Genomic DNA, 57671 nt, shown 5'->3' with positions numbered 1-57671 from the left:
TACCTTTCATTTTACTTCTTTTTTAATTCATTAATACTCCAATACGCCAAAAGCTTTTCTATGCTATTCATGTAATCTTCATATTTTAAAGGTTTTAAAACATAGCCTGCAATACCCAGTTTAAAACATTCAAGCAAATCTTTGTCATTGCTTGATGTGGTTAAAATTATAGCGGGTAAATATTTTAAATGTTCATCTTCCTTTAAAATGGTTAAAAACTCAATACCATTTATTTTGGGCATATTCAAATCTAACAAAATTATGTCAGGTAAATCTGATTTGTCTTCTAAAATTTTTAAAGCCTCTTCCCCATTGTTAGCTTCAATAATTTTATGATCAAGCTGAAGCGCCGAGAGCACGCGGTTAAATTTCATAACCTCTATCATATCATCTTCAACTAGTAAAATATTTAAATTTTTCATGCCATATATTATTTATCAGCGTAAAAATATATTACTAGTTTTAATATTGATGTGCAGTTTCTTTAAAGCGAATTATTGGTTTGTTAGAATGCAGATAAGTGTCGACGAACGGTAATTGGTATATTTACAAAAACCTTTAAAATTAAAAGGCAAACCCTTAAAAACTTGTATTAATAAAGATATTTTGGTTAATGCTCTGTTAATTACAAAGCTCATTTAAGTCATGTAAATTAACGCCAAATTAGTACGTTTTCTTCAAATACAAAAGCGAGTAAAAACGTTATTAGTTTTTATAATTAGTATAATAAACGTTATAAATTTATTAATGCTGTTTGACCAACTCTTTCTTTTCAAAATTAGATTTTGGAGCTTCACAAAGTGAACAACAATATGTTTGGGGTAAACTTTCAAAAGGTGTTAAAGGTGCAATGTTTTGTGTAATATCTCCATATTTTTGGTTATAAACCGTTAAACATGATGTGCATTGGTACACCTCTTCTGTAATTTGCTTAGGCGTTTTTTTGGTTTCTTGTGCTTCTTTTTCCGATCCTAAATCTTCAAAGTATAATTGGCTTAATTCCATTAAAAGCCCTGGTAATTCAACTTTATCTACATCTTGCACATGCATAATATATGTGCGTGTATTAGGATCAAAATTTTTAGCGTATAACAGGTTGTATGTATCTCTTATTTTGAAATCTCCAATGGGTGCTGGTTGTTTATTTTTTTCAATAACTATTGATGTAAAATAGTGAGATGTTTTAGCATAATTTGTTATCCCGAAGGTTAAACCATAGGTACTTATATCATTTTGATCAAAGTTTGATACTAAATATTTTTTTAGATTTAAAGCCTCTTTATTTGCCGCAGGAATATGCCAATTAAGCTCTAACATAGAATGGCGTACATTAATACCTCGTTTACCCAAAAATTTTTCCCAAATTAGTTTTGATGTTCTTGGTATACCCTTAATTATAAAAGATTTCCATGGGGTTATTGATATTTTACCTATTTTATTTTCTAAACATAACTCGCACATTTCTTTTAAAAAAGAAATATCATACTTATTATTTCTCCAATACAACCCTAACCAGTATTTATCCATACCAATTTTATTCATACCTTCATAATAAGGAAATGGGTGAAAAGGAACTTCAAGTGGTTTATCTACCGTTCTATTGTTAGAATCTACAGCATCACTAACAAGTTCAAAAATTGTTTCAATAGTTTCAGGTTCTTCTTGTAAAATACTTTCAATTGCGGCAACTATTTTACCCATATCCCAACTGTAAATTAATGCCGGATACATTTTAGTCTTTTCCCATTCTGGCAACCTTATATACAAATACCAATAATCTTCATGCTGTGAGGCTATAAAGTTTATATGCCCTGTAAATAATGGCACTAACCGCTGTTTGGGGTCTGTAATATTTACCTTTAAGTGTAATTTTGCCCTAAAAAGTTCTAAGATATATAAATACTTATCACTTGTTAACCAAGGTGTGTTAGGAAAAATATCGGCCGATACATATGAAGACATAATGTTAGAAATACCTGTTTCTTCTTCAGATACAATTTTCAACCTATCAAAACCACTAAGTTTTTCTTGTGTTGCTTTTTTTGGTAACAAAATATCTTGACGCGAACCAAATGATATTGTTTTTAACCCAATGGCTTCAACACATTCACAAATGTATTTTAATTCTCCGGGAGATAATACACCACCTTTAACTATAAGTCTGTTTAATTGTATACTCATTTTAACACCTTAGATTTATGAAGTATATCTCTAACTTCTGTTTTACAACTACCACAACCTAAACCAGCACCGGTTTGTTTACAAAGCTCTGTAAAATCAGTACACCCTTTAGCTATAGCTTCTTCTACATTACCTGCACCAACCTGACTGCAAGAGCATATTAATTTACCTATTACGGGTTTGTTGTTTGAAGCGCCTCTAAGCAATGTATTACGCTTTTCAGACATTTCAATTTTACTTTCAATAAGTGTTTTAAACTCTGCAAATTCATTTTTATCACCCATTAAAACTGCGCCTACCAACAAATCATCTTTAACTATACATTTTTTGTAGTAACGTTTTGATATATCTGTAAATACCACTTCTTCATAGGTTGGATCATTTTCAGGCACACTAATTTCACCTATACTACACAAGTTTAAATCATTAAACTTTAAAATATTCATTAAAACAGAACCGTTGTAGGTGCTACTAACATCGCCACCAATAAAATTAGCTAAAATAGTTGCTTGTTCTTCGGCTGCAGATGTTATTCCGAATAACTGATTGTTAAATTCAGCAATTTCACCTATGGCAAAAATATTAGGATTTGAAGATTGCATGTGCTGATTTACAATAACGCCTCTACCACATTTAATACCATTTTCTTTAGCTATTTCAATATTTGGCCTTGTACCTATGGCATATACAATGGCATTGGCTGTAAATATTTTTCCACTTTTTAAGCTTATACTTAATTCACCTGTATCGTCATCATCAAACACCGTACTAACTTCATTATCAAAATAAATTTGAATACCACGTTCTTGTACATCTAAGGCTAGTAATTTACTAGAAACCTTATCTAATTGACGCTCCATTAAACGTGATGCTCTTTGTATAATGGTTATTTTTACATTTTTATGTTTTAAGGCCGCTGCCAACTCTAAACCTAATAAACCACCACCAACTATAGCCACATGCTGTTCTTCAGGCGGCAAACCTGTAGCATCTAAATACGCTTTAAATTTATCTGCATCAATTTTATTGCGCATGGTAAAACGCCCAGGCAAATCTATTTGTACATCTTTAGGTATAAAAGCTCTACTTCCGGTTGCTAAAATTAGTTTATTGTATGTATGTGTTATACCGTTACTATCAATTACTTTTTTTTGTAATTTATCAATTTGAGTAATTAATGTTTCTGGGTGAAGTACTACGTTAAGTTTATCTAACTCTTGTTTTTTTATTTTTAAAAGCTGCTCCCAAGTTAACTCTTCAGTAACATACTCAGGCAACAAAACCCTGTTATAAAACAAGTTAGATTCTTTTGAAAAGACATGAATTTCATCTTTCCCATTTCGTTCTCTGTAATTTTGAATAAAACGAAAAGCCGCTGCTCCTGCTCCTGCAATAATAATTTTTTCTCTAGGCTTTTCATATTTTGAAACACTAACACGTGTAAATTTAAAATCAGGTTCTTTTGAAACCGGATCTACGTGTGTATTTGTTAGGTTATTAGCGCGATTTAAATCGTTTTGTAATTGCTTACCCCAATGCATAGGTAAAAATACCACACCTTTTTTTATAGCATCGGTTACTTTAGCCCTAACCCGAACTTTACCATTACTGCTAGTAATTTCAGTAATATCACCATCTTTTATTTTATTCAAATAAGCATCAACAGGATTAATTTCTAAAACAGGTTTTGAGTAATGCGTTTTTAAACGTGCTACTTTTCCTGTTTTTGTCATGGTATGCCATTGGTCTCTTACACGGCCTGTGGTTAGTATTAAAGGATATTCTGGGTTTGGTAATTCAGAAGTATTCTCTAAAGTTGTTGGTACGTTAAAAATTGCTTTTTTTGATGGTGTAAAAAACACTTTATCTTGAAATAATCTTGGAGTACCACCGTGCCTGTATTGATTTACCGGCCATTGAAACGTGCCTTCGTTTTTTAATCTATCATAATTTAAATAAGATACATCAATATTAGTGCCTTTGGTCATGGCACAATATTCATCATAAATTTCTTCGGCAGAACCATAGTTAAAACCTCTAAAGCCCATGCGTTGTGCAAAGTCGCAAAAAATTTCAACATCGGGTCTAGCTTCCCCTGGCGGATCAATTTCTTTGGGTAAGTAAGAAATTCTACGCTCAGAGTTCGTCATAGTGCCTTCTTTCTCTAACCAACCTGCTGCAGGTAACACTAAATCTGCAAACTTAACAGTGTCAGATTTATGTGAAATATCTTGAACTACAACAAACTTTGCATTTTTTATAACCTTTTCTACTTTATTAATGTTTGGTAAACTTACTAGAGGATTTGTACAAGCTATCCAAATAGCTTTAAGTTTACCAGATTCTAAAGCATCAAACATTTCAGTAGCTGTTAAACCGGGTTTAGGGTTAATTTTTTCAACACCCCAAAACTGGGCTACTTCTCTGCGGTGTTCTTCATTCATTAAATCTTTATGAACAGCTAAAAGGTTTGCCATACCGCCAACCTCTCTACCTCCCATGGCATTGGGCTGCCCCGTTAATGAAAAAGGACCTGAACCTGGTTTGCCTACTTGCCCTGTAATTAAAGACAGGTTTAATAGGGCTATGTTCTTATTTACACCAACCACACTTTGGTTAAGCCCCATAGCCCACATACTTATAAACCCTTTTGATAGCCCTATAATATCGGCTGCTTTTTTTATTTCTTTTTCTTCAATACCACAAATTTTAGCAGCTTTACTAATTCTTGTGGCTAATATTTGTGCTTTATATGCTGCAAAACCTTCGGTGTTATTTTTTATAAAATCTTCATCTATTAAACCTTGGTCATATAACCTACGGCCTATAGCGTTGTATAAAACTACATCTGTACCTGGTAATATTTGCAAATGCAAATCGGCAAAACTTGCGGTATCAGTTTTTCTTGGGTCAACTACAATTATTTTTACGTTTGGGTTTTCTTCTTTGTGCTTTTCTAAACGACGAAATAAAATAGGATGACACCATGCTGGGTTTGCTCCTGTTATTAAAAAACAATCGGCCAATTCAATATCAGCATAACTAATTGGCACACTATCTTCACCAAATGCCTTTTTGTAACCAACTACAGCAGAACTCATACAGAGCCTTGAGTTGGTATCAATGTTATTGGTGCCTAAAAATCCTTTTGTAAGTTTATTGGCTATATAATATTCTTCAGTTAAACTTTGCCCAGACACATAAAAACCTACACTATCAGGCCCATGTTTTTTTATTATAGATTTAAATACACTTGCGGCTCTATTTAGGGCTGTATCCCAACTTACACGCTCTAAAGGGTGCGATTTACTCCAACGCATTTCTGGGTATAAAATTCTATCAGAAGTATCATTAACAACATAATGTAAATTTCTGCCTTTAGAGCACAACATTCCTTTGTTTACTGGGTGGTTTTTATCACCTTCAACAATTACTTTATTATTGTTATCTTTTTTTACAATAATACCACAGCCTACACCACAGTAAGAGCACGTTGTTTTCACCTCATTATTAACCATAAACAGCAGTGTTTTATCTAAAATTAAACTAATATTTTCAACTTATAAAGCGCTTAATAAATTATTGTGAATAGTTTTAAAAACGCCCTTTAAACTTATATTGTAACTAAAAAATTTGCTTCAGAAATACGTATTTAATACTTACGTATTTTCTTTTTGTTATTCCCGCTTTACAAGCTATATTGTATTTTGCGGGAATAACACTCTCAAAGAAACCTGAACTAATACTAAAAACTCAGGATATTTTTAACTTTTTATTTGTACTGGTTGTAAACTTTCAGCTAAATTTTTGTTTGTATTTTGTGAAGCATCATTAATAGTATCTTCTTCTTTTGAAAATTTAATTGCTAAAGCCACAAAGCCCGTAATTAAAACTATAAAACCAATTACAAAATAACCTTGTGAAACTGCACCTGATGATGCCGCTGATTGAGCTGCTTTTACAACCTCATCACTTAATCCGTTGTTTAATGAAATTGCTGTTTTTTCGGCTATGGCAGATTTAGATTTTAAAAACAAAGCCGCTAAAAAAGCGCCCACGTTTCCTCCTGCTCCAACAATACCTGATACAGCACCAATAGCTTTTTTATTAATAAATGGTACTACAGAAAATGTAGCGCCTTCTGCCATTTGCACACTCAAACTAAAAAGAATTAGAAATACAAAACCAAAAATAATACTTGTAGTTGTTGAAAACGTAATAAGCATAACACCCTGAACACAAAGGATAAACGATAAGAACAACACTCTACCTCTTAATCCTTTTAGCTTGCCAAATTTATCACCAAAAAAGCCTCCAAGTGTTCTTGCAAAAATATTCATTAAAGCAAATGACAATACAATATTACCGGCAGTTACCCTTTTAAGTTGAAATGTGTTTTGTAAATAATCATCCATGGTACCATAAACCGTAAGTTCTATACCAAAACTAGCGGCGTAAACTAAAAACAATATCCAAATTCTATAATCTTTCAGAACTTTTATAAACGGCACCTCATCTTTTTTCTTATGGATTTCAACACCTTGCGCCCTTAATTCCTTTAAATTACCTTGTGGCGTATCTTGCGTAAAAAAGTAATACACTAAGCCCATTACAAAACAAATAGTTCCGGCTATTACCATAGAATACCTCCAAGCTTCAGCTTCAGCAACACCAAAACCAACTACAGCGGCAGCAATTATTGGCATACCTAAACGGTTAGCACCACCACCAAGATTACCCCAACCTGCCGATGTGGCATTAGCAGTACCAACAATGTTTGGTGCAAACATTAATGATGTGTGTACTTGTGTAATTACAAATGATGCCCCAATGAAACCAATAAATAAACGGCATACTAAAAACTGAGTTGGTGTTTGCACCAACCCGCATAAAATAACTGGTATGGCACCTAACATTAATAAAAATGTATAACACATTCTTGGGCCGTATTTATCGCATAATTTACCTATTAGTAAACGGGCAAATACAGTACCTGAAACAGCTAATATTATTGAATTCCATTTTTGATCTGGCGTTAAACCAAGATCCTTTACAACATCTGGCATAAATGGCACAATACCAAACCATGAGAAAAAACACATGAAGAATGATATGGCGGTAATCCAGAATGTACGTATTGAAACGTTTTTTAGATTGAAAAGCGATAGTTTTGTTGCCTTTTGAGCTTGAATATTAATCATGACTACGTAATTTTACAATACAAAACTAAGTATTTTTACTTAATTTTAACACTTAAAACATACGTAATTAATAATATTTATGAGATTAGTAATTTACAAAACTAAATTTTACTAATTCATTAAGATAGTAGTAGCAAAAACCTTATGATTTTAATAATTAAGCATTTTATACCAACTGATATGCTTTAGCTTTTTCGGTAAGTTCTTTCAAATTTGAAACTTCTAATTTCTTCATTAAGTTAAACCTGTGTACCTCGGCAGTTCGTTTACTTATATTAAGTTCTTCAGCTATATCTTTATTATTTTTTAGCTCTAAAACCAAACCTAGAATCTGCTTTTCGCGTTTTGTTAATTTAAATGGTAATTGCTTAACCTCTGCATTTTGTTTTAATGAAGCAGCAGATGCGCCATTAACAAAATTATTCATTATTATTGCTGAAACATCACCTGTAAAATATTTTCCGCCAGAAGCTATTTTATTTAATGCTTTTAAAAACTCCTCCTTACTGGCTCCTTTTAACAAATAACCATCGGCACCAGACTGAATAGATTGTACTACGTACTCTTCAGAATCGTGCATTGAAAGCACTAATGTTTTTATATCATTATAGTTAGCTGTTATATTTTTTACAACTTCAATACCATTCATTTCAGGCATTCTAATATCAACAATAAGTACATCGGGTTTATTGGTTTTAATAACTTGTAAAGCCTCTTTTCCATCAGAAGCTTCAGCTATTACATCAATACCTGCTTGATCTTCTAAAAGTGCTTTAATACCGTCTCTTACCAACGCATGATCATCTGCTAATACAACCTTAATTCCATTCATAATCTAATACTCTGTATGGCAAAAATACAAATTTTAAGTACTTATACGTATGTACTTAATTTTATATTTCACATTTATAATTTTGATATGCTTTATTTAACTGAAATTTCAATCTTTATGATATTAAATTTTATGATACTACTTACTTTTTAAAGCTGTTACCTCAATTTCAATTTTCATGTCTTTGTTGGCTAAACCTGCAGATATCATTGTAGCCGCTGGTTTTATGGTTCCTAAGTATTTTTTAAGTATTGGCCAACATAGTTTAAATTCATTGGCATTAGGTACAATATAATTTACCCGTACAATATCAGCTAAAGTAGCATCAGCTTTTTCTAAAGCGTGTTTAATATTTAGTAAGCATTGCTCGGTTTGCTCCATAATATTATCACTAATAGTCATAGTTTCATAATTATAACCTGTTGTGCCTGATACAAACACCCAATTATCTTGTACAACGGCTCTAGAATACCCTATTTCATCTTCAAATGAAGCGCCCGAACTTATTAATTTTCTTTTCATTTTAAACAGTTTGTAAAGGAATATTTAAAGTAACGCGAGTACCACTTCCTGGTTCAGAATTAATAAATAAGCGTCCGTTTATATATTTTATGCGCTCTTTCATGAAGGTTAACCCCATGCCACCATCGCCTTTTTTTATGTTTTTAACTTTTGAAGGTTCAAAGCCTTTGCCGTTATCATCAACCACAATACTTAACATGTTTTTACTACTAGCTAATGATACAATTATATGCGATGAATTGGCATACTTAATAGCGTTATTAATAGCCTCTTGGGTAATACGGTAAATATTAATTTCGGTTAATGAATCTAGTCTTTCATTAAAATCGGTTTTATTAAAAAGTAAAATTTCTTTACCGGTTAATCTTGCTAATTCTTGGGTAAGTTTTGCCAAGGCTGGCACAATGCCATGATCTGCCAATTCAGGTGGTGTTAAGTTAAACGTAGCTGTACGCACACCTTTAATTATATTGGCAGTAAGCTCTTTTAAATGCTCAACTTTAACCGATGTTTTTTCAACATCAGTACTATCAATACTTTCTAAATTATATTTTAAACCTGTAAGCATTTGTCCAATGCCGTCATGCACATCTTTAGCAATTCTGTTTTGCTCTTTTTCTTGATTTTCAATAATTTTACTTGATACAATTTTTTGCTGGTTCATTTTTTCTTCAAAACTAGCCTTTGTAAGGCGCTCAATTTCAAGTTGACCTTCTTTTCGTTTTGTAATATCTGAAGCTATAATGAGTAATTCTGAACGCTCATTGGTTGGATTAAACGGTATCATAGATAACTCTAACCAAACATTTATTGCATCTTTTGTTGTTGCTTTTACTTCGCCTTGCCAACCAATTTTTTTGTGTTTATCTATTAAGTTTTCAATGGTTTCTTGTTCTGTTTCAATACCCGAAAGCACTTTAGCAAAACTATCGGCTGAATTAAATTTATTCAACTTAAATAATTTTGAAAACTTTTTACCCATGTGCAATACACGGCCACTTGGTGTAATTCTGGCAAAAAGTAAAGTTTCATCCATTGCATGACTTAAGGCGCGTAGTTCTTTTATTGATTTTTCTTTGGCTTCACTTAAAACATCAGCGTTATAAGCCATTTCTTTAGCTTTTTCTTCGGCCAAAATAAGCTCAGAAATACTTTTTTTAACTGTTTTTGCTGTGGGCCAAAAAATAAATAAAAACTCAGCTAATAAAAGCACTAACGTAAACCCCATTAAAAAGGTTTCTAATTTGCGTAACCATGCAACTTTGGCTTTGGCTTCTTTATCGTATTGGTTTACAATACTATCCATTTGCACTAAAAAAGCCCCTTCACTTTGTGTAACTTTTTGTATTTGGGTTGTGAAAAATGCCGATGTACTTAAGGTAGAAGCTTGTACTTGATGAATAATATTTTCTGAAGCCTCTTTTATAGTTTTAAAAGTAGGGTTTAAGTTATTAAACATTCCCATAATAACCTTACTATTATTACCAGGTAAACCCAAACTATCATTGCCATTTTGCAATGCATTGTGTGAGGTTTCCCACAGCTGAAGTGTTTGCCTTAAACTATCTGTAATTGCTTGTTGTTTTAAACTGTTTTTTTCTGTGGAAAGCGCTAAAATTTCTTTGGTAAGTTTTTGACTGAGCATACGTTGCCTACCGGCTACGTTTATAATTCTGGAGTCGCTTTCCTGATCTTTTAGGTGCTTTTTAATTAAAATTTGACTAACAATTACAGACAATGCAATGGTACTGAGCGCAATGATATACAAACGCCTTAAACGCTCAAAAGTTCTTTGATCTAAAGAATTTTGGTTATTAGCCATACGCTAAAATATTAACCTTGAATTGCTTTTTTAACAAGTTGTAAGTTTTTATTAGAAAAGCTAAGTTTTAAAGCTGCCTCATGCCCTTTTTCAGACATTTTTTTCCATGTTTTTTGAAGAATATCAATAACCTTTTCATCGTCATGCTTTGCTGCAAATTCATCAAAATAATAATCTAAAAACACCAAACATACTGTATCTTCAAGTGTTTGAGATTCTTCATTTTTTTTAATTAACTTCTTGGTTATTAATTGTGAAACTCTTTCAATATACTGCGCATCATACCCAACTTTAGTAAGTATTTCTGATGTAATTTCAGCATGCATTTTCTTTAAAGTTTCACGCCATTTTAAATAACCAACCCTATCCATGGGGTATTCATCACGGGCAATTTGCCACCTGCAAATATGTTGTGCACGCGCTGCAATTTGCAATGCTTTTGATGCATTGGGTTCAAACTGTAATAATTTGCGTGTCATGCGCTGAGAATACAGTAATTCTTTAGGGTAATTCATACCACCAACTTGGTAAGTGTTTACATCTTCAGAATTTTTTTTATCAATTAATGCTATGGCAGTTTCAAATCTGGTTGGCTTCATATTATTAAGAAATATTTAAAGTAAATAGCCAAGATACACATTTAACATTTCAATTTTAAAAGCTTCCATGTAATTTTAAATTCTTTTGAAAATTTATGACTACAACCATTAAAGTTTATAAATTTTATACAATTAATTTATGAATCTTTTGATATTACTGAATAATTAACTAAAATATATTCTCTTTTAATAAACATGCCCTTATTAATTGTTACTTTTTATTGGTAATGAAACCTATTAATTACTCTGAAAAACCAATGTAAACATCATTACCCTCAACTTTTACAGGATAGGTTGCAATAGCTCCTAAATCACCATTTAAATTTTCACCACTTTCTAGTGAGAATGTTTTTTTATGTAATGGACAAGCTACTTTTGGTATGCCTTTATCATCACCAATCATACCGCGCGATAATACCATTTCCATTTTATGCGGACACACGTTTTGGCATGCATACCATTTGCCTAATCTGGTAAAATTAAATACTGCTATTTGCTTATTTTTATATTTAACACACGCACCACCATCTGCCGGAAAATCGTTTACCGATGCTGCTTTAAACCAAACGTTTACCGCTTCTATTTTTGTTGCTTTGTATGTATCTAGAATTGTTTCCATGTTTTCATTTTTTAGAAGGTTAATTATTTCCAAGGTTCTGGCATTTTTTGTTCGCGCATTGGCACAAACACTAAATTATCATCATCATCTTTACTATTAACAAAATGGTTGAAACGCTTCATCATTTCGGGGTTATTAACCGCTTGCGTCCATTCGCATTCAAACTTATTAACAAGGGTTTGCATTTCTTTTTCTAAATCTTCAGCAATACCAAGTTTATCTTCAATGACAACTTCTTTTACATAATTTAAACCGCCTTCTAATCGTTCTTGCCATGCAGCAGTACGTTGTAATGGTTTTGCTGTACGCATGTAAAACATTAAGTATCTATCTAAGTACTTAATTACCGTTTCGTTATCAATTTGCTCTGCTAATAATTCGGCATGACGTGGTGTTGCGCCACCATTTCCGCCAACGTATAAATTCCAGCCACCTTCAACAGCAATTAAACCAAAATCTTTTCCGCGAGCTTCAGCACACTCTCTTATACAACCTGAAACACCACCTTTAATTTTATGTGGAGCTCTTATTCCGCGATAACGATTTTCAAGCTCTATACCAAAGCTTACACTTTCATCCATACCATAACGGCACCATGTTGAACCAACGCATGTTTTTACGGTTCTAAGTGATTTACCGTAGGCATGACCGCTTTCAAAGCCATGAGAGATTAACTCTTTCCAAATTAATGGTAACTGGTTGAGTGTAGCACCGAATAAATCTATGCGAACACCGCCTGTTATTTTGGTATATAAATCGTATTTTTTGGCAATTTCACCGAGTGCAATAAGTTTATCTGGTGTAATTTCTCCACCAGGAACACGCGGCACTACAGAGTATGTTCCGTTACGTTGAATGTTTGCTAAAAATCTATCATTAGAATCTTGAATAGCATATTCTTTATTGGCAGTATCAGCGTTTATAGTTGCCATTAATGAGGCTACTAGTGGTTTACATAGTTCACAACCATGACCCCCATTTCCGTGATTATCTAAAACCTCATTAAACGTTGTGTAACCTTTAACTTTAATAATTTGGTATAAGTCTTGCCTGCTTAAATCAAAATGTTCACAAACACCTTCTTTAACTGTAATTCCTAAAGATTTAAGTGTTGCATTTGTTAAATCTGTTACCATAGGTTTACAACCACCGCAACCCGTACCTGCTTTTGTACAGCTAACAACGCCTGCAACATCGGTTGCTTCTCCATTTTCTATTGCAGCACATATCTGACCTTTTGTTACACTTTCACACGAACATACTTGGGCTTCATCAGGTAAATCTGTTACATCACCAAAAGCCGAAGCACCATCACTTGCTGGTAAAATAAGTTGTGCTGCATTTTCAGGAATTTTCATATCATTTAGGTACATTTGGTGCAGCATGTTATAATCTGAAGCATCACCAACCAAAATACCACCTAACAACGATTTTCCATCTAAACTAACATTAATTCTTTTATATAAATACTCTGTTTTATTTTCAAAAATTATTGAGTGCCCCTTTGAAGCCGGCATAAATGGTTCTCCAAAACTAGCAACATCAACTCCTATTAATTTTAATTTGGTAGACATGTCTATTTCTTCTGCCATTTTTACTTCAGAATTACCAAGAACTTGTTGTACAGCAACCTCTGCCATATCATAACCAGGAGCAACTAAACCATATATCATTTGATTATAAAGTGCAATTTCTCCAATGGCATAAATGTTATCATCTGAAGTTTTCATAGTATCATCTACAACAATACCACCGCGTACACCCACATCTAAGCCGCAGGCTTTTGCTAACTCGTCTCTTGGGCGAATACCTGCTGAAATTATAAGCATATCAACATTTAAAATATCATCTTCACCAAACTCCATTCCTGTAATAAACTTATCACCTAAAATTTGATTTGTAGCTTTACTTAAATGAATATTTAAACCAATAGATTCTAATTTCAACTTTAAAACTTGTGAGCTTCGGGTGTCTAATTGTCTTGGCATAAGTTTAGGTGCAAACTCAACAATGTGCGGCTCTAAACCCATATCTAACACAGCTTTACCAGCCTCTAAACCTAGTAAACCACCACCTAAAACAGCTGCTTTAGCATTTGGTTTTTCTGCTTTAAGTTTAGCCGCATAAGCTAACATACCTTCTAAATCTTCTATTGTTCTGTATACAAAAACACCTTCTTTTTCAACACCTTTAATTGGAGGTACAAAAGGAGAAGACCCCGTTGCCATCACTAGATAATCATAAGCAAACTCGCGGTCTTTTGCAGTAGTTATTGTTTTTTCGGTTCTATTAATATCGGCAACACGTTCACCGGTTATTAATTCAATACCATTATCTGCATACCATGTTGCTGGTGCCATTTCTAAGGCCTTAGCGTTTTGATTTTCAAAAAATTCGCTTAAGTGAACTCTATCATAAGCAGGTCTTGGTTCTTCACCAAAAATGATGATTTTAAAATTTTCAGCATTTTCTTGAGCTACAAATTTTTCACAAAATTTATAACCAACCATACCGTTACCAACTACAATGATTTTTTTCATATCTAAGTATTTTAAAACAAAACTAAGTAATTATACTTAATTTTAGTTCAAAATTGAGTATGAAAATTGCGAAAGCCTTCAATTATTACCAATTTGATAAATTGAAGGCTTTCAAATTATTTATAAAGCAAAAATGCTATAATATTTTTTACTGAAATTACATTTTAGTTGGCATGTACAGTAATTACTATGCTTTTAGAGGCCGGAGTTTTTGCTGTATGTGCAAAATTATCTAGAGGCACAAGCACATTGGCCTCAGGAAAATAGGTAGCACAACAATACTTAGGAATATCATACCCTACAACTTTAAAATTATTTGCTTTACGTACAACGCCATTAAATGTTGATTGTAATTGTACTACTTGCTGTTCTTCAAGTCCGCGAGATTTCATATCATCTTTATTCATAAATATGATACGACGCTCATTAAAAACACCTCTATACCTATCGTTTAAGCCATAAATGGTTGTATTGAATTGATCGTGACTACGTATTGTCATCATTACCAATTCATCTTGCTTTAATTTCCATTCTGGTAATTTATTTATACTAAAATTAGCTTTACCGGTTTTAGTTTTAAACTGCCTTACACGAGCACCATTGGGTAAATAAAAACCTGAGGGTTGTTTAAGTTTTGTATTATAATCTTTAAAACCATCAACCACCTCTTCAATATCATTTCTAACCAAAGCATAATCATCTTTATAAGCTAACCAATCTATTTTAGAACGGTTTTTTAATGTAGCGTTAGCAATACCACAAACTACAGCCACTTCACTAATAATTTTATCTGAACAGGGTTCTAAAATACCTTTTGTTGAAGAAACAACACCCATTGAGTTTTCAACACTTTGGGTTTGTATGCCTGACTTTTGATAGTCTTTTTCAGCCCTTCCTAAACATGGTAAAATTAATGCTTCTTTGCCAGTAACTAAATGAGAACGATTAAGTTTTGTGCTTACATGTACCGTTAAATTACAATTTGCTAGCGCTTGTGCTGAATAATTGGTATCTGGCACTGCCGAAATAAAATTGCCACCCAATCCAAAAAACACTTTAGCTTCTTTTTTGTACATGCCTTCAATAGCATCAATAACAGAATAACCGTGTTTTGTTGTTGGTTTAAAGCCGTATTTAGCTTCAATTTTATCTAAAAAGGCTTGTGGAGCAGCCTCCCAAATGCCAACAGTTCTATCGCCCTGAACGTTTGAATGCCCACGTACCGGACATGTTCCTGCGCCTTCTTTTCCTATACTTCCTTTTAACAATAATAAATTAACCAACTCACGAATATTATCTACGGCATTTTCGTGTTGTGTTAAGCCCATTGCCCAACAAATAATTATTTTATTATTATTTAAAATTATATCAAAAACAGCATTAAATGTTGCTTTTGATACACCCGAGGCCTTTAAACAATCATCAAAACTATATTGTTTTAAATCTTTAATAAAAGCATCATAACCACTGGTATATTCATTAATAAATGCTTTATCAAATACATTTCCAGTAGTTTCTTCTTTTTCTAATAATTTTAGAAGAATTGCTTTAAAAAAAGCAACATCGCCGTTTATGGTTACTGGCACAAAAACATCAGTTAACGCTGTACCACCTGACAACATTTTTAATGGACTCTGCGGGTTGGTAAACTTCATTAAACCAACCTCTTTTAATGGGTTAATAGTTATTATTTTTCCGCCATTATTTTTACATTTTTCAAGCGCTGTAAGCATTCTTGGGTGGTTTGTACCTGGGTTTTGCCCTACAACCATTACTACTTCAGCTTTATACAAATCGTTTAAAGTAACAGATCCTTTACCTATGCCTAATGTTTCAGAAAGCGCCTTACCACTGGCTTCATGACACATGTTTGAACAATCAGGCAAATTAGCGGTACCATATTCTCTAACAAATAGTTGATACAAAAAAGCGGCTTCATTGGTAGTTCTTCCTGAAGTATAAAATACTGCTTCATCAGGGGTATTTAGGGCATTTAAATGTGTAGCAACTTTATTGAAAGCGTCTTTCCAAGAAATTGGTTGGTAGTGTGTAGCTCCTTTAGGCAAATACATAGGTTCTGCTAACCTTCCTGATTTTCCTATTTCAAAATCTGACCATTCAGATAATTCATCAACAGAATGTTTTGCAAAAAAACTAGCTCCAATGGTGTTTTTTTGAGCTTCTTCAGCCATGGCTTTCATACCGTTTTCACAATATTCGCCCAAAGCAGAACGCTCATCATCTGGATCTGGCCATGCACAACCTGGGCAGTCAAACCCGCCTTTTTGATTAATTTTTGTTGATATTTTAAGAGCATCAGATGGTTTCATGTATTTTGAAACCTGTGTTACTGCAGACTTTAAAGCACCAAAACCCACACTGTTTTTTGGCGGATTGGTTACTTTTAAATTTATAAACTTCTCTGAAGTAGCTGCTCTATCTTTTGGTGTTTTGCTCATACCTTTTTTTGATAGATATATGTTTAAGTTGGCTAAATTACTGGTACTTAAAATTGAAAAACTAAACTATTATAACTAATATATAAACTAAATTGTTATTGCAAGTTACCAAAAACAGTATTTTTTAAATATCTGCAATATAATCGGTTAAATTATCGTCTCTATTTAAACCTATTTTTTTTCTAATTCTATGTCTAGAAATATGTACACTATTTATTGATATATTTAAAAGAGTTGCCATTTCTTTGCTATCAAACTTAAGTTTTATAAGTGCACAATGCTTTTGTTCTGTGGGTGTTAAATTTGGGTGTTTTTCTCTTAATGTTTTATAAAAATTGGTGTTTACCTCAGTAAAGCGCACATTAAAACGCTCCCACATATTAGTATTTTCTTTTATAACGTCCTCTTTCGTTTTTTTATAAATATCAGGAGCTTTTTGTTTGATAATGTCTAGTAAATGATTTACTTTTTTATCCTTTTCAATTAGTTGTAGCGCAGAAACAGTAAGTTCTTTTTGTTTGTTCTCTAAATTTATGTTAAGTTTTTCTTTTTCATGCTTGTTTTGTATAGCTTGTTTTTGCCTTTCATAGGCTAGCTTTTTTACTTTATTATTGTGGTAAAAACCAATTATAACAATGGCTGTACTTAATAAAGCCAATGCAATTACTGCTAATAAACGAGATTGTAGTAAACTTTTCTTCTCAATAATACGCTGTTGCTTTGTTATATGAGCTTGCTTTTTATCAATAGTTTCTTGATATTTATTTCTAAGCTCAAATAGCTGATTATTACTTTTATTTCTTACACTAAAAAGGCTATCTGATATTTTTGCTGATGCATTTAAATACTCATAAGCATCATTTAAATATCCTTGTTTTTTTAATACTTCAGAAGCTTTTTTTAACACATCAGGTTTCAAATCGGTATGGGCTTTTAAGTTTTCAATCTTCTGTAAGCTCAAGTTGTAAAAATTTAAAGCGTTACTATAATCGTTCTTCTTAAAATATAAATCACCCAAAAACGCATATAATACAATACTGTAATTTTTTTCTACTTTATAATTTTCAAAAATAGTTTTTGCTTTTAACAAATAATTTTCTGCTTCATCAATATTATTTTGGTGTAATAATACATTACCTTTTTCAGCTAAAAAAAAGGGATTCTCTTTTCTATATTGTAAAGTTGTTTTATAAACAAATAAACTTGAATCTAAGTACACTAAACTACTATCATACTGCTTAGCTTTTCTGTGTTGTACTGCTAAGTTATAATATGCTTTGGTTAAGTTATTTAATGCTTTCTTATTAAAAACACTATATTTTTTTGCATAAAATAATGCCTGCTTTTTATGGTAAATAGCCATGTTATTTCTACCATAAATTCCGTACAAAACTCCCAATTCATCATTAATAGTTGTTAATTCTTTAAAATCATCTGTTTGTTTTGCTAACAGCAAAGCATCCCATAAATGCTCATATGCAAAGGCATACTGGCCATTGTTTTTATATTGATCTGCTAATTTTAAATGGTTTTGTATTTTAATTAAAGTATCATTACTTAAAATTTCTTGTTGTATTTCAATATTGTAATTTCTGCCTTTAAAATTACCATTAAAACCAATTACAAAAGCAGTATTAAAAATAAAAAACAAATAAATGAATACGTTTTTTTTCATGTTTTAAAGCGTCATATTTCAACCAAAAAATAAATGTATTAAAAAAACCATACTGTAAAGTTATATATAACTCAATATATGGGTTAGTAAAGTTATTGCTAAGTTACAAACAGACTAATTAAAGCTCTTTAAAACTAAATTTATAAGCTAAAATTATTTTACCAACAACTAAACTATTTTATTATGAAAAAAACAACATTAACCCTATTATCCTTTCTCTTTTTAATGTATTCTTGCGGAGATAGCAATGAAGAATCTTCTTCAGATGAGACACAAGCTACTGATGAAATTAAAGAAGAAAGCGAAGAGGAAACCAACTCAGAAACTGAAACCTGTAATATAGTTAACAAAGATGGCTTACTAATTATTGAAGCCGAAAGTTTTAACTTAAAAGGTAAGTGGCGCATTATTGAAGATGAAAAAGCATCTGCTGGAAAATACATTGAATATTACGGAGCAAACAGTTATCAAAATCAAAATTTAGACCATGAAATTACTGTAAAGTTTACCGTTGATGCACCAGCTACTTATTTAGTGAGATGGTATATGAGGCAACCTGATGAAGCAGAAGGAGACAAATCTAACGATGTATGGATTTATTTTCCTGGAAATATTGGGCTAGCTAGAATTAATGATGCCGATTATACTTTAGAACATTATGAAAAATTTGTAAGCCGTGGTAAAGGTGAATTCACATATGGTGGTGCTTTAGATTTACACAACCCAAAATCTAGCTCATGGATGCGTGCTAGATTTCCTGAAGCTGGAGAATATACATTAAAAATTTGCGCCAGATCAGAGTTTTTTCAATTAGACAAATTAGTACTTTCTACAGGTATGCCAGATGGCGATGCTAAAGATAAAAGTAAAAATTTATCAGAAACCATAATTTGTGAGTAACAATACATAAACCTTAAAACACCAACATGAGACATCATTTTATTAAAGTTATACTTTTTTTTATAATTACACCGTATTTAGCCTTTGCGCAAATACCTACTTACAACAACAACAGAATTGCCTGTAGTGCCGATGGCAATGCCCAACCTGATTTAGAATATACAGGACGCTATAATTATGCAGATCCTGATGATTGGGGTGCAACACCAGCCACTTTAGCTATGCTTGCTAAAATGAAGTTGCAAAACAAACTTGTCCATTATTCTTATAATAATTTTATGCCTTCTCCTCCGCACACAACGGTAAGGAATTATATGAAAGAGGGTGTTGATGGTTCTGTAGAACGATGGAATTTTAATGAATCTGTATTTTTTGATGTTGGCACACATAAACAAGAAGCTATAAACCATTTAAAAGACGAAATATTAAAATCTACTGAAAATGATCCATTGTTTTTTGTTAATATGGGACCTTCAGAGTTTTTGTATCAAACAGTAAAGCAAGTTATTGATGAAGGTAAAGCTAATGTACTTTCATTTGTTTACATTATATCTCACAGTAACTATAACGATAATCATTTGAGAAGACCAGATCATCATACCATTGATGATGTATTGAAATTAAGCAACAACCGGTTAAAATTTAAAAGAATTAAAGACCAAAATAATAAAAACAACCCTAATGAAGGATGGAGCTCTCTACACGATTGGAGCGTTTGGCATTGGTTGAGAGATAGTAAAAACCCCGATTTTGTATGGCTTTGGCAATGTATGAAAAAACACAAAGAATTTAGAGCTGATATTTCAGATGCGGGTATGGTTTACTACTTAATAACGGGTGATGCCGATGGCAACCCTAAAAAATTTAAAACTTTTCTAGGAGATGAGATTTAAAAAAAAAGCGAGTATTTAACTCGCTTTTTTTATTTTTTTTATTTAACCAACTACCTTTTTGGCTTGTAAATTATTCATGTAAGGTTGCTTAGTTAAGCGTTGGCCTGTAGCCTTGTATATTGCATTAGCAACAGCACCGCCTACTGGTGGTAATGTTGGTTCACCTAAACCTGTTGGCGCTATATTATTTTTAACAAAATGTACATCTACTTTAGGAGTTTGCCCCATTCTAATTAATTGATAACTATTAAAGTTATTAGATTGTGGTACACCATTATCAAATACAAAATCTGAATACATAGCGTGACCAATACCATCTAGAACACCACCTTTAATTTGATTTAATGCCCCTAGCGGATTTACAACAATACCGCAATCAACAGCGCAGGTAACTTTTTTTACAGTTGGCACTCCATTATTCATTTCAATATCGGCAACTTCGGCTACATGGGTGTTATGGCAATAATATACTGCTAAACCTTGGTATGTACCTTCAGCGGTTTTTCCCCAATTAGCTTTTTCAACAACTAATTTTAAAACACCTTGCAACCTATCTGGACTATACTCAATTTTCGGATCTGGGTTGTTCTTTACATTCTCTAATAAATCCATATGTAGCTGTACTCTATCTACACCTAACTCTTCAGCTAATTCATCAAAAAAACTTTGTTCTGCACTTGCTAAAAAGTTAGTGTAAGGAGCTCTCCAAGCACCTGTGGTTATGTTACTTTTATAGTTTGCCGTATCAACTTGATAATTTTCTATAGCAGCTGCAGGAAAAAAGTTTGGTATTAACCCGTACATATTACCATTAATACACGCCTCTTTTAAGTGATAGCCTGTTACTTTTCCATTTTTAATAGAAGCCGCTATTTTATATTTTGTTGAAGGACGATATACTCCAGTTGTCATATCATCTTCACGGGAAGATACCATTTTAATAGGTTTTTTAATTTTATCTGAAATTTCGGCTGCTTCATAAACAAAATCTCCATACAGCCTTCTTCCAAAACCACCCCCCATTCTAGTCATTTCAACAGTAATATCTTCTATGTTTCTCCCTAATAATGCTGCTACAGTTTTAGCCGCATCTTCAGGGGTTTGCACAGGACCAACTAAACGTACTTTTTCATCATTAACATCGGCAAAAAAGTTCATGGGCTCTAATGTGTTATGAGGTAAAAAAGGAGCCTCATAGGTACGTTCTAAAACCTTATCTGCTTGCGCAAAAGCCTTTTTTACATCACCATCTTTTCTACGTGTATTAAATTTAGAACCTTCTAAAATTTCATTTAATTTTTCATTGTGAAACTCGGTGCTTTCTAAAGCTGATTCTTCTTTCCAAGTAGCTCTTATGGCTTTTTTTCCTTTAAAAGCATCCCAAGTTGTTTTTGCTAGTACAACTACTTTTTTACTTTTACTTAATTGCGCAGTCCAATTGGGTTTTTCAGATTCTAAATATGCTTTTGCTTTGTCTCCAATAGTAATTACATCAACAACACCAGGCATAGCTTTAGCTTCGGAAGCATCAAAAGTATCTAAAACTTGACCAAAAGCTGGAGGACGTAAAACGGATGCATACAGCATGCCTTCTTCTTTATAATCTAAACCAAAAAGCGGTTTGCCTGTTATAATTTCATCTATATCAACATTAGCGGTTCCTTGACCTATTATGGTAAAATCTTCCGGCTTTTTTAAAGTAACATTTTCAGGCACTTCTAATTGTGCTGCTTCTAAAACAACATCTCCATAACCCAACGTTTCACCATTAGCATTTGTAATTACGCCTTGCTTTGCTTTACATTCTGAAGCGTTTACGCCCCATTTTGCCGCTGCAGCATTTACCAACATTTGTTTTGCTGTAGCGCCAGTTTGCCTTAATGGCTCCCAAGCTAAACGTAATGATTGACTACCACCTGCTAATTGACGTGTGTAATTTTCAGTATCTAGGGGCGCTTGTACTACATAAACATCATCCCAAAGCACATCTAGTTCTTCTGCAATTAACATTGGCATTGATGTTTTTACACCTTGGCCAATTTCGGGGTTGGGTGCAAAAATAGTTACTTTTCCTTCGGGCGATATTTTTATAAAAGCATTAAAATCGTTGTAATTTAGCGTGCTTAAATCTACCGGCATTTTAACATCTTGCTTGCAAGCATTAAATAAGTTAAAACCAATTAGCATACCACCACTGGCTAAAGCAGAGGTTTTTAAGAAAGATCTTCTACTGAAATTTATTTTATTTGAAGGTTCCATGTTTTTCTTTTTTTGGTTGAAATTAACTCATTTTATCGGCAGCTACCTTCACTGCTTCTTCAATGCTATTGTACGATGCGCAACGGCAAATATTACCATGCATAGCGTTTCTAATTTCAGATTCTGAAGGATTAGGGTTTTGAGCTAAAAAAGCGGAGGCTGTCATTATTTGTCCTGCTTGACAGTAACCACATTGTGGCACATCAATAGCTTTCCAAGCCTCTTGTACTGGGTGTGTACCGTTTTCTGAAAGGCCTTCAATAGTTGTAATTTGCATTCCTTCAGCTTGCGATACTTGTATTAAACAGCTTCGCATTACATTGCCATCTACATGAACGCTACAAGCTCCGCACTGCCCTATTCCGCAGCCAAATTTAGTTCCTACAAGGTTTAAATGATCTCTTAACACCCAAAGTAAAGGTGTATCCATATCTGCATTTACAGTATGGGTTTTGTTGTTAATTTTCAAGTTAAATGTTGGCATAGTTAATATTTTGGTATTAATTTACTAAAAATGTAATTACAAAAACACCAAACATATAATTTTAACAAGCACTTAACGTAGCTTAAATTACCCGTAACACCTACAATATTAGCTTTAAGTGTTTTAAAACTTAGCTAATAACGTTAAGAGCTTTACCAACTTTAGTAAAAGCTGCAATAGCCTTATCTAGTTGTGTTTTATCATGAGCGGCAGATAACTGAACTCTAATTCTGGCCTTGCCTTTTGGAACTACAGGATAGAAAAAACCAATTACATAAATACCTTCTTCTAATAATTTTAAAGCAAACTCTTGTGCCAAAGTAGCTTCGTATAACATTACGGGAACAATTGGATGATTGCCAGGAACAATATCAAAACCAGCATTGGTCATTTCAGTTCTAAAATATTTAGTATTACTTTCTAATGTATCTCTTAAATGTGTTGAATTACTTAAAATATCTAATACTTTAATTGAGGCACCAACTATTGAGGGTGCTACAGTATTTGAAAATAAATAGGGTCTTGAACGCTGCCTTAATAAATCAACTATTTCTTTTCTTGCAGCAGTAAAACCGCCCGAAGCACCACCTAAAGCTTTACCATAAGTACCTGTAATAATATCAACTCTACCCATAACATTTCTGTACTCATGTGTACCACGACCTGTTTTTCCTAAAAACCCGGTAGAGTGACACTCATCAACCATTACCATGGCACCGTATTTATCAGCTAAATCGCAAATTTTATCTAATTGCGCAATAGTGCCGTCCATTGAGAAAGACCCATCAGTTACAATTAATTTTCTTCTAGCATCTTTGGCCTCAATTAACTTAGCTTCTAAAGCTTCCATATTATTATGGTCATACCTAAACCTTTGTGCTTTACATAAACGAATACCATCAATAATTGATGCGTGGTTTAAAGCATCAGAAATAATAGCATCTTCGGCTGTTAAAATAGGCTCAAAAACACCTCCATTAGCATCAAAAGCAGCCGCGTACAAAATACAATCTTCCATACCTAAAAACTCAGCTGTTTTACGCTCTAACTCCTTATGAATATTTTGCGTACCACAAATAAAACGTACTGAAGATAAACCATAGCCATGACTATCTATAGCTTCTTTACCCGCTTTAATAACCTCTGGATGTGATGATAAACCTAAGTAGTTATTTGCACAAAAATTTAAAACTTCAGAAGATTTAGTTGTTGAAATTTGCGAGCCTTGAGGTGTAGTAATTACGCGCTCGTTTTTATACAAACCTGCAGTTTTTATAGCTTCTATTTCTTCTTGTAATTGTGCTTTTATATTAGTGTACATAATTTTGTGTTTTATTTAATTTAAACAGCTTGTTTATAGTGTTCTTTAAGCTTTTCTAACATAATATTAGTTAGTGCACTTAAGTTATATTTTGGTTGCCAACCCCAATCTTTTTTAGCTTCAGAATCATCAATACTTTCTGGCCAACTATCTGCTATATTTTGTCTGAAATCTGGGTTATAATTTATGCTAAAATTAGAGATTCTTTCTTTAATAGCGTTAGCAAGTTGCTTTGGTGTAAAGCTTACACCTGCAAGATTGTAGGCGGTGCGTGTTTTTATTTTATTTGACGGTGCTTCCATTAATTCAATAGTAGCTCTAATGGCATCATCAATAAAAATCATTGGTAAGGCTGTATTTTCTTCTAAAAAACACGAAAACGGTTGCCCTATAACGGCTTTATGAAAAATATCAACAGCATAATCTGTGGTGCCTCCACCGGGCAATGATTGGTACCCAACAACACCTGGATAACGTAATGAGCGCACATCTAAATTATATTTTTTAAAGTAATATTGTGCCCAATTTTCACCATCAACTTTACTAATTCCGTACACAGTTTCGGGGTTTAAAACCGCATTATTTGGTGTATTTACTTTTTTAGCGTTGCTACCAAAAACAGCAATTGAACTTGGAAAAAACACCTTTTTAACGTTATTTAATCTTGAAACTTCTAAAACATTCAAAAAGGTTTTAGTATTTATATCCCAACTTAAAAGCGGATTCTGCTCTCCTTTTGCCGATAAAATAGCTGCTAAATGATATATTTGAGATACTTTATATGTTTTTACTATAGTTTGTAAAGCATCTATATTTGTAGCATCAACAACCTCAAATAAACCTGAATTAGTTTCATTTTTTGAAATATCGGTAGCTAAAACATTATCATTCCCATACTTCTCTTTCAAAGCTTCAGTAAGTACAGTTCCTAATTGTCCGTTTGCCCCTGTTATTAAAATCATCTCATTAAGCATTTATTATCAACAAAATTACATATAGCAATTTATAAAACCGAATAATACTAAAATTTAAGTAAATTTCACTTTTAAACTAACACTTTAAAATTATTATTACTTTTGAAATACTAATTTTTAATTAGCAAACCACAAATTTTATTGCCGAATTATGGAACATTTAGATGAAACAGACTTAACTATTCTAAGAATTTTACAACAAGATTCTAAAAAAACAGCTAAAGAAATAGCCAAAAAATTACATTTAACAACCTCGCCTGTTTACGAACGTATTAGACGGTTAGAAAACCAAGGTTTTATAAAAAAGTATGTAGCCATTTTAGATAAAAAACTTATAAAACGCCCCGTTACAACTATTTGCCAAGTTTCAATGCGCTACCATAGTAAAGAGTTTATTGAACATTTTGAAGCACAAGTTCAAAATTTAGAAGAGGTACAAGAGTGCTACCATATGGCAGGACAAGTAGATTTTATTTTAAAAATTAACACACGCGATTTAGAGGACTACCACAACTTTGTAAAATACAAACTATCAAAAATTGATAATATTGGCGTACTAAATAGCACCTTTGTTTTAAAGGACATTAAACACTCATCGGCATTTTATATTTAAGTATGTTGTTTTACAAACTCTAAAGCTCTGCGTTCATTATAATACACATTTTTTTTATCAATAAATGCAACATGGCCACCATGATTTGGCATTTCTAAAAAAATAAATTCTGAAGTTTTGGCTTCTTTAACAGGGTAACATTCGGCTGATAAAAACGAATCGTTTAAAGCATTTATAATAAGTGTTGGCACTTTAATATTAGGTATAAATTGCAAACTACTACTTTTTGCATAATAATCTTCTGCATTAATAAAACCATGAGCTTTAGCTGTATACACATCATCAAAATCTTTTAAAGTTTTAATGTTGTTAACATCATGAATTGATAACGCATCAGGAAATGTTTGTAGCTTTAATTTTAAACGTTCTTTTAAGTGTTTTAAAAACCTAATAGCATAGGCTTTATTTTTGAGTTTATGTAATTCTGCACTAGAACCGCTTAAGTAACATGGTACCGAAGCTGTAACGGCACCTTTAATTTGAGGTACTGCTGGTTGTTCGCCTAAGTATTTTAAAATAATATTAGCGCCTAAACTTATACCTTTTAAATAAATATGGCTATAATTATATTTTGAAATTACATGATTAACAACGTCATGCAAATCTTCTGTTGCACCAGAATGATAACTTCTGTAAAGTTTATTATCTTCACCACTACATCCTCTAAAATTCACACAAACAGCATCAAAATTATTAGTTGTAAACAATTTTGCAGTACCAAGCATGTAAGGTCTTTGCGCATTGCCCTCTAAACCATGTAAAATAATAATGAGTTTATTGGTTTTTTCTTCGGAATAACTCCAATCTAAATCTAAAAAATCACCATCAGGTAAATTGATGCGTTCACGCTTTTGCTCAACACCATTTACACGCCTAACTAAGCCAGAATATACCGTTGATACAAAGCCATTTTTAAACATAAATGGCGCTTTATAAGTTGAATTAATTACAGGCATACGTTAGGCAAATAATGATGTAAATTTAAATGTTGTACCGTTAAAAAGCCCTTTATCACTTAGTTTTAATGATGGAATTACCAACAACGCCATAAAAGACAAGGTCATGTAAGGCGCATGTAATTTGCTGCCTAATTGTTTTGCCACGGCATCAATATCTTGATAGTCTTTAGCAACATCTTCAACCGGTTTATTACTAATAATACCAGCTATTGGCAATGGTAAAATATGCTCTTTAGAAGGTGATACAGCACAAATACCTCCTTTATTTTCAATAATTAAATTTACTGCTTTACAAATAGCTTCATCTGATGTGCCCACCGCAATAATATTATGCGAATCATGCCCTACTGATGATGCTATTGCGCCTGTTTTTAAACCAAAATTTTTAATAAAAGCTATTGCTGGCACTGAGTTTTTATACCTATTTACAACCGTTATTTTTAAAATATCGTTTTCAATATTTGACACCACATTACCGTTAACAACCTTAGCTGTTTCAATACACGCGTTGGTTACTAATTGCCCCTCTAAAGCTTCAATAACTCTAATGTTTTTTGAAGTGGCTTCAACTTTAAAATCTGTTACATCTTTAGGGTTACAGTCAAAATTATTAATAGTATTAAATGCTACCGAGTCAATTTTTGAAACTCCTTTATCAAACACCAACGCTCCGTTTATATAGGTTTGTAATGTTTTAAAATGTACTAAATCTTCAACCACAATAAAATCGGCTAAATCACCTTCTTGTAATAAACCGACCTCTAACCCATAATGCTTTACAGGATTAACACAAGCGGCTTGTAATACTTTAAAAACATTTATATTTTTAGCAATAGCTCTGGCACATAATTGATTAATATGGCCTAACATTAAATCGTCTGGGTGCTTATCATCACTACAAAACATAATGTTTTCAAAATGTTTGGGCAATAAATCAATTAAAGCTTCAAAATTTTTAGCAGCACTACCCTCTCTAATTAGTAGTTTCATACCTTTTTGAAGTTTTTCTAAGCCTTCATTATAAGTAAAACATTCATGGTCGGTTGTTATTCCAGCAGCAATGTAAGCATCTAAATCTGTACCCGTAACACCTGGTGCATGCCCATCAATTGGTTTGTTATATTGTTTTGCTAAACGCAGTTTTTTATGCACCTCTTCATCATTAAAAATTACGCCTGGGTAATTCATCATTTCTGTGAGGTATTTTATATCTGGGTTTTGAAGCAATTGTGCAATATCATTAGAGTTTATAATAGCTCCAGCAGTTTCAAAAGAAGTAGCTGGCACACATGAAGGCGCGCCAAAGTTGAATTTAAATGGTACTTTTTTACCATTTTCTATCATGAAATTTACACCCGCTAGCCCGCATACATTAGCAATTTCATGCGGATCGGAAACTGTGGCAACTGTACCGTGTTTTACTGCTATTTTTGCAAATTCACTTGGTACAAGCATTGAACTTTCAATATGAATATGCGCATCAATAAAACCAGGAATAATGTAGTTTGTAACTGCGTGTTCCTTTTCAGTTATAGTTACAATTCTATCATTTTTAACCGTAATTTCTCCTTTAAAAATACGTTTGTTTTTTATATCAACTATATTGCCTTGTATAATCATTATTTTTATGGATTTCCTGTTTACGCAAGAATAATAGCGTTCATTTAATGTTTAATATTCTTAAGGTTTCTACCTTAGAATGCTAGACTACTTTAGCTCTATTTTTATAATCTCATTGGTGTTTTCTGTAACTCTAAAGCGGTTATCTGCTCGTCGGTTAATAATCCAAACAATATCTTCGCCAGAACATAAAAGCAGCGAACTTTCTTTATCTAAAAGTGATAATTTTTCGTCTTTAAAATATTTACTAACCCGCTTTTTACCAACCATTCCGAAAGGAAAAAACACATCGCCAACTTCCCATTTTCTAATTGTTAATGGTAATTTTAAAAGGGCTTTATCTACAAAAATAGTATTGGCTTCGTTATGCGCTATGGTATCAACTACTGAAAATGATAAGGTACCAAAAGGTGTTTCAGTAACTTCAGAAAATGTATTTATGGTTATGGTTTTAATTTCCTCAGTTTCAATTTCGCTTAACAATAACGTGTCGCCATGTTTTATAAGCCTATGCGTATTACTTAAAACGTATTTACCAGATTGTGCATTTAGTAAATTTACAACATCATTCCATTGGGTAAAACCGTAATCTTTTAAAGCTTCAAATAAATATGCTTTTGGATTATTGTGTTTTTTGAAGGCTGAAATATTAAAAACAATTTTATTGTCTTCAATAGTATCAATAGCTTCTGCTAAAAAAAGTTCCATGTAATCTTCAACAATATCGGCAGTGTCACTCAAATTACTAATGGTGCCTTGGTAACTTTGTAATAAGCTTGGGTTTATTTCTTTTAAAATAGGAATAATTTCATGTCGTAGTTTATTACGTAAATATTTAGTTGAAGCATTACTACTATCTACTCGCCATTGTAAATTGTTATTTTTAGCATAGTCTATGACGTTTTCTCGCGAAAAAGGGAGTAACGGACGTACAAATTTGTTATTAACTTCGGGTATGCCGGTTAGCCCATCTAAACCTGTGCCTCTTGAAAAATTTATGAGAAATGTTTCCAAATTATCATCGGCATGGTGTGCTGTTAAAATATAATCAAACGCTAGTTGTTGGGCTAATTCATCAAACCAAAAATACCGCAATTCGCGCGCTGCCATTTGAATAGAAACTTTGTTTAACACAGCGTAACCCTCAGTATCAAAACTTTCGGTAAAGGCTTCAATATCTAATTTATTGGCCAGTTCAATTACAAATTGCTCATCATCATCACTTTCATTTCCTCTTAAATTAAAATTGCAATGTGCTAATGAAATATCTAAACCTAAATTATAGCACAAATTAACCAACACCACACTATCTACACCACCAGAAATGGCTATTAACAGCTTACTTTCTTTTAAAAATGGTAGGTTTTGGGTTATGTGCTGTTGTAGTTTTTCTAACATACTCAAATTTAGCTTTTATTTTAATGTCTGCAAGAAATAGTGTGTAAAATTGAGTTTTAAATAAACGCCTTTTTAACAACTAAAACATGCAAAAAAAGCTGCTAAGCTTAATAAACACAATTATTACCAACTAACTACTAGCCCTCAAGCACCTCACGCATGGCTTTGGCTTTAACCAAGCATTCTTCGTATTCTTTAAGCGGATCACTTTTTGATGTAATTGCACTACCTACTGAGTAAGACACGTATTTTTTTGTGGCGTTGTACAAAATGCTTCTAATTACTACGTTAAAATCAAAATCATTATTTGGTGTAAAATAACCTATTGCCCCAGAGTATATGCCGCGTTTTGTATCTTCAAGAGTTTCAATAATTTTCATTGCTGAAATTTTAGGAGCGCCTGTCATGCTTCCCATTGGGAATGTAGTTTTAATAATATCAACCGGATGTGTACTAGTTTCAACTTGTGATGTTACTGTTGATATCATTTGATGTACCTGTTCAAAGGTATATATTTTACAAAGTTCTTTTACTTGCACACTGCCTTTTATAGCAGTTTTTGAAAGATCATTTCGCACTAAATCAACAATCATAATATTTTCGCTACGCTCTTTTTCATCATTGCTTAAATTGCTTTTTAACACATAGTCTTCATGCTTATTTTTTGAGCGTTTTGCGGTACCTTTTATTGGTTGCGAAATAACGGTACTATCTTCTTTTTTAATGTAACGCTCAGGTGAAGCACTCATTACATATTTATTATGAAACTTAACAAAAGTAGCAAAAGGCGGACCACTAATAGCATTGAGTTTACAGTAAGTTTCTAATGGGTTTATTGTAGTATTTTCAGCATAAAATTCTTGACAAAAATTGGCTTCGTAAATACTGCCATGTTTTATATGTTCTAACATTTTTGATACTTTTTCAAAATAAGCATCTTTATGGATACGAAGTTTAATTTTTACTGGTTTTGTGGTATTTAAAGGCGTTTTATCTTCAAAAAAATTAATTGCTTTTAAATCTTCTTTTACTTCGTGTTTTAAAAAATGTAAGTACTTAATTTCTACCGTTTCATCTTTAAATAAAAAGAGTTTTTTAGGTTGAAAAAAATACAAATCTGGAAACCGTAAACCGTCAAAATTATTTGATACTAAATTTTCAATGCCGTTTTTTAAATCGTAGGTCAAATAGCCAAAAATCCAATCGTTTACTTCAGTTTGGTAAGCTTTAAGTTTGTTAAAAGCTTCTTTATAATTTGTTTGAATGCTAGTAGAAGCATCAACTGCCAAAACCGCATCAAAACTACTGTAAGCTTGGTTGTAGCTGTTTGAATCTAACCAAACAACTTCGTTAAATTGTTGTGCCCAAAGCAATAATTGCTTTTTAAAAGCCAAAATGTTTTGGGGTTTATAAATATGTGTAGTTCTCAACAAAAAAATTTATGTACAAATTTAATGAGTTTACTTAAAAAATTAAGAGTTTTGTGTAATACTTTAAAAACGTTTTACCATGCATCATTTAAAGAACAACTTTCTTGAAATTTCTGTAAAACAAACGGGCGCCGAGTTATGCAGCATTAAATCTACTAAAAATAACACCCAATTTATGTGGCAAGCTAACCATAATATATGGGGAAGCCATGCACCTAACCTATTCCCTATTATTGGAGTTTTAAAAAATGATGCTTTTATTTTTAAAGACGAAAAATACAACTTAACAAAGCACGGATTTATTAGAAATAACAGTAATATTACGTGTATTAAAAGCAGTAAAAACAGTTTAACTTTTGGTATTTCGTATAATGATGTGCTGCTTGAAATGTATCCGTTTAAATTTAGTTTTAATATTTCTTTTACTTTAAATGATAATATTATTGAAGTAAAACATACAGTTAAAAATGAAGATAATAAAACGCTTTATTTTTCACTTGGTGGGCACCCTGCATTTAATTGCCCGGTTTTTAAAAATGAAGCTTACCATGATTACAGTTTAGAGTTTGAACATGTTGAAAACTCTAAATCATACCTCTTAAATACTGAAAATAGTTTAATGACCAACAGAACAAAAACAGTATTAAAAAACACTAATTTATTAGCACTAAACCACAATTTATTTGCCAAAGATGCGCTTGTTTTTAAAGATTTAAAATCACGAAAAGTAACTTTAAAAAGTGCTAAAAGCGGTGATATTTTAACTGTTAAATATAATGATTTTAATTATTTAGGCATTTGGGCTAAAACAAACGGTAATTTTGTTTGCATAGAACCTTGGCTTGGTGTTGGCGATAATGAAAACACAAACCAACAGTTAACTGAAAAAGAAGGTATACTTACTTTAGAAGCCAACAAAACCTTTAGGGCATCATATTACATTGAAATAAACAAAAAGCATTTAGAATAACTATCTTTGTTGCCTAAAACAACAAATTGTGACGTTTCAAGACTTAAATTTAAACACAGCTTTATTTAATGCCTTAGATGATTTAGGCTTTACAACACCAACACCTATTCAAGCCGAAGCTTTCAACGTAGTAAGCTCTGGTAGAGATGTGGTTGGTATTGCGCAAACGGGTACCGGTAAAACATTTGCTTACATGTTACCTATTTTAAAAAATTTAAAGTTTTCAAAACAAGAAAACCCTAGGGTTTTAATTTTAGTACCAACAAGAGAATTAGTAGTACAAGTTGTTGAAGAAATTGAAAAACTATCAAAATACATAAACAATAGAGTTTTAGGTGTATATGGCGGCACAAATATTAACACACAAAAACAAGCTATTGCGCAAGGTTTAGATATTTTAGTAGCCACACCTGGTAGGTTGTATGATTTGGCTTTGAGCCGTGTATTACAACTAAAATCTATTCAAAAATTAGTAATTGATGAAGTTGACGTAATGTTAGACTTAGGGTTTAGGCACCAACTTATTAATATTTTTGACTTACTACCTGAACGCCGACAAAACATCATGTTTTCTGCAACCATGACACAAGATGTTGATGAACTTATAACTGATTTTTTTAAAAACCCAGAACGAATTTCTATAGCTGTTTCTGGTACACCTCTAAATAATATTTCACAAAACAAATACAACGTTCCAAACTTTTACACCAAAGTAAATTTATTGGTACATCTTTTAAATGATATCGAAACCTTTAATAAGGTATTAATTTTTGTAGCTTATAAACGAATGGCAGACCGTTTATTTGAAAAATTAGATGAACACTTTAAGGAAGAATTATGTGTAATTCATTCTAACAAAACACAAAACTATAGGTTACGAAGTATTGAACAGTTTAGAGAAGGCCACAATAGAATTTTAATAGCTACCGATGTTATGGCACGCGGGTTAGATATTGATAACGTATCACATGTTATAAATTTTGATACTCCAATATATCCTGAAAATTACATGCACCGCATTGGTAGAACTGGTAGAGCTGAACGTAAAGGGACAGCATTAGTATTTTCTACTGAAAAAGAACAAGAAGCTATTGAAAACATTGAGACTTTAATGAATATGGAAATTCCTTTGGTTGAAATACCAGAAATAGTTGAAATTTCTACAGAATTAATTGAAGAAGAACGCCCACAAATACGAGAACGTAACAACCCTACTAAAAGAACAGATGAAGATGCTCCTGGGCCTGCTTTTCATGAAAAAAAAGATAAAAACAGAAAAGAAAACTTAGGTGGTAAATACCGACGAGAAATTGCTAAAAAATATAAAAAGCCCAAAACACGTGGTGATAAAAATGCTAACCGAAGAAAAAAACGCTAAAAACTCCTAACCGTAATGAAATTAAAACTATTTACATACTTTGCTTTTTTTATAATTATAAGCAATAACACTAACGCTACAAATGAACCAAAATGGGGCGCAAAAGGCCACAGAGTTGTTGGCGAAATTGCTAGTAAATACTTGAAAAACAAAACTAAAAAAGCCATAAAAAAAATACTTAACAGAGAGTCTTTAGCTTTTACTTCAACATTTGCCGATGAAATAAAATCGGACCGCAGATATGATGCATTTTACACATGGCATTACATTAATATGCCTATGGACGCCGATTATGATGCCACCAAACGTAACCCTAAAGGCGATTTAGTTAGTGGTATTGAGCAATGTATTTCGGTAATTAAAAGCAAAACATCAAGTAATGAAGACAAAGCATTTTACTTAAAATTACTCATACATTTAATTGGAGATTTGCACCAACCTCTACACATTGGTTTAGCTGAAGATAAAGGCGGAAACGATTTTAAAGTACAATGGTTTTATAAAGACTCTAACCTTCATAAAGTTTGGGATACCGAAATGATTGAACATTATGGCATGAGCTATTCTGAACTTGCAGATAATGCTAGTTACTTACCTAAAGAAACCATTAAAAACATACAAAAAGGCACAATTATAGATTGGGTTAACCAAACACACAAGCTCACTAAAGAGATATACAATAACGTATCACCAAATGCCAATTTAAAGTACAGTTATTCATACCAAAACTTCAACACAGTAAGATCGCAATTACAAATTGCAGGAATAAGACTTGCTAAGATTTTAAACACTTTGTTTTAAACAAAATATAACTTAGTTTTATTTAAAAATACCTTGCTTTTCTTTTGCAAGTTTAGGTGCCCAAATTTTAACATCGTCAAATCTGCCAACATCATCAAAAGATCCTAAACCTATATATCCTGATTTAAAATGCTTATCTGAAGCTTGCATTATGGGTGTTGTGTTGTCATCAAAATAAATTTGAATTAAACCACTAGCTACATTTCTAACAACCCTAACTGTATGCCATGAGTTTTCTGTGCCCCAATTAGTTCCATCTGTTCTTTGTTTTGCAATACTTACTCGTGGTGCATCATTCACAATAAAAATACTATTTGCATGATTATCTGCCTTTGATGCAATATGTGTGTAATAAAAATTTGAAGCATTTTTAAACCCAAAAATTAAACATAAATCTCTGTGCGGGTATTCACGCCCATTTTGATTCATTTTAACTTCTAAAATAAAATCTTCAACATTTATAGTTTTAAGTAATGCTATATTGAATGGCGAACGCACTAAAGGCTTATAGTTACTTTGCATAAAAAGCTCTAAAAAGCTATTATTACTTTTTTTGGCAACGCGCCAAACCTCAGCATCGGTCATTTCAAAATCTTGTATTGCTTGAGGCTGTTCAAAGTTTTGGGCATACACTAGTTTATAATTTGAAGGTATAGTTGCCTGTGCATGTGCCGTAAAACAAGCTATTAAAACTAAAATTAAAGATGTAGTAAACTTCATTTGAAACAATTTTATGGTTTATGAAATTAATGTTTTATGTGAAGAAATAAAAAAATCCCCCTCTAAATTAATAGAGAGGGAATTATAGAGAGTCTTTCAAATTACAAAAAGTAACCAACCAAATTTTAACCCTAACTTAAAGCTATTTTTGCACTTTTACTTGACTCTCTGTAATATCTTTTATTGGTATTATTAATTTACCTTCGGGTGTTTTTAAAGTAATACACATATTATCTATGGCCTCAACTTCACCCTTAATATCTTTAAATTCAATTATTTGACCAACCTCATACGTTTTACGGGCATAAAATGTTTTTAATAAATCGCCCACAACTTTTTGAGCGCCTAAACCAAACGCTAATGCAAAAGCAAATAATAATGCACCTAATATTAACGTTAAATTGCTGGTTATTATTTCGGTATCAACACCTGCTTGATTTAAAGCTGTAATTGATGTGAAAATTAAAATGATAAAAAATACTATTTGGCTTAGCATTTTTCCTCCAGATAAATCCATTGATTCAAAAAACGATTTTAGCGCATTTTTTATGGTATTGGCTAAAATTAAACCTATGGTAAAAATTACTAAAGCTGCAAATAATTGAGGTAAATAACCTAATAAATCACTTATTTGTTGTGATATCATGGTAAGATTTAAAATATCTGACACCATGATAATGAGCATGATATACATGACCCATTTAACAAAATTTGATACTATTTTTACGGTATTGAAATTTAATTTCTTGCCTTCAACTATTTCAATTTCATTTAGTTTATCATCAAGCTTATCTGCTTTAGCTATTTTTAAAGCTTTTTTAATTAGTTTAACTACTAATTTTGTAACAATTAAACCTACAATCAGTATTATTAATGCCCCAATAATACTTGGAAACATTTTAGTTATTTCTAACCACATAGCTCTTAAAGATTCCATAGCTATGTTTTTATATTCAGTTACTTTGTTCATGTTATTAAATTAAGTTAAGGGTTATTTTTTGGTATTTTTATCTCTTTGATTAATAACAGACTCTATAATATCGCCAATGTTGTATGAGAATAGAGCAGCCAATTCCATTAGCAATTTTGCCATGGCAATATCATTCATAACCTTCCCTTTAAGTTCTTTTGGAACTTCTTTTAGGGGTGTATTTACGTATTTAAATGGATTATCCATTGTACAATTCGTTATAAACGGTTATTAATTTATCTTTTGCTCGTTTAATTCTCATTTTAACGGCACTCTCACCAATACCTAAAGCACTTACTAAATCTTTTATAGAAAGCCCATCTTGGTATTTAAGTAGCAGTATCATTTTTTCATCGGGTGAAATTTCTTCTAAAGCTACTTTTAATTGCTCAACCTTCATATTAACAAAACTGTTGTCGTCATCATCTTCTTCTGATACATTTTCAATATCAGCATAATCAACAGCTTGTTTTTCAAACTTTTTAGCTGTATTTCTGGTTACAAAATTAACACAATGGTTGTATGTGAAGGCATATAACCATGTTGAAAATTTTGAGGTTCCTTTAAAGCTTGCTAATTTAACAAAGAGTTTTAAAAATACATCTTGTGTTAAATCTTTAGCTTCATCTTCATCTTTTGCAAACCCATAACATTTATTATACACCAGGTGTGAATACCTGTCGTACAGTATTTCAAAAAGCAATGTATCATTGTTTTTAACAATTGCTTTTACCAAATCCTCATCGGATAGCTTATTAATGTTTTTTAGGGTTTTCAAAATTTAGCTTACAGCCATTTGGTTTGTTATGAGTTAAGACACTTGTTTTTATTATAGGTCACTTATTATTTATAAAATTTTATTTTTTTTTAAAATAATTTGAAAAAGGATTGTTAAGCCTCCTTTTTATTGCCAAATATTTTTTTTCTGAAACTACTAAAAAGTGCTACTGCGCCAATGGCTATAAATTTCCAGAATTTTAATATTACTGCAAAAAAGCCTGCTTTTGCCAATATTTTACCAGCAATTAAACCACCTATGCCATACGCTGCAACTTGGTCTATATCTGGATTAAAATCTGAATAACGGTTTCCTGGAGTAAACTCTACACTTTTAATAATTTTATCTCTATCTGAATTAAAGTTTTCAAGCATTGAAATATCTCCAATAGCATTTAAGTTAAGATACCCTTTGCGGCCCAAAACACGAATATTGTAGTTTAGTGTGTTTACATCGGCATCATCAAACTTAAGTTCTTTAGCCCAGTGTAATTTTTTATTTTCTTGGTCATAGTAAGGTGCAGATGCCCAACCTACAAGTTGTACTGTAGGGTAGCCAAGTTCTTTACGTTCGGTGTTTGTGGCATTTGTATCTTCTTGCATTTCTTCAAGTAAATCATCATAATCTAAATCTTCAGCATCTTCATCATCAATGTAACCTTCTTCAGCATAATCAATTTCAACACAAAATGTAAAATTATCGTGCATTGGTGTCATGTCTTCAGGAAATAATAATCCCATAGATTCACTTGGTGGATTCCCCCATAAATCGGTTAAAACGCGCTGACTTTGTTGGCTATCTAGAAACTTAAAGCCATTAGGCACATGTAATGTTGCTAAACCTTCACCTAATTCTATGGTGCCAGTTTGGTAAGTAAACGATTTGTTTATACTATCTAAAACAAAGGCATAACGGGCTTCTTTTAGCGCTAAAGAATCTACAGTTTCTTGCGAAAAAGCATACATACTAGTAATAAATAGTACAGAAAATAACAGTTTTTTCATGTTGTTGAATTGAAAATGGTTAGTACTAAGGTTTTATAAAAAACCTCTTATTCAAACCTACGAATTTTCTTCACAAAAAAGAACTGTTGTTATATTTACTTATTAAAAAATTATTTTTTAAAATGTTTGGCATAACCTCTATACCCAAAGTAACCAAGTAATGCTACAAACCCTATTGCAATTGCTATGGTTTGAAAACTTGCTATTTGTTGGCCAGATTGGTATGAATGCAAACCAGACAGGTAGAAATTAACACCAAAATATGTAAATATTATAAATGAAATTGCTATTACAGAACAGAAATTAAACATCCAACGGCCGCGTAAACCGGGTATTAAACGCATATGAATTACAAAAGCATATATCATGATGCTAATAAGTGCCCATGTTTCTTTTGGATCCCAACCCCAGTAACGGCCCCAACTTTCATTAGCCCACATGCCTCCTAAAAAGTTACCAATGGTAAGCATAACTAAACCAACTGTTAAAGCCATTTCATTAATAATGGTAAGTTCTTTAATATTTAAGTCCATTTTAGCCTTGTTTTTGGTATTGGTAACCGCCATTAAAAATAATGATACTACCCCTAAAACCATACCTAATGTAAATGGTCCATAACTAGCAACAATTACTGCTACATGAATCATTAACCAATAACTATTTAATACGGGTTGTAAGTTGGCTATTGAAGGATCCATCCATTGCCAATGCGCAATCATTAACAACATAGCTGTAACAAAGGCTGCTGCTGCAATTGTTAAGTTTGATCCTGATTTATTTAAACTTAAAACTGAAGTTCCTTTTTTCCTACTTACTCCTGTAATTAAACCAAACAACATGGTAGACCATGCTACGTAAATCATAGACTCATAAGCATCACTCCAAGGTGCATGACCGGAAACATACCAACGCATTATTAAGCCACCTAAATGCACAAAAAATAATGCAACAATAGTCCATTTAAAAAAGGTAATTAAAACACTAACTACTTTACTTTTATCTTTAAATATTTGAACTATTAGTAATATAAACATTAAAGCCCCCGCATACATATACCAACTAAATAGTTTTTTAAAAATATCGTATTTGTTGTAAAGAACTTCGGCGTGAATTTTATCATCACTTAGCATAACGTCACTACCATATTTATGCTGCGTTTTTTTAAAGGCTTTAAGAAGTTTTTCAGCTTCAGAAAAATTACCCGATTGTTTTGCATTATTAAGCGTATATAAATAGGCTTGAAATCCGTTTTTTATGAAATTTCCATATAAAGAATCTTGTATTTTATGCTGACCAAATTTATAGTCATATGATGAAATCCATGTGTTTTTTTCATCATTAGGCACAGGAAACAAACGTAACGAAGCACCCTCAACAGTATTATATAAAAGGTTTACACGTTTATGAGCTTCTTGTAATTCTTTTTGATAACCATTTGGTGTGTTAGTACTAAAAGCATCTTCTAAATACGGTTCTAATTTATAGGCGCCTCTATCAGTAAAAAAATCGGCTAAGGCTACGTATTTATCATCTATACTTGTGCCAATTATATGCCTAATGGTATCTGCTTTCTTTTTAGCTAAATAAATAACAGGTACGTTATACCAAAGCCTTGGACTTTCTTGCATTGATAAGAAAATTTGATGCGCATCAAAACCTTCATAAGTATCTAATTTACTTATTTTACGAAGCATTTCTGAGGCATAAGTGCTTACAGGTTTCATACGTCCATCTAAATCTTGAATTACCAAATGTGCAAAATCTTCGGCATGTGCTTTTGGTGTAATATTAGCTGCCAAAATAGAGTCTATTTGCGCTTTAGATGGCTTAGTTTGAGCAGCCGCATGCGTATTATGATTATGTTGTTCATGCTCATCAACATGCGGTGTTTCTTGTGAAAAACCTGCTAATGCTAAACTTAAAGCCAAAACTGTTAATAGCTTAGTTTTCTTTTCTTTTACTTTGTTTAGTTGCTTTCTTAAATCTGAAAAACGAGTACCTTTTAAAAACAAAATGGCCATTAAACCAATGTATAACATAAAATATCCAATGTAGGTGAATAAAGTACCCCAATAATCATGATTTACAGACAGAATTGTACCACTTTCATCTGGAAAAAAACTAGATTGAAAGAACCTATACCCTTTATGGTTTAAAATATTGTTCATGTAAATTTTATAGTCAAAACTACCTGCTTCTTCGTCAATTACTGTAACTTGACTTGAGTATGCCGAATTAATATCAGACCCTGGAAACTTATCTGCTTTAAAATCATTCAACTTTATACTAAAAGGCAACTCTAAAACTTTTGCACCGTACTGAAAGGCAAAGTCTAAACCTCCAACTTGTATTTGCTTGAACGGGCGAGACATACCTTGTCCGCCTAAAACACCAATACGCTTAGTTTCTCCGTTAGTTGTTACTTTTAACACAATACCATCTTCATCATTTTTTAGTACTTGTGGTTTTTTAACCACATCAAAAACACCTTTTACAACGGGCTTAGGAAACACCATTTGCATGTTACCAATACTATATAATGAGCGTAATTTTAAGGGCTGAATACTATCTTTTACCAACGTACCTTGTTCTTGGGTAGCCATGGTCATGTATGTGCCTTCAAAAGGCGACTCTATTGATAAAGCATTGTTTTCAAAATACAAATTTACAGCACCTTTAGCAGGATTGTTAAGTGTAAAAATAACATTATGTATACTGGCTTGTTCGCCTACTTTTAAAAAATGATTATGGGCTCCACCACCGCCAGATTCTACTATTTTTAAATAAGATTCGCCGTTTTCATTAGGTATAACATCTTCTTCAGCACCTACAATAAATTTTTCTAGTTCAATAGTAACAGGTTGTTTGTTATATTGCGTTTCAATTTTAAAATCATTTTGTAACCTTTTAGAAAAATCTACTTCATGTTGCAATGGTAAACGTTGTTGAACACCGTTAATTTCGTAATCACCATCAATGTATGCAGTAACGTACGTTTTTTGTGAAAGAAATGTGTTTTCTGTACCGCCTTCAGGTATAGACATCATACCTTCAAAACTTATATATCTGGTTATAAAAGCACCTAAAAAAATGAAAATGAAGGCCAAATGTAGTAATAAAACCGACCATTTTTCTTTTTTGTAAAGTCTGTATCTAAAAATATTTCCTGCAAAGTTAACTACAAAAAGCCCCATAATTGCTTCAAACCACCAAGCATTATAAATTAGGTTTCTTGTATATGGTGTTGGTGATGTTTCTTGGCCTGCATCTAGAAAAGTACCTGCTATCATTGCAGCAGCAAAAACAATAAATAAAGTACCTGTAAGACGTGTTGAAAATAGAATATTAGCGAGTTTTTTTTGCATAATTATAACCCTTTTTTAAGGTTGTGCAAATTTACATATTTATGTTTAGTTTATTATGTTAAAGTTTGCTTAAAGCGTACTACTTTAGGCTAATTTTTAAAGTTTGAATAGCAACCTTATAAAATTATTAAACAGTACGTGCTTGATAAATATTCATGTAAAGAAACGTGCTCATTTTTCGGGCGCGCCTTTTGGCATTTTCTGCATAATCGCCTTCAAAAAGAGTATCAACCGTTTGTAACCAAAGGTTTAACCAAATACCAAAATGCATTTGGGTTATACTGTTATTATTAATTTTATCAACGGTAATATGCGCTTTTAAAGGGTTGCCATAATATTTAGTTTTTAAAAACAGGCTAGACTCCCAAAAGCTGGTTAAATTTTGTAAATGAGCATCCCAATCTTTTATAGATTCATTAAAAAAAGGAGCTAATGTTTCGTTATTCCTTACTTTCTTATAAAATGAATCTACTAATAAGAATACATCATCTCTGGTTTTAATATCAGTTTTTTTCATGATTAACAAAGATACAGCAATACGGTTTTATATTAGCTATTATTAATTATTTTTGCTACATGATTACAGTAACTATTTTAGGTGCAGGCAACGTTGCCACCCATTTATATAAAGCCTTTACAAAAGCTAACAATGTAACTGTTAGCCAATGGTATAACCGTAGTTTAAAACCTTTAAACCACTACAAAAATGAGGTTGATATAACTGATGATTTAAACCATTTAAAAGAAGCCGATGTTTATATTTTAGCGGTTAGTGATGATGCCGTGGCTGAATTATCGGAAAAATTACCCTTTGAAAATAAAATTGTAGTACATACATCAGGCAGTGTTAATGTGCATGATTTAGATAAAAAACACAATCGTGGTGTATTTTACCCTTTACAAAGTTTTAGTAAAACGGCGCAACTAGATTTTGCTAATGTGCCTATTTGTATTGAAACAGTAAACAAACCCGATTACCACATACTTAAAGCTCTTGCTTTAGCCATTGGTAGCCCTGTTAAAAAAGTAAATAGTGACCAAAGACAAGTATTACATTTAGCAGCTGTTTTTGTTAATAATTTTACTAACCAATTGTACAGAATTGGTCATGAAATTACTGAAAGCGAAGGTGCCGAATTTGATTTACTAAAACCTTTAATTTTAGAAACTGCTAAAAAAATACAAGATTTATCGCCATACAAAGCACAAACTGGTCCTGCTAAACGCAATGATAAAAAAACCTTAAAAAAACACTTAAGTATTTTGAATAACCAAGACCACAAGGCTATTTACAATTTACTTACCAAATCTATTCAAAAAACACACAATGGAAGATAAAAGCTATAAAGAATACCTAGAGAATATTAACACCTTTATATTTGATGTTGATGGCGTTTTAACCGATGGTAGTGTTACTGTTATGACTAATGGCGATATGCTTAGAACCATGAATATTAAAGATGGTTATGCCCTAAAAACAGCTGTTGATGCTGGTTTTAATGTTTGTATTATTTCGGGCGGATCAAACGAAGGTGTGCGCAAACGTTTAGAAGGTTTAGGTATAAAAGATATTTTTTTAGGCGCCCACAATAAAATTGAACAACTTAATACTTACACCAAAAATAAAAATGTTAACTTAGAAAACGTACTTTATATGGGTGATGATATTCCAGATTACCCTGTAATGAAACTAGTAGGTTTACCGTGTTGCCCACAAGATGCCGTTCAAGAAATAAAAGGTATTTCAAAATACATTTCGCATAAAAGTGGCGGTAAAGGTGCTGTACGTGATGTTATTGAACAAGTGCTGAAAATTCACAACAAATGGTACGGTAATTTTCATGCTAAGTATGATTAATTAAAAACCAACAAAGTATTGGCTAGAAATAAAAGAAGACATACCACCGGTTTTGGTTACATTGGTTTTGGCAATAACCAAAATGTGTTTAACCAAAGTACAAACCGCGCGTTTTCATCATTAAAAGAAAAATTAGATGATGAAACGCATTATCATTTCAAATTAAATTTCACGCACCATACACTTACAAAAGCCGAAAAACAGCTTATTAAAGATAAAATACGAAACGATGAAAAAATAAGAACCCGCAAAACTATTTTGGGTTTTTTAATTGTTTTTAGCCTCATTTTAGGGGTAATTATTTATCTAATAAACAGTGTAATGTCTTATTTATAATGCTTTAAAATGCCATTGCTAAAGCTTATTCGTTGGAAAAACCTCATCATAATTGCCTTAGTGCAATTACTCATTAAATATGCTTTTTTACATCCGCTAGGTGCAGCTACAAGTTTAAATGCTATTGGTATTTCCTCATTAATATTTGCAACTATTTTTATAGCAGCTGCGGGTAATATTATTAATGATATTTTTGATGTTGAAACCGACTTAATTAACAAACCTAATAAAGTAATTATAGGCAAACAAATACCAGAAAAAACAGCCTATACCCTATGTATTGTTTTCAATTGTATTGGCGTTGGCTTAGGCTATTACACATCATTTTTGGTTGGCAAACCAGCTTATTTTTCATTGTTTGTAGTCATTTCAATGTTACTTTACATGTATGCTAGCTACCTAAAACAAACACTATTAATTGGTAACATTGTTGTTTCGTTATTAGTAGCGCTAAGTGTTTTAATTGTGGGCGTTTTTGATTTACTACCTGCCACTAACAACAATAACTCGCTACTACAATTAGTATATTTTAAAACTATTGTAAACTATGCTATTTTTGCTTTTTTAATAAACTTACCACGCGAAATTGCTAAAGATATTGAAGATGTTAACGGCGATTTTAAAGCAGGTATGAATACCTTGCCCATTGCCATTGGCAGAACACGTGCTAACAACCTACTATTTGCTGTAACCTTAGTCCTCATTTTAGCTCTAACGTATTACATAGTTTACAAAATATATGAACATGAAATTTTAGTAACATACTTTATAATAGCGGTTTTAGCACCTTTAATTTATACTGCCATTAAAATATTTAATGCAAAAACTAAAAACCATTTTACACACATAAGCAATATGCTTAAAATAGTTATGCTTTTAGGCATGCTTTCATTACTTTTATACGCCTATGCTTAACGAAAAACTAAAAAACTACCACATAATTCTAGCTTCGGGTTCACCAAGAAGACAAGCCTTTTTTAAAGATTTAAATTTAGATTTTGAAATACGCCTAAAACCTGTTAAAGAAGAATACCCCAATAGGCTAACACATTTTGAAATTAGTAACTATTTAGCGCAATTAAAAGCCTTACCGTTTAAAAACGAGTTAAAACAAAACGATATTTTAATTACAAGTGATACCATTGTGTGGCACAACAATAAAGCCTTAGGCAAGCCTAAAGATGCACAAGATGCGTATGCCATTTTAAAATCTTTAAGCAACCAAACGCATGAGGTTATAACATCGGTTTGTTTTACTTCAAAAACGTTTGAAAAAACACTTTACAGCATAACAAAAGTAACCTTTAAAGCACTTACCGATGATGAAATTTGGTATTACATAAACACCTGTAAGCCTTTTGATAAAGCTGGTGCTTATGGCATACAAGAATGGATTGGTGAAATAGCTGTAACCAACATTGAAGGCTCATTTTTTAATGTTGTTGGTTTACCAGTTCATCTTGTTTATAAAACGTTAAATGACATTGCCAACAGCCAATAACTTTGTATTTTTAAGTCTAAAACACTTAAAATGAAAGTCTTTTTTCAATTTGTAATAATTTGTTTGTGTTTAAACGCATGCAATAAACAACCCAAAAACAAAATATTAGCCAATAATATAACTTCTGAAGTTGAAAAAGAACCACAAAAGCTATCAGATGATTTTAAAAACTATTGGTATAAAGGTGAAGCCGAAATAACATCATACGCTTTAGAGCAAGCCCGCTATGGCGAAATTAGGCAAGGACATGCCGTTTTAATTTATGTTACCGAAGATTTTTTACCCAAAGCACAAGTAAAAGCCAACAACCAAAACCCTAATAATATTCCTGTTTTAAAATTAAATGCTACAAAAAGTTTTAACACAGGCATATATCCGTACACAATAATGCAAAGTGTTTTTTATCCTGTTTCAAACAATAAACACGCTATAAAAGTATCAAGTTCTATGCAAGAATGGTGTGGCCATGTGTATGCACAATTAAACAATAGAAATGATTTTGAAATAACATCGCATTCGTATTTTGAAGGTGAAGCCGATAAAAATTTCACACTAGAAAAAGCCGTTTTAGAAAATGAATTATGGGTACAACTTCGTATAAACCCTAAAACGTTACCAACCGGAAATATTAATAGTATTCCTGCTTTTGAATACACCAGAATGCGCCATATTCCTATTAAAGCTTACAAAGCTACAGCTACCTTAAAAACAAATAGTTATACTATAAGTTATCCGGAATTACAACGCCAATTAACCATTAATTTCAATAGTAATTTTCCATTTGAAATTTTAAGTTGGACAGAAACATTTAAAAGCGGGTTTGGTACAAATGCACAAACACTTACAACCAAAGCCACAAAGCTAAAAACCTTAAAATCTGATTATTGGAATAAAAACCAAAATAAGCACGAAATTCTTAGAGATACGCTATTTTTAAATTAAAATAATTTAAGCTTCTGCTGTATCTTTGCATAAAATAATTTGTATGTTTTTTACTAATTACAAACATGAACTTATAGCATCTGGCATACTATTAGCTTCGCTTTTAGTTGTTAGGTTTATTGCTAATTTCACTATAACTAAAGTTGCCGAAAAAAATAGCATTAATTTAGCTAGAATAAGGCTAATGCGTAGGTATGTTACTGTTACTTTACTTTTAATTGCTTTACTAATTGAAGCGTTTATACTTGGTGCAGAATTTAAAGATTTAGCACTAGTTTTTACATCAGTTTTCACCATACTTGGTATTGCGCTTTTTGCCATTTGGTCTATTTTAAGCAATGTAACATCTGGTATTATTATGTTTTTTAATTTTCCGTATAAAGTGGGTGATAAAATTGAAATTCATGATAAAGATTTTCCTGTAACTGCTATTATTGAAGACATACGTTCTTTTCAATTACACTTGCGTTTAGAAAATGGCGATTTAGTTACTTACCCCAATAACTTAATGCTTCAAAAAGCCGTAACACTTGTACAAAAAGATGCTATTGAAGAAATAGAATATGATGATGGTTCAGATTTAGTTTAAAATCTACCGCTTAAATTATGGCAAGAAAACGTTTATACCGCTCTAAAAAAAAATTAGGACAAATACCTGGCACAGTTGTTTACACCGGTGAACGCTCAAAAGAAAAACTATCTTTAGAAGCTTTTGATTTTGATAAAGACTCCTTTACCGAAAAGCAACTTGCTACTATTGAAGATTGTTTTGACTACAAAAACACCAACACTGTTAGTTGGGTTAATTTAAACGGCCTAAACCATGTTGAAGCTATTGAAAATTTGGGTAAACATTATGATATTCATCACTTAGTTTTAGAAGATATAGTAAACATTGCACAACGCCCAAAGGTTGATGATCATCAAACCTATTTGTTTGTGGTTTTAAAAATGTTGTATTACAACAATAACAATCAATTAGTATCTGAACAAGTTAGCTTTATACTTGGTAAAAATTATGTATTTACATTTCAAGAAGCTGAAGGCGATGTTTTTGATCCTATAAGAGACCGCATTAGAAATGCTAAAGGTAGAATACGAAACATGCAAGCCGATTACCTTTTATATACACTAATTGATGCTATTGTTGATCATTATTTTAGCATTATTGAAATTTTAGGCGATAAAATTGAAGACCTAGAAACCGATGTATTTACCAACAAAACCAGTGACGATTTAAGTATTCAAATACAAGATTTAAAACGCGAAGTTTTACGCGTTAGGCGCGCTGTATTTCCGCTTCGCGACATCATTAATAAAATAGAAAAAAATGATACCGCTTTAATTAACAGCAAAACCATACATTATTTTAAAGATGTGTATGATCATTTAACACAAGTATCTGAAAATATAGAGCTACACCGCGAAGTTATTGGCGGTTTAATGGGCATGTATTTAACCAGCATAAGTAATAAAATGAATGAAGTTATGAAAGTGCTTACCATTATGGCTTCAATTTTTATTCCTTTAACCTTTATAGCCGGCGTTTACGGTATGAACTTTGCTTACATACCAGAGCTACAATACAAATATGCTTACTTTGTTTTTTGGGGCGTTATGGTGGTGCTTTTTTTAATACTACTTTACTATTTTAAACGAAAAAAGTGGCTATAAACGCAATAATTACAGCATAGTTTTTTATACTTCACTACAATAATTTATGTCAAAATGACACATAAAGGCAACACAATTTAATTACTTTCATTTGGTATATTTTTTGAAAATATCAATACAAAACCATGTATAATTAAAAAAAAATATAAAAAGATGGAAACGCTAAAAATTATTCCCTTGTTTTGTCTGTTATTTTTTAATTGTTCAGCACAAACCAAGAAACCCACTGAAACAGAAAACAAACCAAAAGAAAACATTACAGTAAACAAAGAGTTTGATGAATTTGGAAACTTAAAACGTTATGATTCTGTTTACTCCTACAGTTATTCTTCGCATGAAAAATTAAATGATAGCTTACATCAAAAATTTAGTAAGCTTTTATCTGAAAACTCAATTTTTAAAGATTCGTTTTTTGAAGATTTTTTTAATGAAGATTCCGCTGCAAACAACTTCAAGCATCCTAAGTTCTTTTTTAATCAATTTGAAAATAACAACACCCATATAAATAACATGATGAAATATATGGATTCTATACAGCAACAATTTTTTAATTACGGTAATGCACCGTTAATTCCTGCAGAGCCAGAAAAAACAATTCATAAATACTCAAAAAAAATATAAAAAGGCTTATTTAAAATTTCAATAAACCGTTAAATAAAATTTAAAACCAGCCCAAGCGCTGGTTTGTTTTTTATATTTGGCTAAGCAAAAAAATACATCATGCCAAAACGCATAGCACTATTCTTTTATATATTATTATGTAGTAGCGTATTAAAAATAAACGCTCAAAAACCACAAACACCTTCAGCATCAAAAATTTATGAATCTATTCAAAAGCTAAACTTTTTAGGTTCTGTATTGTATGTTGCTGCTCACCCCGATGATGAAAATACGCGGTTAATTGCTTACATGGCTAACCAAGTAAAAGCACGTACAGCCTACCTTTCATTAACACGTGGTGATGGCGGACAAAACCTTATTGGGCCAGAAATTAGAGAACTTTTAGGTGTTATAAGAACCCAAGAACTACTAGCAGCAAGACGTGTTGATGGTGGCGAGCAAATATTCTCTAGAGCCAATGATTTTGGTTACTCAAAACACCCAGAAGAAACCCTAGCTATTTGGGACGAACAACAAGTGTTAAGTGATGTTGTTTTGGCCATTAGAAAGTTTAAACCCGATGTAATTATAAATAGGTTTGACCACAGAACACCAGGCACAACACATGGGCACCATACAACTTCGGCAGTGTTAAGTTTTGAAGCTTTTGATTTAGCTGCCAATAAAAATGCGTTTCCTGAATTATTACAACACACAAGTACTTGGCAACCTAAACGCTTGTTTTTTAACACCAATTGGTGGTTTTATGGTAGCCAAGAAAAATTTGATAAAGTAGACAAAAGTAATATGCTACATTTTGATATTGGTGTGTATTATCCGTTAAAAGGTTTGTCTAATAATGAGGTGGCTGCACTTGCTAGTAGCCAGCATTTATGCCAAGGATTTGGCAGATTATCACAACGCGGATCGCAAGAAGAATACATAGAATTAATTAAAGGCGAACGTGTTGAGAATAACGATATTTTTTCGGGCATTGATACGTCTTGGAACAGAGTTAAAGGCGGCAAAGCCATTGGAGCTATTTTATATGAAATTGAAAATAACTTCAATTTTACAAATCCTTCAGCACATTTACCTGCATTAATTAATGCATACAAACTGCTTCAAGATATAGAAAACCAACATTGGAAAGCTATAAAAACTAAAGAACTCAAACACATTATTCAAATGTGTGCGGGTTTATACTTAGAGGCATCGGCATCAACACCTACTATTGCAGCCAACAACAGTATTAAAATAGATATTGAAGCTGTAAACAGAAGTACTGTAAACATGTTACTTAAAAGCATTTCTATTACCCCATTAAACCAAATAGAAAACACCGATATTTTACTTCAAAATAATAAAAAATTCAATTACACATTTAGTAGTTTAATACCTGAAAATACTGCAAGCACCAATGCTTATTGGCTAAACGAAAAAGGAAGTTTAGGTATGTACAAGGTTGATGACAAAACCATTATTGGAAACCCCGAAACCAAAAGAGCGCTGCAAGCTAATTTTGTAGTAGATTTTGATGGTTACAGCATTAATTTTGAAAAAGATGTTGTGCACCGTTACTCAAAACCAGATAAAGGTGAATTGTACCGCCCATTTGAAATTATTCCTGAAGCATCGGCAAAAATTTCTGAAAAGGTTATCATTTTTAACAATAACAAACAACATGATATTTCTGTAATTGTAAAAGCCGGAAAAGATGATTTAGAAGGTCATGTAGAGGTTTGTCACCCTGATGGGTGGAGCGTTTACCCTAAAAACCAAAAAGTCACTATAAAACACAAAGGCGAAGAACAAACACTAGTATTTACAATAATTCCACCTAAAAATGAAAGCGAAGGTTTTATTAGCCCTATTGTTCATGTTGGAAATAAAAGTTTTACTAAAGAATTAATAGATATTAGTTATGACCACATACCACACCAAACCGTTTTATTGCCTAGTGAAAGCAAAGTTGTTAGGTTAGACATTAAAAAACGTGGTGAAAACATTGCGTATATTCAAGGTGCTGGCGATGTGGTTCCTGAAAGTTTAGAGCAAATTGGTTACAATGTTCGTGTTATTAAAACTGAAGCTGTAACAGCCGAATTATTGAGTAATTTTGATGCTGTTGTTGTTGGTATTAGAGCTTACAATACTTTAGATGATTTAGATTTTAAACAACAAACACTATTTGATTTTGTAGCTAAAGGCGGTAATATGATTGTGCAGTACAATACTTCGCACAGATTAAAAACCGAACAGTTAGCGCCTTATAATTTAACGTTATCACGCGATAGAGTAACCGATGAAAATGCTGAAGTTACGTTTTTAAATCCGCAGCATGAGGTGTTAAACTTTCCTAATAAAATAACACAACAAGATTTTGATGGATGGACACAAGAACGTGGTTTATATTTCCCAAGTGCTTGGGGAAAAGAATTTACACCTATTCTATCAATGCATGATAAAAACGAAAGCCCTAAAAGCGGCAGTTTATTAGTAGCTAAACATGGTAAAGGCTACTACATTTACACAGGTTTAAGCTTTTTTAGAGAGTTTCCTGCGGGTATTTCGGGTGCTTACAGATTGTTTGCTAATATGCTCTCTTTAGGAAAAGAAAACTTAAAACCAGAAGAAGCTACACTAAAACACTAATTATGCAAGAAAACAACCAACCTAAACAACCTTGGCTTAAGTTATATTCTTTAGTTTTAATAGCTAATGCTGTATATTTCATACTGTTTTATTTAATAATGAAAGCCTTTTAATATGCAATTAAGTTGGATAGATTGGACGGTTTTAAGCATTACACTATTTTTAATAGTTGCTTACGGCACTTGGCAAACAAGAGGAAGTAAAAACGTAAAAGATTACTTAAGAGGCGGTAACAAATCAAAATGGTGGACTATAGGTTTATCTGTTATGGCTACACAAGCCAGTGCTATTACATTTTTATCAACACCTGGTCAGGCTTTTAATGACGGTATGGGCTTTGTACAATTTTACTTTGGCTTACCTATAGCTATGGTAGTAATTTGTATGGTTTTTATTCCGTTGTACCACAAGCTAAAAGTTTACACCGCTTATGAATTTTTAGAAAGCAGATTCGATTTAAAAACCAGAACTCTAACCGCTATTTTGTTTTTAATTCAGCGTGGTTTAGCTGCAGGCATCACTATTTTTGCTCCTGCAATAATTTTATCGGTTGTGTTGGGCTGGGATTTATTAACACTAAATATTTCAATTGGGCTACTGGTAATAATTTATACGGTTTCTGGCGGTACGCGTGCTGTTAACGTTACACAAAAGCATCAAATGGTAGTTATTTTCTTTGGTATGCTAACAGCCTTTTTTATAATTTTTAGTAAACTTCCTGAAGGCATTACCTTTAGCAAAGCTTTAAGTATTGCTGGTGCTAGCGGAAAAATGGAAATATTAGATTTCTCTTTCAGCTTAAATAACAGATACACATTTTGGAGTGGTATTATTGGCGGTACGTTTTTAATGTTATCATATTTTGGTACAGATCAAAGTCAAGTACAACGTTATCTATCGGGTAAATCTGTTAAAGAAATGCAATTAGGGTTAATTTTTAATGGTTTATTAAAAGTGCCCATGCAATTTTTTATTCTTTTAGTGGGCGTTATGGTATTTGTTTTTTACCAATTTAATAAAGCGCCTATTAATTTTAATCCTACAGCTACTGAAATTGTTTTAAACTCAGAATATGCCAATGAATACAAAGCTTTACAAGTAGAACAAGACAAAATTTTTAGTGATAAACAAACACTTATAAAGGGGTTTATTGACGGTGAGAACCCTAAAGCTGAAGCGTATTTATCTATAGCCAATAAAGCACATAATGAATTACGCGAAGAAGCCAAAGTTTTAATTAATAAAGCAGGAAACACACAAGATGTTAAAGTAGAAAGCAATGATAAAGATTACGTTTTTATTCATTTTATTTTGAATAATTTACCGCGCGGACTCATAGGTTTGCTTTTAGCTGTAATTTTAAGTGCTGCCATGTCTAGTACAGCCAGTGAATTAAATGCTTTAGGCTCTACCACAACCATAGATTTATACATTAGAAACACAGGTAAAAAAACCGAAGCACAAAAAGTTAAAGCCTCGCGTTGGTTTACATTTGCTTGGGGTATTTTGGCTATTGGTGTGGCTTGTGTTGCTAATCTTGCCGAAAACTTAATTCAGTTAGTAAATATTATTGGCTCTATTTTTTATGGTAATGTTTTAGGCGTATTTTTATTAGCTTTCTTTTTTAAATTTGTTAAAAGTAATGCCGTATTTTTTGGCGCTATTATTACCCAAATTTTAGTAATTGCGCTTTATTTTTTAAATGAATACCATATTATTAATCTCCCATTTTTATGGCTAAATTTTGTAGGTTGTTTAATTGTAATAATCATAGCCATATTGCTTCAAATATTTAGTATAAATGATTACAGAACAGCACAAAACCATTAATTGGGGTATTATTGGCTTAGGTAGTATTGCCAATAAATTTGCAACAGATTTATTAACCATTAAAGATGCTAAATTGTATGCTGTTGCCTCTAGAAATCAACAAAAAGCTAATGCTTTTGCTAATAAATACAAGGCTACAAAAGCCTATGATAACTATGAAGCTTTAGCAAACGATAAAAATATTGATGCAGTATATATTGCTACACCCCATGCTTTACACAAAGAAAACACGCTACTTTGCCTAGAGCATGGTATTGCTGTTTTATGCGAAAAACCTTTTGCTATGAACATTGGCGAGGTGCATGAAATGATTACTAAAGCCAAAGAAAAAAATGTACTTTTAATGGAAGCATTGTGGACGTATTTTTTACCACATTACCAGTATGTTGCTAACTTAATTAAAAGTGAAACTTATGGCAAACTTTTAAAACTTGAAGCCGATTTTGGTTTTTACCGTGCTTTTAATAATAACTCAAGGCTTTTTAATAAAGCTCTTGGTGGTGGCAGCTTACTAGATATTGGCATATACCCTATTTTTGCTGCTTTATCTACACTTGGTAAACCAAATGATATTATTGCTAATGCTTCTTTTTTTAATAATGGCGCAGATTCATCTTGCCACATAACCTTTATTTACAATAACAATATTACAGCATCATTAAAAAGTACTTTAATTGAAGATACTAAAACCGAAGCTGTTTTTTATTGTGAAAAGGCTACCGTTAAAATAAACACGCAGTTTCATAAACCAACAACTGTATCTATTTTTAAAGATGGTAAAGAAACCGTTAAAGATTTTAATTACAATACTATAGGCTATAATTTTGAAGCAATACATTTTAACAACTTAATTAGAGCTGGTAAAACTGAAAGTGATATTATGACTTTTGAGTTTAGCCAACAACTTATATTGCTGCTTGATAAAGTTAGAAACATTATAAACTTAGAGTATTAGTTTTATTGAAGTGAAAAAATTAGGAAAAGAATAATTAGTAAGCGCTTATTACATGTGGTAATAAAACAACACCACAAACACGTGCGTTAGCGATTGCAGCGATAGCTTTTAGTGAGGCACGAGCTAAAACTACAAGCGGAAAGCGCGACCCTTTGGGTAACGCCCTTATTAAAAATAAAAAAGCGAAACTTAATAAGTTTCGCTTTTTACATAAAGTGCTTAAATAGTAATTATTTAATGTTTTTTATAATGCGCCCCATTGTTTTAAAACCTCTTCGTTTTTTCTAATGTAAGCATCGTATTTTGCGGCTTTTGCTAGTGCTAATGATGATTTTGCGGCTTCAATGGCTCCTTTTTTATCGCCTGCTTTAGCTTTTATTAAGGCTTGCTGATGTATTACCCAAAATTTAGGGTTTGCTTTATTCATTTCAACAGCTTTATCAATCCACTTTTCAGCAGTTTTAATGTCTTTATCAGACTCTAAATAATATACCGCAGATGCAAAATAATCATCGGCAGTTGGCCCATTCATTATACCATTAATGTTTGCTGTAACTTTAGCATCGGTTGGCACGGTGAATGGTACTGCTGCATATGATTTTTCCCAGATTATTTCTAAAACTGCGCTATCATTTTTTATGTTATTAATGTCTATTGCCATAGTTTCAACATTAAAAGGTACTTCATGCACTTCGGTTTTTGCTGTTGCAACTACTTTGCTGTCATCCCAATTTTGTGGTGTTCCCCAGTTATTAGTGTCTGCGTATAACATAATATCCCATTGTTTTGCAGAGTTAAGTTTAGTAAAAATAGCGTAAGTTCCAGCTTTTACGTTTTGTCCTGCAAAGGTTACATCATCACTAAAAGTAATTGTAGTGTTTTTATTGGCGCCTGTTCTCCATATAGTACCCCAAGGCTCTAAACCTCCAAAAATGGTTCTACCTTTTACACCTGGTCTTGAATATTCAATAGTTACATCTGTTAAACCTACTTTTTGTTTTAAAGTGGCAGACGGACTTGGTTGAGGCGTTTCAACTTGTGCATTTACAGCTGTTAATGTTGCAAATGCTACAAATAATAATACTAGCTTTTTCATTTGTTTTGATTGTTTATGTTCACTATTCAAAATTAACTATTAAAACGGCTGTATTTGTTAAGAAAACCTTAAAAAAATGTGCTTACAAACTAGTAGCAATAATCCTTTTGAAATATACTAAACCTAATTATAGAGTTTACTTATACAACTATATGATTTTTTGTTTATTGTTTTTAAAAAAACATTAAACATTTTGTATATTTGGAGTGTAAACGTGCTTTGGTTAGTACAATTTTTATTAAAACAGCACATAAAAAAGAACGCATGCAAAAAGAAAACATTGAAATTAAAAATGGTCATTTAAACGGTTTAACTATTGAAGATATTGGCGATGAGCATTTATTTACAGGTATTGAAACCCCTTTACGTAAAGACGCATTTAAACTAACTGATACCGAAAAAAAAGAGCGAATTGCCATACTTTTTGAAGAAATCATGCAAGTAATGGGCTTAGATTTAACTGACGACTCTTTAAAAGGTACACCACAACGTGTTGCTAAAATGTATATTGATGAAATTTTTTCTGGTTTAAACCCTGAAAATAAACCCAAAGTTGCATTGTTTGATAATAAATACCAGTACAACCAAATGCTGGTTGAAAAAAACATTACATTCTACTCAAACTGCGAACACCATTTTGTGCCAATAATTGGTAAAGCACATGTGGCTTATATTTCATCGGGTAAAGTTATTGGTTTATCTAAACTAAACAGAATTGTACAATATTACGCCAAAAGGCCACAAGTACAAGAGCGTTTAACTAACCAAATTGCAAACGAACTTAAAGCTACTTTAAATACTGAAGACATTGCTGTAATTATTGATGCCAAACATTTATGTGTATCATCTAGAGGTATAAAAGATGATACATCGGCAACTGTTACAGCATATTATGGTGGTAAATTTAACACAACCGAAAAAATTGTAGAATTACAAAACTATCTTAAAAATTAACACTATGGAATTAGAATTAATTAACAAAGCATTAGAGTTTGAACAACGTAAAATGAGAGGTTTATCTAATAGTGACAGAATAGAAATTTCTAGAGAAGCCAAAGCATTAATTTTAGATTTAAATAAAATTTACAAAACAAAAAAAGACCAGAAAATAATGGATATTATGAAACGCCTAACTACCATAAAACAAAAGGTAGAAAAGCGTTTAAAAGGTGCACCACTTGTTTAAAACAACTAGTACAAACTATGAAAATATATACGCTTCATAAAAAACAAAACCTTAAAACAACTGTAAATGAGGCTTGGGAGTTTTTATCTTCACCACAAAACTTAAAAACCATAACGCCAGATTATATGGGCTTTAACATACTTTCGGGCGCAGATAGACCCATGTATGCAGGCCAAATTATAGAGTATATTGTAACGCCTGTTTTAGGTATAAAAACCAAATGGGTTACAGAAATTACACATGTAATTGATAAACATTATTTTGTTGATGAGCAACGTTTTGGTCCATACGCATTATGGCACCACAAACATTTTATAAAAGAAATTGATGGTGGTGTTGAAATGGAAGACATTATACATTACAAAGTGCCTTTTGGTATAATTGGCCAACTAGTACAACCCATTTTAGTTAAACCCAAACTTGAAGAAATATTTAATTACAGAACAGAAAAGTTAGATGCACTATTTGGTTCATTTTAAATTAAACATTCATTAAAAAATGAGGCCTTTATCTATAAAATGTTAATATTAACCTAATTAAAAGGCTTTAAAATGTTAATTTGTTCGTTTTTACTATATTGCAAAAATTGAAAAATTAATAGTTGAACTTAAATGTAATTTGAATATGACACTGATAGATAAAGCTTTAGAATTTGAGCAACGTAAGCACACGTTTAAAACCACAAGCGAACGTATAGAATCTTCGCGCGAAGTAAAAGCACTTATTTTAGATATTAATGATGTTTACAAAGAAAATAAAGACCCTAAATTAATGGATATTATGAAGCGCTTAACGGCTATAAAGCAAAAAATAGAAAAGCGCTTAAAAGGGCGTTCATAATTTTTTATTGTTTAGTTTAGCTTAAAACATAATAACTATGAACACACAAGAAGTTGCCAATTTATGGGCAAAAATGTGTAATGAAAATAAACTTATTGAGTGTGCTGAAACACTTTATGCCAATACTATCATCTGTAAAGAAATGCCCGGTGGTACTGATGCCGAAATTACTACTGGTAAACAAAACGTTTTAAACAAAAGTTACCAATGGCTTGATACAGTTGAAACCATACACAGCTGCACCGTAACAACACCAGTTGTTGCTGGTAATTATTTTAGCAGTAAAATGTCTTTTGATGTTACTTTTAAAGATCGCGGACGCATACAAATGGAAGAAATTTGTGTTTTTGAAGTTAATAACGGACAAATTATTTTTGAACAATTTTTCTACACTGTTTAAAGAAGATTAAGAATTATTAAATACAAGCTGTTTATAAAGAGTTATACCAAAAACCTCTTATAAACAGCTTTTTATATTCAACTTCATTTTGAATTGTAAAATGTAAGGGTTATCTTTAAAGGTTATAATTTTCAAGCCCTTAAGAATATGAATGAAGTTAAACTTACACCTTTACACCATAATAACAGTGCACAAATAGCAGTAAGGTTTAAATACAACTATAATTTAAAAACGCACCTAAAAAAACTTGATGGTATAAAATGGAGTAATACCCATAAAGTATTTTACTTAAAATATTCTACTGAAAACAAACAGTTAATTTACGCACATTTAAGAGCTATAAACTGTTATGTAGATTATACCGAATTATCTGTTAAAAAAACAATTTCAACACCCGTTTTTACTGAAATTAAGCTTCCTACATTACGAGAACATCAGCAAACAGATTTATTAAAGTTTGAAAAATGGATGCAAGAAAAAAGGCTGAGTATAAACACTATAAATACCTATA

At 32.0% G+C, this 57671-nt stretch carries 52 protein-coding genes and 1 pseudogene (1 of these 53 running past the window's edge); 24 read left to right on the top strand and 29 right to left on the bottom strand.

What is annotated here, in order from left to right; all coding sequences use genetic code 11:
* The 13 genes from FUA26_RS00285 to FUA26_RS00225 form a co-directional block, all read right to left on the bottom strand.
* Positions 1-10, bottom strand: partial view of a heme NO-binding domain-containing protein gene (locus FUA26_RS00285; protein ID WP_147130328.1) — the 5' portion only. 530 nt of this gene lie to the left of the window's left edge; 10 of the gene's 540 nt are visible here — the first part of the coding sequence; the start codon lies at positions 8-10; its stop codon lies off the left edge, out of view.
* A gap of 1 nt (position 11) precedes the next feature.
* Positions 12-422 (bottom strand): response regulator, encoded by a 411-nt coding sequence (locus FUA26_RS00280; protein WP_147130326.1) that lies wholly within the window; start codon positions 420-422, stop codon positions 12-14.
* A gap of 322 nt (positions 423-744) precedes the next feature.
* Positions 745-2181: a rubredoxin gene (locus FUA26_RS00275; protein ID WP_147130324.1), complete on the bottom strand. Its 1437-nt coding sequence runs from the start codon at positions 2179-2181 to the stop codon at positions 745-747.
* The gene (locus FUA26_RS00270) at positions 2178-5699 is read right to left on the bottom strand and encodes a nitrate reductase (protein WP_147130322.1); all 3522 of its coding nucleotides are present in this window, start codon (positions 5697-5699) and stop codon (positions 2178-2180) included. The genes FUA26_RS00275 and FUA26_RS00270 overlap by 4 nt, the downstream gene beginning before the upstream one ends.
* Before the next feature lie 246 nt (positions 5700-5945).
* Positions 5946-7382 carry a NarK family nitrate/nitrite MFS transporter gene (locus tag FUA26_RS00265; protein ID WP_147130321.1) on the bottom strand — a complete coding sequence of 479 codons (1437 nt, stop codon included), beginning with the start codon at positions 7380-7382 and terminating at the stop codon, positions 5946-5948.
* Positions 7383-7548: 166 nt separating this feature from the next.
* Positions 7549-8214: a response regulator transcription factor gene (locus FUA26_RS00260; protein WP_186826827.1), complete on the bottom strand. Its 666-nt coding sequence runs from the start codon at positions 8212-8214 to the stop codon at positions 7549-7551.
* A gap of 138 nt (positions 8215-8352) precedes the next feature.
* Entirely contained in the window at positions 8353-8736 is a 384-nt protein-coding gene (locus FUA26_RS00255; RefSeq protein ID WP_147130317.1) for a RidA family protein, read from the bottom strand.
* Between the two features lies 1 nt (position 8737).
* Entirely contained in the window at positions 8738-10558 is a 1821-nt protein-coding gene (locus FUA26_RS00250) for a sensor histidine kinase (RefSeq protein WP_147130316.1), read from the bottom strand.
* An 11-nt stretch (positions 10559-10569) separates the two neighbouring features.
* Positions 10570-11157: a DUF4202 domain-containing protein gene (locus FUA26_RS00245; protein WP_147130314.1), complete on the bottom strand. Its 588-nt coding sequence runs from the start codon at positions 11155-11157 to the stop codon at positions 10570-10572.
* A 241-nt stretch (positions 11158-11398) separates the two neighbouring features.
* Positions 11399-11776: a nitrite reductase small subunit NirD gene (gene nirD / locus FUA26_RS00240; protein ID WP_147130312.1), complete on the bottom strand. Its 378-nt coding sequence runs from the start codon at positions 11774-11776 to the stop codon at positions 11399-11401.
* A 23-nt stretch (positions 11777-11799) separates the two neighbouring features.
* Entirely contained in the window at positions 11800-14316 is a 2517-nt protein-coding gene (nirB, locus tag FUA26_RS00235; protein ID WP_147130310.1) for a nitrite reductase large subunit NirB, read from the bottom strand.
* Positions 14317-14480: 164 nt separating this feature from the next.
* A complete protein-coding gene (locus FUA26_RS00230) occupies positions 14481-16775 on the bottom strand; it encodes an FdhF/YdeP family oxidoreductase (protein WP_147130308.1) in 2295 nt (764 codons plus the stop codon).
* Between the two features lie 124 nt (positions 16776-16899).
* The gene (locus FUA26_RS00225; protein WP_147130306.1) at positions 16900-18450 is read right to left on the bottom strand and encodes a tetratricopeptide repeat protein; all 1551 of its coding nucleotides are present in this window, start codon (positions 18448-18450) and stop codon (positions 16900-16902) included.
* Positions 18451-18633: 183 nt separating this feature from the next.
* On the opposite strand from FUA26_RS00225, the gene FUA26_RS00220 reads away from it, so the two are divergent.
* Together FUA26_RS00220 and FUA26_RS00215 are read left to right on the top strand one after the other, a co-directional pair.
* The gene (locus FUA26_RS00220; RefSeq protein ID WP_147130304.1) at positions 18634-19350 is read left to right on the top strand and encodes a hypothetical protein; all 717 of its coding nucleotides are present in this window, start codon (positions 18634-18636) and stop codon (positions 19348-19350) included.
* A gap of 26 nt (positions 19351-19376) precedes the next feature.
* The gene (locus FUA26_RS00215; protein ID WP_147130302.1) at positions 19377-20243 is read left to right on the top strand and encodes a hypothetical protein; all 867 of its coding nucleotides are present in this window, start codon (positions 19377-19379) and stop codon (positions 20241-20243) included.
* A gap of 42 nt (positions 20244-20285) precedes the next feature.
* Here the strand turns inward: FUA26_RS00215 and FUA26_RS00210 are convergent, their stop codons facing one another.
* The 4 genes from FUA26_RS00210 to FUA26_RS00195 all read right to left on the bottom strand — a co-directional run bounded on the left by FUA26_RS00210 (position 20286) and on the right by FUA26_RS00195 (position 25269).
* Entirely contained in the window at positions 20286-22502 is a 2217-nt protein-coding gene (locus FUA26_RS00210) for a xanthine dehydrogenase family protein molybdopterin-binding subunit (RefSeq protein WP_147130300.1), read from the bottom strand.
* 22 nt (positions 22503-22524) lie between these two features.
* Entirely contained in the window at positions 22525-22986 is a 462-nt protein-coding gene (locus FUA26_RS00205; protein WP_147130298.1) for a (2Fe-2S)-binding protein, read from the bottom strand.
* Between the two features lie 130 nt (positions 22987-23116).
* The gene (gene kbl, locus FUA26_RS00200) at positions 23117-24307 is read right to left on the bottom strand and encodes a glycine C-acetyltransferase (protein WP_147130296.1); all 1191 of its coding nucleotides are present in this window, start codon (positions 24305-24307) and stop codon (positions 23117-23119) included.
* A 20-nt stretch (positions 24308-24327) separates the two neighbouring features.
* Positions 24328-25269 carry an NAD-dependent epimerase/dehydratase family protein gene (locus FUA26_RS00195; protein ID WP_246109037.1) on the bottom strand — a complete coding sequence of 314 codons (942 nt, stop codon included), beginning with the start codon at positions 25267-25269 and terminating at the stop codon, positions 24328-24330.
* Between the two features lie 163 nt (positions 25270-25432).
* On the opposite strand from FUA26_RS00195, the gene FUA26_RS00190 reads away from it, so the two are divergent.
* Positions 25433-25894, top strand: coding sequence for an Lrp/AsnC family transcriptional regulator (locus FUA26_RS00190; RefSeq protein WP_147130293.1), 462 nt, complete (start codon positions 25433-25435; stop codon positions 25892-25894).
* Here FUA26_RS00190 and FUA26_RS00185 read toward each other — a convergent pair.
* From FUA26_RS00185 to FUA26_RS00170, 4 genes are all read right to left on the bottom strand, one after another.
* The gene (locus FUA26_RS00185; RefSeq protein ID WP_147130291.1) at positions 25891-26850 is read right to left on the bottom strand and encodes a YheT family hydrolase; all 960 of its coding nucleotides are present in this window, start codon (positions 26848-26850) and stop codon (positions 25891-25893) included. The genes FUA26_RS00190 and FUA26_RS00185 overlap by 4 nt on opposite strands.
* A gap of 3 nt (positions 26851-26853) precedes the next feature.
* Entirely contained in the window at positions 26854-28473 is a 1620-nt protein-coding gene (gene ade / locus FUA26_RS00180) for an adenine deaminase (RefSeq protein ID WP_147130290.1), read from the bottom strand.
* 87 nt (positions 28474-28560) lie between these two features.
* Entirely contained in the window at positions 28561-29871 is a 1311-nt protein-coding gene (gene tilS / locus FUA26_RS00175; RefSeq protein ID WP_147130288.1) for a tRNA lysidine(34) synthetase TilS, read from the bottom strand.
* Between the two features lie 137 nt (positions 29872-30008).
* Complete coding sequence (locus FUA26_RS00170; RefSeq protein ID WP_147130286.1) at positions 30009-31301, bottom strand: anthranilate synthase component I family protein; 1293 nt, start codon at positions 31299-31301, stop codon at positions 30009-30011.
* Positions 31302-31380: 79 nt separating this feature from the next.
* Between FUA26_RS00170 and FUA26_RS00165 the strand changes: the two genes are divergently transcribed.
* The 3 genes from FUA26_RS00165 to FUA26_RS00155 are packed head-to-tail and all read left to right on the top strand — an operon-like array spanning position 31381 to position 34450.
* Positions 31381-32271, top strand: a complete 891-nt coding sequence (locus FUA26_RS00165; protein ID WP_147130285.1) for an aldose 1-epimerase family protein — start codon at positions 31381-31383, stop codon at positions 32269-32271.
* Between the two features lie 28 nt (positions 32272-32299).
* Positions 32300-33649: a DEAD/DEAH box helicase gene (locus FUA26_RS00160; protein ID WP_147130283.1), complete on the top strand. Its 1350-nt coding sequence runs from the start codon at positions 32300-32302 to the stop codon at positions 33647-33649.
* A 15-nt stretch (positions 33650-33664) separates the two neighbouring features.
* Complete coding sequence (locus FUA26_RS00155; RefSeq protein WP_147130281.1) at positions 33665-34450, top strand: S1/P1 nuclease; 786 nt, start codon at positions 33665-33667, stop codon at positions 34448-34450.
* An 18-nt stretch (positions 34451-34468) separates the two neighbouring features.
* On the opposite strand, the gene FUA26_RS00150 is transcribed toward FUA26_RS00155, so the two are convergent.
* The 7 genes from FUA26_RS00150 to FUA26_RS00120 form a co-directional block, all read right to left on the bottom strand.
* Entirely contained in the window at positions 34469-35170 is a 702-nt protein-coding gene (locus FUA26_RS00150) for a hypothetical protein (protein WP_147130279.1), read from the bottom strand.
* Positions 35171-35312: 142 nt separating this feature from the next.
* The gene (locus FUA26_RS00145) at positions 35313-36140 is read right to left on the bottom strand and encodes a mechanosensitive ion channel family protein (protein ID WP_147130278.1); all 828 of its coding nucleotides are present in this window, start codon (positions 36138-36140) and stop codon (positions 35313-35315) included.
* Between the two features lie 21 nt (positions 36141-36161).
* The gene (locus FUA26_RS00140) at positions 36162-36347 is read right to left on the bottom strand and encodes a hypothetical protein (protein ID WP_147130276.1); all 186 of its coding nucleotides are present in this window, start codon (positions 36345-36347) and stop codon (positions 36162-36164) included.
* Positions 36340-36918: an RNA polymerase sigma factor gene (locus FUA26_RS00135; RefSeq protein WP_147130275.1), complete on the bottom strand. Its 579-nt coding sequence runs from the start codon at positions 36916-36918 to the stop codon at positions 36340-36342. Before FUA26_RS00135 ends, FUA26_RS00140 begins: the two co-directional genes overlap by 8 nt.
* Before the next feature lie 113 nt (positions 36919-37031).
* Positions 37032-37922, bottom strand: a complete 891-nt coding sequence (locus tag FUA26_RS00130; RefSeq protein WP_147130273.1) for a DUF2167 domain-containing protein — start codon at positions 37920-37922, stop codon at positions 37032-37034.
* Positions 37923-38032: 110 nt separating this feature from the next.
* Positions 38033-41287 carry a cytochrome c biogenesis protein CcsA gene (ccsA, locus tag FUA26_RS00125; protein WP_147130271.1) on the bottom strand — a complete coding sequence of 1085 codons (3255 nt, stop codon included), beginning with the start codon at positions 41285-41287 and terminating at the stop codon, positions 38033-38035.
* A 127-nt stretch (positions 41288-41414) separates the two neighbouring features.
* A complete protein-coding gene (locus tag FUA26_RS00120; protein ID WP_147130269.1) occupies positions 41415-41804 on the bottom strand; it encodes a group III truncated hemoglobin in 390 nt (129 codons plus the stop codon).
* Between the two features lie 59 nt (positions 41805-41863).
* Between FUA26_RS00120 and FUA26_RS00115 the strand changes: the two genes are divergently transcribed.
* The 12 genes from FUA26_RS00115 to FUA26_RS00060 all read left to right on the top strand — a co-directional run bounded on the left by FUA26_RS00115 (position 41864) and on the right by FUA26_RS00060 (position 53638).
* Entirely contained in the window at positions 41864-42625 is a 762-nt protein-coding gene (locus tag FUA26_RS00115; RefSeq protein ID WP_147130267.1) for a Rossmann-like and DUF2520 domain-containing protein, read from the top strand.
* The gene (locus tag FUA26_RS00110; RefSeq protein WP_147130266.1) at positions 42615-43145 is read left to right on the top strand and encodes a KdsC family phosphatase; all 531 of its coding nucleotides are present in this window, start codon (positions 42615-42617) and stop codon (positions 43143-43145) included. Before FUA26_RS00115 ends, FUA26_RS00110 begins: the two co-directional genes overlap by 11 nt.
* Positions 43146-43163: 18 nt before the next feature.
* Entirely contained in the window at positions 43164-43481 is a 318-nt protein-coding gene (locus FUA26_RS00105) for a hypothetical protein (protein WP_147130264.1), read from the top strand.
* 9 nt (positions 43482-43490) lie between these two features.
* Positions 43491-44396 carry a geranylgeranylglycerol-phosphate geranylgeranyltransferase gene (locus tag FUA26_RS00100; protein WP_147130262.1) on the top strand — a complete coding sequence of 302 codons (906 nt, stop codon included), beginning with the start codon at positions 43491-43493 and terminating at the stop codon, positions 44394-44396.
* Entirely contained in the window at positions 44389-44982 is a 594-nt protein-coding gene (locus FUA26_RS00095; protein WP_147130260.1) for a Maf-like protein, read from the top strand. Before FUA26_RS00100 ends, FUA26_RS00095 begins: the two co-directional genes overlap by 8 nt.
* Positions 44983-45012: 30 nt before the next feature.
* Complete coding sequence (locus tag FUA26_RS00090) at positions 45013-45924, top strand: septum formation inhibitor Maf (protein WP_147130258.1); 912 nt, start codon at positions 45013-45015, stop codon at positions 45922-45924.
* A gap of 43 nt (positions 45925-45967) precedes the next feature.
* A complete protein-coding gene (locus FUA26_RS00085) occupies positions 45968-46513 on the top strand; it encodes a mechanosensitive ion channel domain-containing protein (RefSeq protein WP_147130256.1) in 546 nt (181 codons plus the stop codon).
* A 17-nt stretch (positions 46514-46530) separates the two neighbouring features.
* The gene (gene corA, locus FUA26_RS00080) at positions 46531-47598 is read left to right on the top strand and encodes a magnesium/cobalt transporter CorA (RefSeq protein ID WP_147130254.1); all 1068 of its coding nucleotides are present in this window, start codon (positions 46531-46533) and stop codon (positions 47596-47598) included.
* Between the two features lie 153 nt (positions 47599-47751).
* On the top strand, positions 47752-48219 hold the full coding sequence (locus FUA26_RS00075; RefSeq protein WP_147130253.1) for a hypothetical protein: 468 nt from the start codon (positions 47752-47754) through the stop codon (positions 48217-48219).
* A gap of 99 nt (positions 48220-48318) precedes the next feature.
* Positions 48319-50853 (top strand): PIG-L family deacetylase, encoded by a 2535-nt coding sequence (locus FUA26_RS00070; protein WP_147130251.1) that lies wholly within the window; start codon positions 48319-48321, stop codon positions 50851-50853.
* Positions 50854-50967: 114 nt separating this feature from the next.
* The gene (locus FUA26_RS00065) at positions 50968-52683 is read left to right on the top strand and encodes a sodium:solute symporter (protein ID WP_147130250.1); all 1716 of its coding nucleotides are present in this window, start codon (positions 50968-50970) and stop codon (positions 52681-52683) included.
* Positions 52655-53638, top strand: coding sequence for a Gfo/Idh/MocA family protein (locus FUA26_RS00060; RefSeq protein WP_147130249.1), 984 nt, complete (start codon positions 52655-52657; stop codon positions 53636-53638). The genes FUA26_RS00065 and FUA26_RS00060 overlap by 29 nt, the downstream gene beginning before the upstream one ends.
* A 244-nt stretch (positions 53639-53882) precedes the next feature.
* Here FUA26_RS00060 and FUA26_RS00055 read toward each other — a convergent pair whose 3' ends face one another.
* Positions 53883-54734, bottom strand: a complete 852-nt coding sequence (locus tag FUA26_RS00055) for a DUF2911 domain-containing protein (RefSeq protein ID WP_147130247.1) — start codon at positions 54732-54734, stop codon at positions 53883-53885.
* A 264-nt stretch (positions 54735-54998) separates the two neighbouring features.
* Between FUA26_RS00055 and folE the strand changes: the two genes are divergently transcribed.
* The 6 genes and pseudogenes from folE to FUA26_RS00025 form a co-directional block, all read left to right on the top strand.
* Positions 54999-55688 carry a GTP cyclohydrolase I FolE gene (folE, locus tag FUA26_RS00050; protein WP_147130245.1) on the top strand — a complete coding sequence of 230 codons (690 nt, stop codon included), beginning with the start codon at positions 54999-55001 and terminating at the stop codon, positions 55686-55688.
* Positions 55689-55692: 4 nt separating this feature from the next.
* Positions 55693-55920, top strand: a complete 228-nt coding sequence (locus tag FUA26_RS00045; RefSeq protein WP_147130244.1) for a hypothetical protein — start codon at positions 55693-55695, stop codon at positions 55918-55920.
* A gap of 17 nt (positions 55921-55937) precedes the next feature.
* Positions 55938-56399, top strand: coding sequence for an SRPBCC family protein (locus FUA26_RS00040; RefSeq protein ID WP_147130242.1), 462 nt, complete (start codon positions 55938-55940; stop codon positions 56397-56399).
* 145 nt (positions 56400-56544) lie between these two features.
* The gene (locus tag FUA26_RS00035) at positions 56545-56760 is read left to right on the top strand and encodes a hypothetical protein (protein WP_147130240.1); all 216 of its coding nucleotides are present in this window, start codon (positions 56545-56547) and stop codon (positions 56758-56760) included.
* A 37-nt stretch (positions 56761-56797) separates the two neighbouring features.
* Complete coding sequence (locus FUA26_RS00030; protein ID WP_147130238.1) at positions 56798-57160, top strand: SnoaL-like domain-containing protein; 363 nt, start codon at positions 56798-56800, stop codon at positions 57158-57160.
* 147 nt (positions 57161-57307) lie between these two features.
* A pseudogene (locus FUA26_RS00025) lies at positions 57308-57671 on the top strand (hypothetical protein); the annotation flags it as partial.

The sequence above is a fragment of the Seonamhaeicola algicola genome (assembly GCF_007997385.1).
GTDB classification, from domain to species: Bacteria; Bacteroidota; Bacteroidia; order Flavobacteriales; family Flavobacteriaceae; genus Seonamhaeicola; species Seonamhaeicola algicola.
Note: the sequence above shows the minus strand (reverse complement) of the source record. Positions and strands in the feature narration are given on the sequence as shown.

Bases quoted from the DNA above. Each gene is read 5' to 3' on its own strand.
- FUA26_RS00280 (WP_147130326.1), bottom strand. From the start codon at position 422: ATGAAAAATTTAAATATTTTACTAGTTGAAGATGATATGATAGAGGTT.
- FUA26_RS00275 (WP_147130324.1), bottom strand. From the start codon at position 2,181: ATGAGTATACAATTAAACAGACTTATAGTTAAAGGTGGTGTATTATCT.
- FUA26_RS00270 (WP_147130322.1), bottom strand. From the start codon at position 5,699: ATGGTTAATAATGAGGTGAAAACAACGTGCTCTTACTGTGGTGTAGGC.
- FUA26_RS00265 (WP_147130321.1), bottom strand. From the start codon at position 7,382: ATGATTAATATTCAAGCTCAAAAGGCAACAAAACTATCGCTTTTCAAT.
- FUA26_RS00260 (WP_186826827.1), bottom strand. From the start codon at position 8,214: ATGAATGGAATTAAGGTTGTATTAGCAGATGATCATGCGTTGGTAAGA.
- FUA26_RS00255 (WP_147130317.1), bottom strand. From the start codon at position 8,736: ATGAAAAGAAAATTAATAAGTTCGGGCGCTTCATTTGAAGATGAAATA.
- FUA26_RS00250 (WP_147130316.1), bottom strand. From the start codon at position 10,558: ATGGCTAATAACCAAAATTCTTTAGATCAAAGAACTTTTGAGCGTTTA.
- FUA26_RS00245 (WP_147130314.1), bottom strand. From the start codon at position 11,157: ATGAAGCCAACCAGATTTGAAACTGCCATAGCATTAATTGATAAAAAA.
- nirD (WP_147130312.1), bottom strand. From the start codon at position 11,776: ATGGAAACAATTCTAGATACATACAAAGCAACAAAAATAGAAGCGGTA.
- nirB (WP_147130310.1), bottom strand. From the start codon at position 14,316: ATGAAAAAAATCATTGTAGTTGGTAACGGTATGGTTGGTTATAAATTT.
- FUA26_RS00230 (WP_147130308.1), bottom strand. From the start codon at position 16,775: ATGAGCAAAACACCAAAAGATAGAGCAGCTACTTCAGAGAAGTTTATA.
- FUA26_RS00225 (WP_147130306.1), bottom strand. From the start codon at position 18,450: ATGAAAAAAAACGTATTCATTTATTTGTTTTTTATTTTTAATACTGCT.
- FUA26_RS00220 (WP_147130304.1), top strand. From the start codon at position 18,634: ATGAAAAAAACAACATTAACCCTATTATCCTTTCTCTTTTTAATGTAT.
- FUA26_RS00215 (WP_147130302.1), top strand. From the start codon at position 19,377: ATGAGACATCATTTTATTAAAGTTATACTTTTTTTTATAATTACACCG.
- FUA26_RS00210 (WP_147130300.1), bottom strand. From the start codon at position 22,502: ATGGAACCTTCAAATAAAATAAATTTCAGTAGAAGATCTTTCTTAAAA.
- FUA26_RS00205 (WP_147130298.1), bottom strand. From the start codon at position 22,986: ATGCCAACATTTAACTTGAAAATTAACAACAAAACCCATACTGTAAAT.
- kbl (WP_147130296.1), bottom strand. From the start codon at position 24,307: ATGTACACTAATATAAAAGCACAATTACAAGAAGAAATAGAAGCTATA.
- FUA26_RS00195 (WP_246109037.1), bottom strand. From the start codon at position 25,269: ATGATTTTAATAACAGGGGCAAACGGACAATTAGGAACTGTACTTACT.
- FUA26_RS00190 (WP_147130293.1), top strand. From the start codon at position 25,433: ATGGAACATTTAGATGAAACAGACTTAACTATTCTAAGAATTTTACAA.
- FUA26_RS00185 (WP_147130291.1), bottom strand. From the start codon at position 26,850: ATGCCTGTAATTAATTCAACTTATAAAGCGCCATTTATGTTTAAAAAT.
- ade (WP_147130290.1), bottom strand. From the start codon at position 28,473: ATGATTATACAAGGCAATATAGTTGATATAAAAAACAAACGTATTTTT.
- tilS (WP_147130288.1), bottom strand. From the start codon at position 29,871: ATGTTAGAAAAACTACAACAGCACATAACCCAAAACCTACCATTTTTA.
- FUA26_RS00165 (WP_147130285.1), top strand. From the start codon at position 31,381: ATGCATCATTTAAAGAACAACTTTCTTGAAATTTCTGTAAAACAAACG.
- FUA26_RS00155 (WP_147130281.1), top strand. From the start codon at position 33,665: ATGAAATTAAAACTATTTACATACTTTGCTTTTTTTATAATTATAAGC.
- FUA26_RS00150 (WP_147130279.1), bottom strand. From the start codon at position 35,170: ATGAAGTTTACTACATCTTTAATTTTAGTTTTAATAGCTTGTTTTACG.
- FUA26_RS00145 (WP_147130278.1), bottom strand. From the start codon at position 36,140: ATGAACAAAGTAACTGAATATAAAAACATAGCTATGGAATCTTTAAGA.
- FUA26_RS00140 (WP_147130276.1), bottom strand. From the start codon at position 36,347: ATGGATAATCCATTTAAATACGTAAATACACCCCTAAAAGAAGTTCCA.
- FUA26_RS00130 (WP_147130273.1), bottom strand. From the start codon at position 37,922: ATGAAAAAACTGTTATTTTCTGTACTATTTATTACTAGTATGTATGCT.
- ccsA (WP_147130271.1), bottom strand. From the start codon at position 41,287: ATGCAAAAAAAACTCGCTAATATTCTATTTTCAACACGTCTTACAGGT.
- FUA26_RS00120 (WP_147130269.1), bottom strand. From the start codon at position 41,804: ATGAAAAAAACTGATATTAAAACCAGAGATGATGTATTCTTATTAGTA.
- FUA26_RS00115 (WP_147130267.1), top strand. From the start codon at position 41,864: ATGATTACAGTAACTATTTTAGGTGCAGGCAACGTTGCCACCCATTTA.
- FUA26_RS00110 (WP_147130266.1), top strand. From the start codon at position 42,615: ATGGAAGATAAAAGCTATAAAGAATACCTAGAGAATATTAACACCTTT.
- FUA26_RS00100 (WP_147130262.1), top strand. From the start codon at position 43,491: ATGCCATTGCTAAAGCTTATTCGTTGGAAAAACCTCATCATAATTGCC.
- FUA26_RS00095 (WP_147130260.1), top strand. From the start codon at position 44,389: ATGCTTAACGAAAAACTAAAAAACTACCACATAATTCTAGCTTCGGGT.
- FUA26_RS00090 (WP_147130258.1), top strand. From the start codon at position 45,013: ATGAAAGTCTTTTTTCAATTTGTAATAATTTGTTTGTGTTTAAACGCA.
- FUA26_RS00085 (WP_147130256.1), top strand. From the start codon at position 45,968: ATGTTTTTTACTAATTACAAACATGAACTTATAGCATCTGGCATACTA.
- corA (WP_147130254.1), top strand. From the start codon at position 46,531: ATGGCAAGAAAACGTTTATACCGCTCTAAAAAAAAATTAGGACAAATA.
- FUA26_RS00075 (WP_147130253.1), top strand. From the start codon at position 47,752: ATGGAAACGCTAAAAATTATTCCCTTGTTTTGTCTGTTATTTTTTAAT.
- FUA26_RS00070 (WP_147130251.1), top strand. From the start codon at position 48,319: ATGCCAAAACGCATAGCACTATTCTTTTATATATTATTATGTAGTAGC.
- FUA26_RS00065 (WP_147130250.1), top strand. From the start codon at position 50,968: ATGCAATTAAGTTGGATAGATTGGACGGTTTTAAGCATTACACTATTT.
- FUA26_RS00060 (WP_147130249.1), top strand. From the start codon at position 52,655: ATGATTACAGAACAGCACAAAACCATTAATTGGGGTATTATTGGCTTA.
- FUA26_RS00055 (WP_147130247.1), bottom strand. From the start codon at position 54,734: ATGAAAAAGCTAGTATTATTATTTGTAGCATTTGCAACATTAACAGCT.
- folE (WP_147130245.1), top strand. From the start codon at position 54,999: ATGCAAAAAGAAAACATTGAAATTAAAAATGGTCATTTAAACGGTTTA.
- FUA26_RS00045 (WP_147130244.1), top strand. From the start codon at position 55,693: ATGGAATTAGAATTAATTAACAAAGCATTAGAGTTTGAACAACGTAAA.
- FUA26_RS00040 (WP_147130242.1), top strand. From the start codon at position 55,938: ATGAAAATATATACGCTTCATAAAAAACAAAACCTTAAAACAACTGTA.
- FUA26_RS00035 (WP_147130240.1), top strand. From the start codon at position 56,545: ATGACACTGATAGATAAAGCTTTAGAATTTGAGCAACGTAAGCACACG.
- FUA26_RS00030 (WP_147130238.1), top strand. From the start codon at position 56,798: ATGAACACACAAGAAGTTGCCAATTTATGGGCAAAAATGTGTAATGAA.